General features: G+C 75.5%; 46 protein-coding genes (2 of these 46 cut by a window edge). 16 read left to right on the top strand and 30 right to left on the bottom strand.

Annotated elements, in window-relative coordinates:
- From ASF50_RS16205 to ASF50_RS16180, 6 genes are all read right to left on the bottom strand, one after another.
- A protein-coding gene (locus ASF50_RS16205; RefSeq protein WP_056905180.1) for an SDR family NAD(P)-dependent oxidoreductase crosses the window boundary here: on the bottom strand, positions 1-408 show its 5' portion. Its footprint begins 384 nt before the window's first position; 408 of the gene's 792 nt are visible here — the first part of the coding sequence; it begins with the start codon at positions 406-408; its stop codon lies beyond the left edge, outside the window.
- On the bottom strand, positions 405-1,670 hold the full coding sequence (locus tag ASF50_RS16200) for an acyl-CoA dehydrogenase family protein (RefSeq protein WP_056905179.1): 1,266 nt from the start codon (positions 1,668-1,670) through the stop codon (positions 405-407). The genes ASF50_RS16205 and ASF50_RS16200 overlap by 4 nt, the downstream gene beginning before the upstream one ends.
- Positions 1,671-1,928: 258 nt before the next feature.
- The gene (locus ASF50_RS16195; RefSeq protein ID WP_056905178.1) at positions 1,929-3,533 is read right to left on the bottom strand and encodes a hypothetical protein; all 1,605 of its coding nucleotides are present in this window, start codon (positions 3,531-3,533) and stop codon (positions 1,929-1,931) included.
- Complete coding sequence (locus ASF50_RS16190) at positions 3,508-4,245, bottom strand: ABC transporter ATP-binding protein (RefSeq protein WP_056865021.1); 738 nt, start codon at positions 4,243-4,245, stop codon at positions 3,508-3,510. Before ASF50_RS16190 ends, ASF50_RS16195 begins: the two co-directional genes overlap by 26 nt.
- A 201-nt stretch (positions 4,246-4,446) precedes the next feature.
- A complete protein-coding gene (locus ASF50_RS16185) occupies positions 4,447-6,654 on the bottom strand; it encodes a 3-hydroxyacyl-CoA dehydrogenase NAD-binding domain-containing protein (protein ID WP_056905177.1) in 2,208 nt (735 codons plus the stop codon).
- Between the two features lie 86 nt (positions 6,655-6,740).
- The gene (locus ASF50_RS16180; protein WP_056905176.1) at positions 6,741-7,952 is read right to left on the bottom strand and encodes an acetyl-CoA C-acetyltransferase; all 1,212 of its coding nucleotides are present in this window, start codon (positions 7,950-7,952) and stop codon (positions 6,741-6,743) included.
- A gap of 228 nt (positions 7,953-8,180) precedes the next feature.
- Here ASF50_RS16180 and ASF50_RS16175 point away from each other — a divergent pair, with 228 nt between their 5' ends.
- Entirely contained in the window at positions 8,181-8,921 is a 741-nt protein-coding gene (locus ASF50_RS16175; RefSeq protein ID WP_056905175.1) for a MerR family transcriptional regulator, read from the top strand.
- Between the two features lie 102 nt (positions 8,922-9,023).
- Positions 9,024-9,917: an NAD(P)H-binding protein gene (locus ASF50_RS16170; protein ID WP_056905174.1), complete on the top strand. Its 894-nt coding sequence runs from the start codon at positions 9,024-9,026 to the stop codon at positions 9,915-9,917.
- A 376-nt stretch (positions 9,918-10,293) separates the two neighbouring features.
- On the opposite strand, the gene ASF50_RS16165 is transcribed toward ASF50_RS16170, so the two are convergent.
- The 9 genes from ASF50_RS16165 to ASF50_RS16125 form a co-directional block, all read right to left on the bottom strand.
- Positions 10,294-10,923 carry a CPBP family intramembrane glutamic endopeptidase gene (locus ASF50_RS16165; protein ID WP_228942992.1) on the bottom strand — a complete coding sequence of 210 codons (630 nt, stop codon included), beginning with the start codon at positions 10,921-10,923 and terminating at the stop codon, positions 10,294-10,296.
- 100 nt (positions 10,924-11,023) lie between these two features.
- Positions 11,024-12,613 (bottom strand): DEAD/DEAH box helicase, encoded by a 1,590-nt coding sequence (locus ASF50_RS19960; protein ID WP_268778361.1) that lies wholly within the window; start codon positions 12,611-12,613, stop codon positions 11,024-11,026.
- A gap of 238 nt (positions 12,614-12,851) precedes the next feature.
- Positions 12,852-13,046, bottom strand: a complete 195-nt coding sequence (locus tag ASF50_RS16155) for a CsbD family protein (RefSeq protein WP_056865028.1) — start codon at positions 13,044-13,046, stop codon at positions 12,852-12,854.
- Between the two features lie 183 nt (positions 13,047-13,229).
- A complete protein-coding gene (locus tag ASF50_RS16150) occupies positions 13,230-14,738 on the bottom strand; it encodes a flavin-containing monooxygenase (protein ID WP_082503300.1) in 1,509 nt (502 codons plus the stop codon).
- A gap of 189 nt (positions 14,739-14,927) precedes the next feature.
- Positions 14,928-15,677 (bottom strand): glutamine amidotransferase, encoded by a 750-nt coding sequence (locus ASF50_RS16145; protein WP_056905172.1) that lies wholly within the window; start codon positions 15,675-15,677, stop codon positions 14,928-14,930.
- A 60-nt stretch (positions 15,678-15,737) separates the two neighbouring features.
- Positions 15,738-16,898, bottom strand: a complete 1,161-nt coding sequence (locus ASF50_RS16140; protein ID WP_056905171.1) for a CaiB/BaiF CoA transferase family protein — start codon at positions 16,896-16,898, stop codon at positions 15,738-15,740.
- A gap of 361 nt (positions 16,899-17,259) precedes the next feature.
- Positions 17,260-17,988 carry an amino acid ABC transporter ATP-binding protein gene (locus ASF50_RS16135; RefSeq protein WP_414855749.1) on the bottom strand — a complete coding sequence of 243 codons (729 nt, stop codon included), beginning with the start codon at positions 17,986-17,988 and terminating at the stop codon, positions 17,260-17,262.
- A gap of 53 nt (positions 17,989-18,041) precedes the next feature.
- Positions 18,042-18,920, bottom strand: coding sequence for an amino acid ABC transporter permease (locus ASF50_RS16130; protein WP_056905170.1), 879 nt, complete (start codon positions 18,918-18,920; stop codon positions 18,042-18,044).
- Positions 18,917-19,819 carry an ABC transporter substrate-binding protein gene (locus ASF50_RS16125; RefSeq protein ID WP_056905425.1) on the bottom strand — a complete coding sequence of 301 codons (903 nt, stop codon included), beginning with the start codon at positions 19,817-19,819 and terminating at the stop codon, positions 18,917-18,919. The genes ASF50_RS16130 and ASF50_RS16125 overlap by 4 nt, the downstream gene beginning before the upstream one ends.
- Before the next feature lie 150 nt (positions 19,820-19,969).
- Here ASF50_RS16125 and ASF50_RS16120 point away from each other — a divergent pair, with 150 nt between their 5' ends.
- Both ASF50_RS16120 and ASF50_RS16115 read left to right on the top strand, forming a co-directional pair.
- Positions 19,970-20,524 (top strand): PadR family transcriptional regulator, encoded by a 555-nt coding sequence (locus ASF50_RS16120; RefSeq protein WP_056905169.1) that lies wholly within the window; start codon positions 19,970-19,972, stop codon positions 20,522-20,524.
- Entirely contained in the window at positions 20,521-22,575 is a 2,055-nt protein-coding gene (locus ASF50_RS16115) for an FAD-dependent oxidoreductase (protein WP_056905168.1), read from the top strand. Before ASF50_RS16120 ends, ASF50_RS16115 begins: the two co-directional genes overlap by 4 nt.
- Before the next feature lie 543 nt (positions 22,576-23,118).
- Here ASF50_RS16115 and ASF50_RS16110 read toward each other — a convergent pair.
- Together ASF50_RS16110 and ASF50_RS16105 are read right to left on the bottom strand one after the other, a co-directional pair.
- Positions 23,119-23,652, bottom strand: coding sequence for a TetR family transcriptional regulator (locus ASF50_RS16110; RefSeq protein WP_200920218.1), 534 nt, complete (start codon positions 23,650-23,652; stop codon positions 23,119-23,121).
- 329 nt (positions 23,653-23,981) lie between these two features.
- Positions 23,982-24,860, bottom strand: a complete 879-nt coding sequence (locus ASF50_RS16105) for an SDR family oxidoreductase (RefSeq protein ID WP_235557712.1) — start codon at positions 24,858-24,860, stop codon at positions 23,982-23,984.
- 247 nt (positions 24,861-25,107) lie between these two features.
- Between ASF50_RS16105 and ASF50_RS16100 the strand changes: the two genes are divergently transcribed.
- Both ASF50_RS16100 and ASF50_RS16095 read left to right on the top strand, forming a co-directional pair.
- Positions 25,108-26,253, top strand: coding sequence for a MalY/PatB family protein (locus ASF50_RS16100; RefSeq protein ID WP_056865035.1), 1,146 nt, complete (start codon positions 25,108-25,110; stop codon positions 26,251-26,253).
- A gap of 25 nt (positions 26,254-26,278) precedes the next feature.
- On the top strand, positions 26,279-27,709 hold the full coding sequence (locus tag ASF50_RS16095) for a UDP-glucose dehydrogenase family protein (protein ID WP_082503298.1): 1,431 nt from the start codon (positions 26,279-26,281) through the stop codon (positions 27,707-27,709).
- 24 nt (positions 27,710-27,733) lie between these two features.
- Here the strand turns inward: ASF50_RS16095 and ASF50_RS16090 are convergent, their stop codons facing one another.
- From ASF50_RS16090 to ASF50_RS16080, 3 genes are all read right to left on the bottom strand, one after another.
- A complete protein-coding gene (locus ASF50_RS16090; protein ID WP_056865036.1) occupies positions 27,734-28,663 on the bottom strand; it encodes a hypothetical protein in 930 nt (309 codons plus the stop codon).
- On the bottom strand, positions 28,660-29,838 hold the full coding sequence (locus tag ASF50_RS16085) for a sulfotransferase family protein (protein WP_056905167.1): 1,179 nt from the start codon (positions 29,836-29,838) through the stop codon (positions 28,660-28,662). Before ASF50_RS16085 ends, ASF50_RS16090 begins: the two co-directional genes overlap by 4 nt.
- A 99-nt stretch (positions 29,839-29,937) precedes the next feature.
- On the bottom strand, positions 29,938-31,428 hold the full coding sequence (locus tag ASF50_RS16080; RefSeq protein ID WP_156718347.1) for a family 1 glycosylhydrolase: 1,491 nt from the start codon (positions 31,426-31,428) through the stop codon (positions 29,938-29,940).
- A 16-nt stretch (positions 31,429-31,444) separates the two neighbouring features.
- On the opposite strand from ASF50_RS16080, the gene ASF50_RS16075 reads away from it, so the two are divergent.
- A complete protein-coding gene (locus ASF50_RS16075) occupies positions 31,445-32,122 on the top strand; it encodes a pirin family protein (RefSeq protein ID WP_162242390.1) in 678 nt (225 codons plus the stop codon).
- 458 nt (positions 32,123-32,580) lie between these two features.
- Here ASF50_RS16075 and ASF50_RS16070 read toward each other — a convergent pair whose 3' ends face one another.
- Positions 32,581-33,492 carry a diacylglycerol/lipid kinase family protein gene (locus ASF50_RS16070; RefSeq protein ID WP_056905164.1) on the bottom strand — a complete coding sequence of 304 codons (912 nt, stop codon included), beginning with the start codon at positions 33,490-33,492 and terminating at the stop codon, positions 32,581-32,583.
- 457 nt (positions 33,493-33,949) lie between these two features.
- Between ASF50_RS16070 and ASF50_RS16065 the strand changes: the two genes are divergently transcribed.
- From ASF50_RS16065 to ASF50_RS19955, 3 genes are read left to right on the top strand one after another with little or no spacing between them, the layout of a single operon-like run.
- Positions 33,950-35,068 (top strand): sigma-70 family RNA polymerase sigma factor, encoded by a 1,119-nt coding sequence (locus ASF50_RS16065; protein ID WP_082503294.1) that lies wholly within the window; start codon positions 33,950-33,952, stop codon positions 35,066-35,068.
- Positions 35,065-36,042 carry a hypothetical protein gene (locus ASF50_RS16060; protein WP_056905163.1) on the top strand — a complete coding sequence of 326 codons (978 nt, stop codon included), beginning with the start codon at positions 35,065-35,067 and terminating at the stop codon, positions 36,040-36,042. Before ASF50_RS16065 ends, ASF50_RS16060 begins: the two co-directional genes overlap by 4 nt.
- Positions 36,043-36,051: 9 nt before the next feature.
- Positions 36,052-37,695: a helix-turn-helix transcriptional regulator gene (locus ASF50_RS19955; RefSeq protein WP_156718345.1), complete on the top strand. Its 1,644-nt coding sequence runs from the start codon at positions 36,052-36,054 to the stop codon at positions 37,693-37,695.
- A 34-nt stretch (positions 37,696-37,729) separates the two neighbouring features.
- Here ASF50_RS19955 and ASF50_RS16050 read toward each other — a convergent pair whose 3' ends face one another.
- Entirely contained in the window at positions 37,730-38,854 is a 1,125-nt protein-coding gene (locus ASF50_RS16050) for a DUF2332 domain-containing protein (RefSeq protein ID WP_056905161.1), read from the bottom strand.
- 186 nt (positions 38,855-39,040) lie between these two features.
- On the opposite strand from ASF50_RS16050, the gene ASF50_RS16045 reads away from it, so the two are divergent.
- The 3 genes from ASF50_RS16045 (at position 39,041) to ASF50_RS16035 (ending at position 42,305) form a co-directional block, all read left to right on the top strand.
- Complete coding sequence (locus tag ASF50_RS16045; RefSeq protein WP_056905160.1) at positions 39,041-39,553, top strand: NfeD family protein; 513 nt, start codon at positions 39,041-39,043, stop codon at positions 39,551-39,553.
- 113 nt (positions 39,554-39,666) lie between these two features.
- Positions 39,667-41,190 carry a flotillin family protein gene (locus tag ASF50_RS16040; RefSeq protein WP_056905159.1) on the top strand — a complete coding sequence of 508 codons (1,524 nt, stop codon included), beginning with the start codon at positions 39,667-39,669 and terminating at the stop codon, positions 41,188-41,190.
- On the top strand, positions 41,187-42,305 hold the full coding sequence (locus ASF50_RS16035) for a hypothetical protein (protein ID WP_056905158.1): 1,119 nt from the start codon (positions 41,187-41,189) through the stop codon (positions 42,303-42,305). Before ASF50_RS16040 ends, ASF50_RS16035 begins: the two co-directional genes overlap by 4 nt.
- 108 nt (positions 42,306-42,413) lie before the next feature.
- Here the strand turns inward: ASF50_RS16035 and ASF50_RS16030 are convergent, their stop codons facing one another.
- The 5 genes from ASF50_RS16030 to ASF50_RS16010 form a co-directional block, all read right to left on the bottom strand.
- Complete coding sequence (locus tag ASF50_RS16030) at positions 42,414-43,883, bottom strand: NAD-dependent succinate-semialdehyde dehydrogenase (protein WP_056865046.1); 1,470 nt, start codon at positions 43,881-43,883, stop codon at positions 42,414-42,416.
- 245 nt (positions 43,884-44,128) lie between these two features.
- Positions 44,129-47,005, bottom strand: coding sequence for a helix-turn-helix transcriptional regulator (locus ASF50_RS16025; RefSeq protein ID WP_082503293.1), 2,877 nt, complete (start codon positions 47,003-47,005; stop codon positions 44,129-44,131).
- Between the two features lie 470 nt (positions 47,006-47,475).
- A complete protein-coding gene (locus tag ASF50_RS16020) occupies positions 47,476-49,497 on the bottom strand; it encodes a penicillin-binding transpeptidase domain-containing protein (RefSeq protein ID WP_056905156.1) in 2,022 nt (673 codons plus the stop codon).
- 123 nt (positions 49,498-49,620) lie between these two features.
- Entirely contained in the window at positions 49,621-50,724 is a 1,104-nt protein-coding gene (locus tag ASF50_RS16015; protein WP_082503292.1) for an SGNH/GDSL hydrolase family protein, read from the bottom strand.
- 62 nt (positions 50,725-50,786) lie between these two features.
- The gene (locus ASF50_RS16010; protein ID WP_056865291.1) at positions 50,787-51,206 is read right to left on the bottom strand and encodes a MerR family transcriptional regulator; all 420 of its coding nucleotides are present in this window, start codon (positions 51,204-51,206) and stop codon (positions 50,787-50,789) included.
- Between the two features lie 221 nt (positions 51,207-51,427).
- Between ASF50_RS16010 and ASF50_RS16005 the strand changes: the two genes are divergently transcribed.
- Complete coding sequence (locus ASF50_RS16005; protein WP_082503290.1) at positions 51,428-52,495, top strand: NAD(P)/FAD-dependent oxidoreductase; 1,068 nt, start codon at positions 51,428-51,430, stop codon at positions 52,493-52,495.
- Positions 52,496-52,510: 15 nt separating this feature from the next.
- Here the strand turns inward: ASF50_RS16005 and ASF50_RS16000 are convergent, their stop codons facing one another.
- The 3 genes from ASF50_RS16000 to ASF50_RS15990 all read right to left on the bottom strand — a co-directional run bounded on the left by ASF50_RS16000 (position 52,511) and on the right by ASF50_RS15990 (position 56,719).
- Positions 52,511-54,373 (bottom strand): DEAD/DEAH box helicase, encoded by a 1,863-nt coding sequence (locus ASF50_RS16000; protein ID WP_082503289.1) that lies wholly within the window; start codon positions 54,371-54,373, stop codon positions 52,511-52,513.
- A gap of 130 nt (positions 54,374-54,503) precedes the next feature.
- Positions 54,504-56,333 (bottom strand): glutamine--fructose-6-phosphate transaminase (isomerizing), encoded by a 1,830-nt coding sequence (glmS, locus tag ASF50_RS15995; RefSeq protein WP_056865049.1) that lies wholly within the window; start codon positions 56,331-56,333, stop codon positions 54,504-54,506.
- Positions 56,334-56,431: 98 nt separating this feature from the next.
- Complete coding sequence (locus tag ASF50_RS15990) at positions 56,432-56,719, bottom strand: hypothetical protein (RefSeq protein ID WP_056905155.1); 288 nt, start codon at positions 56,717-56,719, stop codon at positions 56,432-56,434.
- A gap of 296 nt (positions 56,720-57,015) precedes the next feature.
- On the opposite strand from ASF50_RS15990, the gene ASF50_RS19135 reads away from it, so the two are divergent.
- Positions 57,016-57,165, top strand: coding sequence for a hypothetical protein (locus ASF50_RS19135; RefSeq protein ID WP_156697959.1), 150 nt, complete (start codon positions 57,016-57,018; stop codon positions 57,163-57,165).
- 206 nt (positions 57,166-57,371) lie between these two features.
- Positions 57,372-57,671, top strand: partial view of a YceI family protein gene (locus ASF50_RS15985; RefSeq protein ID WP_056905154.1) — the beginning only. The gene runs 309 nt beyond the window's last position; only the first 300 of its 609 coding nucleotides appear in the window; its start codon is at positions 57,372-57,374; its stop codon lies beyond the right edge, outside the window.

Here is a 57,671-nt window from a genome sequence, read left to right as displayed (position 1 = left end):
GCCCGCCAGCGAGGCGACGTTGACGATCGCCCCCGACCCCTGCCGCTTGAGCAGCGGCACGAAGGCCCGGGTGCCGCGCACGGCGCCGAAGAGGTTGATCTCGAAGATCCAGTGCCACTCCTCGAGGGTGGCCACGTCGAGCCGGCCGCCACCGGCCACGCCGGCGTTGTTGACCAGCACGTCGAGCCCGCCCCAGCGCCGCCCGACCTCGGCCACCGCGGCGGCCCAGTCGTCGTCGGAGGTGATGTCGAGGGCCAGCCCGCCGTCAGGGGCGCGCAGGTCGGTGCGCAGCACCTCGTCGCCGCGCGCCTCGAAGGCCTCGCTGAGCGCCTCGCCGAGCCCCGAGGCGGCGCCGGTGACGAGCACGCGCAGCGGGGCGCCGGCCCGCTCGGCCGCGGGGGCGCTCACCGGCGCGCGCCGTACTGGCCGAGCTCGAGGCGGGCGACCACGCCGCGGTGCACCTCGTCGGGGCCGTCGGCCAGGCGGAGGGCGCGCGCCGAGGTCCAGGCCGCGGCGAGCGGGTGGTCGTCGGAGAGACCGCCGCCGCCGTGCAGCTGCATGGCCATGTCGATGACCTGCTGGGCCATGGTGGGCACGGCGACCTTGATCTGGGAAACCTCGGAGAGGGCGTTGAGCGGGCCACCGACGTCGAGCTTCCAGGCCGCGTCGAGCACCAGCAGGCGGGCGCTGTTGATGGCGATGCGGGCGTCGGCGATGCGCTCGCGGTTGCCGCCGAGGTTGGCCAGCGGCTTGCCGAAGGCCTCCCGCTCCAGGCCGCGCCGGCACGCCAGCTCCAGCGCCAGCTCGGCCAGGCCGATGAGGCGCATGCAGTGGTGCACGCGACCAGGGCCCAGGCGGCCCTGGGCGATGCCGAAGGCCTCGCCGGGGCCGCTGAGGATGTTGGTCACCGGCACCCGGACGTCGGTGAAGGAGACCTCGCCGTGGCCGAGGGGCTCGTCCTGGAGGCCCATCGTGGAGAGCAGCCGCTCGATCCTGACGCCGGGGGTGTCGCGCGGCACCAGCACCATGGAGTGACGGTGGTGGCGGTCGGCGTCGGGGTCGGTGAGACCCATGAAGACGAAGATCCGGCAGTCGGGGTGGCCGACGCCGGTCGACCACCACTTGCGCCCGTTGATGACGACCTCGTCGCCGTCGACGACCGCCGTGGCGGCCATGTTGGTGGCGTCGGAGGAGGCCACGCCGGGCTCGGTCATGGTGAAGGCCGAGCGGATCCGGCCGTCGAGCAGCGGGTCGAGCCACTCGTCGCGCTGGGCCTGGGTGCCGTAGCGCAGCAGCACCTCCATGTTGCCGGTGTCGGGGGCGTTGCAGTTGAGCACCAGCGGCGCGATGGCGCTGCGGCCGGTGAGCTCGGCGATCGGGGCGTAGTCGACGTTGGTGAGGCCCTCGCCGCCGTCGGTGCCGAAGCGCGCGGCGTACTCCCCCGCGTGCTCCTGGGGCAGGAAGAGGTTCCACAGGCCCTGGGCGCGGGCCTTGGCCTTGAGCTCCTCGAGCACCGGCTGCGGCTCCCACGGGCTCGGCCCGCTGCGGTCGGCGCGGCGGCGGGCGAGCTCGGCGTGGTACCCCGCCTCGACCGGCGTCACCTCCTCGGCGATGAAGGCCGCCACCCGGGCGGTCAGGTCGGCCGCGCGCGGCGAGGGGGAGAAGTCCATGCCTCGCACCCTAGAGGCAGCCGGGTGACGGGCGTCTCACAGGCGCGCGGGCGGCTGCGGGTCGCCGGCGTGGTGGCGCCTCCCGGGGGGCGGGGCCCGCTCGCGGGGCTGCGCGGCGGGACGTCATGCGAGACGTGGAGGCGCATCCACACAACGCATGACGTCCCCCGGCGCCGCCCAGCCCACCCCACCACGTCATACGAGACGTGCAAGCGCATCCACACAACGCATGACGTCCCCGCCGAGCAGCGCGCGGCGTCAGGCGGTGACGGTCAGCACGACGCGGGCGCGCTCGACGGGGTCGAGCCAGCGGCGGCGGGTGCGCAGCAGGCGCCACGACGACCACGCCAGGAACGGTACGGCGCACAGCACCGGCAGCGCCCACCCCTCGGCGCGGCTGAGCCCGGAGAAGACCAAGCCGGTCACGGTGGTGCTCACCGCGAGGCGGGTGGAGTAGCCGACCATGCCCAGCGGCGGGGCGGGGGTCGCGCGGGCCGAGCGCAGGTCGACCGCGTGGGGGTGGGCCAGCGACCAGCGCATCGCGGCCGCGACCACCTGCACGGTGACCACCGCCAGCGTGGCCGTGATCGCCGCGAGCTCGGCCGCGCTCGGCACCCCGGCGCGCACCGCGGCGATGGCGGTGGTCAGCAGCGAGGCCGCGAGCAGGAACTCCGCCAGCACCCACGCGCGGGCGTCGAAGACCGTGGCGGGGTCGACCGGCAGGCTCTCGCGCCAGCGGCCGCCGCGGCCGTCGAGGCACCACGCGTTGACCCCGAAGAGCAGCGCGCCGCCGGAGGCGACCAGGCCGGGGAGCACCGTCATGGTGTCCCAGCGCAGCCCGCCCAGCAGGGCGACCAGGCCGGGGCCCACGGCGAGCACCAGCAGCCCGCGTCGCATCGGCACCGCGCGCCACACCGAGGCCCGGTCGGTGCGCACGAGCGCGGTGAGCGGCCAGCGGGCCAGCGGGCGGGCCTCGTGGTGCTCGGTCTCGCTGCCCTGCTCGTCGCGCGGGTGGCGGCGCGCCGCCAGGTGGGCCGGCACGGCGCCGAGGGCGACCGCGAGCAGGGTCGCCACGAGCAGGCCGGCCACGGTGAGGCCCCACCGCGGGCCGGGACCGCCCACGAGGCCGCCCAGCACGGGCACGGTCGGGCCGCGGTCGAGGGCCGGCACCAGCCGACCGGTGGCCTGCAGGGCCAGCCCCGCGGCGAGCGCCCCGAGGCCGAGCAGGCGCACGGCCAGGACACCGCCGCGCAGGCGGCGCAGGCCCTCCAGGCTCCAGGCGACGACCTGCGCGAGCGCGGTGGCCAAGGCCAGCCACAGCAGCATGCCGACCTGCGCGGCGGCGAGGTCGGCGCCGCCGCCGGCCGGGCCCACGGCGTAGGCGGTGCTGCCCAGCAGCGTCCAGGCCTGCAGCAGCCAGGCGATGTTGAGGGGTGCGAGGACCAACGCCCCGAGGTGGTCGGTGGTGGGGCTGACCGGGTGCACCGCGGCCGGGTCGCGCGCCAGCAGCTCGCGCCCGCCCCCGGAGACGACCGCCGAGACCAGCGCCAGCAGCAGGAAGCCCGCCATCGCGGTGGGCAGCAGCAGGAGCACGTCGAGGCTGCGGCCCTCCCCCGAGCCCGCGCCGGGGGTCCACGCCGGCACGACCGCGGCCGCCGCGGTGAGCGCGACGAAGGCGGCGGTGAGCGCGACGAGCACCCCGCGGCTGCGCACGGTGCCGGCGCGGAAGGCGACCAGGTGGCCGGTGTCGACCACGGCGTGCCACGCGTCGGCGGGTGCGGCGCGCCAGCGGGCGGCGGCCCCGGGACGACGCGGCGGGCCGGAGCCGGGCCAGCGCTCAGTCGAGGAGGCCGCGGTAGGCACGCGCGCCGTCCTCCCCCACCATGTCGGCGGCCGGGAGCGTGGCGACCTGGGCACCGCCGCGCAGCACGGTCACGGTCGAGCAGGCCTCGATGGCCAGCTCGCGCAGGTGGGTGGAGACCAGGACGCAGGCGCCACGGGCGCGGGCGTCGGCGACGACCTCCAGGGTCGCCTCCACGCCGATCGGGTCGACGCCGTCGAAGGGCTCGTCGAGCAGCAGCACGTCGGGCTCGTGCAGCGCGGCCAGCACCACCGAGAGCCGGCGGCCCATGCCGTGGGAGAAGCCGGCCGTCACCCGGTGGGCGACGTCGCCGAGCTCGAAGCGCTCGAGCAGGTCGCGGGCGCGCTGCTCCCAGCCCACCGGGCGGGTGCGCCAGGCACGGTCGAGGCGGCGCAGCCGCGCGGAGAGCTGCACGTGCTCCCACGGCGTCGCGCGGGGCACGAGCCCGCCCACGTCGGGGCAGTAGCCCACCGACTGCTTGACCCGCAGCGGCTCGCGCCGCACGTCGTGGCCCGCGACGCGGGCGGTGCCCGAGGTGGGCGGCACGACGCCGGCGAGCACGCGCATCGTCGTCGACTTGCCCGCGCCGTTGCGGCCCAGGAGGGCGGTGGCCTGGCCGGCGTACGCCACCAGGTCGACGCCCGCGACCGCCTCCACCTCGCCGAAGCGCACGTGGAGGGCGCGCACGTCGACGGCGGGCCGGGGGGAGGTCACGCCACCATCCTGGCCGCGCGGGCGGTGCCCCAGGAGGCCTCCGCGGGCAAATGACCCGGACCGACCAGGGGGTCGGCCGTTCGGAGGACCCGCGGTCTCCGCCGAACGGTCAGGACGCACCGCGGCGGCGGACCCGTCGAGGGTCCGCCGCCGCGGTGTCGTGCCGGTCCGGTGGGCCCGGTAGCCCTCGCGGGCCGGGCGTCAGGCCGGGAAGGACTCGCCCTTCTCGGCCATGGAGCGCAGGTGGGCGGTGGGGGCGAAGCGGTCTCCGTAGCGCTCGGCCAGCTGGTCGGCGCGCTTGACGAAGGCGGCCAGGCCGATCTCGCCGTCGGCGGCCTGGTAGCCGGTCATGTACTGCGCGGCGCCACCGGTCATGGGCGGGAAGCCGATGCCCATGATCGAGCCGATGTTGGCGGCCGCGGCGGAGGTGATGACGCCCTCCTCGAAGCACTTGGCCGTCTCGAGGGCCTCGGCGAAGAGCATCCGCTCCTTCATGTCCTCGAAGGGGATCTGCTCCTCCGCCACCGGGAACTCCTCGGCGAGGCCGGCCCAGAGGCCCTGGCGCTTGCCGTCGGCGTACTCGTAGAAGCCCTTGCCCTTGAGGCGCGAGGGGCGCTCGAGCTCGAGCATGCGCTGCACCACGGCGGTGCCGGGGTGGATGGCGTACGGCGTGCCGTCGCGCTCGGCGGCCTCGCGGGTGGCCTTCTCGATCTTGGCCATGAGCTCCATGTTGAGCTCGTCGGTCAGCTGCAGCGTGCCCACGGGGTAGCCCGCCTGCGTCGCGGCGCGCTCCAGGGAGATCGGGTGGGCGCCCTCGGCGAGCATGGCCAGGCCCTCGTTGACGAAGAAGCCGATGACGCGCGAGGTGTAGAAGCCGCGGCTGTCGTTGACCACGATCGGCGTCTTGCGGATCTGCTGGACGACGTCGTAGGCCTTGGCCAGCGCCTCGTCGGAGGTCTCGGCGCCGCGGATGATCTCGACCAGCGGCATCTTGTCGACGGGGCTGAAGAAGTGCAGGCCGATGAAGTCCTTCGGGCGGTCGACGCCCTCCGCGAGCTCGGTGATCGGCAGGGTCGAGGTGTTGGAGCACAGCAGCGCGTCGTCGTTGACGTAGGGCGCGACCTCGGCGAAGACCTTGGCCTTGAGCGAGGGGTCCTCGAAGACGGCCTCGATGACCAGGTCGCAGCCGGCCAGGGCGGCGGCGTCGCCGGTGGCGGTGATGCGACCGAGCAGCTCGGCCTTCTTCTCCTCGGTCGACTTGCCGCGCGAGATGGCCTTGTCGAGCAGGCCCTCGGAGTAGGCCTTGCCCTTGGCGGCGTTCTCGTCGGAAACGTCCTTGAGCACGACCTCCATGCCGGCGCGGGCGCAGGAGTAGGCGATGCCGGCGCCCATCATGCCGGCGCCGAGCACGCCGACCTTGGTGGCCTTGAAGGGCTCGATGCCCTGCGGGCGCATGGAGCCGGACTTGATGGCCTGGAGGTCGAAGAAGAACGCCTGGATCATGTTCTTCGAGCCCTGCTCGGTGATGAGCTTGACCAGGTAGCGCGACTCGATGCGCGAGGCGGTGTCGAAGTCGCGCATGGCGCCCTCGACCGCGGCCGAGAGGATGGCGCGGGCGGCGGGGTAGACCGCGCCCTTGGTCTGCTTGCGCAGCAGTGCCGGGAAGGCGGGCAGGAAGCCGGCCAGGGCCGGGCCCTTGGGGTTGCCGCCGGGCATCTTGTAGCCAGGGGCGTCCCACGGGTTGGTGGTCGCCTCGGGGTGGGCCTTGATCCACGCCTTGGCCGCGGGCAGGAGCTCCTCGCGGGTGGCGACCAGCTCGTCGACCAGGCCCTTCTCCTTGGCCTGGGCCGGCTTGAACTGCGTGCCGGTGAGCAGCACCTCCATCAGTCCCGCCTGGAGCCCGAGCAGCCGCACGATGCGGGTCACGCCGCCGCCGCCGGGCAGCAGGCCCAGCGACGACTCGGGCAGGCCGAGGGCGACCTTGTCGTCGTCGACGACGATGCGGTGGTTGGTGGCCAGGCAGATCTCGAAGCCGCCGCCGAGCGCGGCGCCGTTGATGGCCGAGACGACCGGCACGGGCAGCTTCTCCAGGCGGCGCAGCGGCTCCTTGACGCCCTCGGCCATCGCGAAGACGCTCGCGGCGTCGTCGGGGGTCGCGGTGACCATGCCCTTGAGGTCGCCGCCGGCGAAGAAGGTCTTCTTCGCGCTGGCGATGACGACGCCGGTGACGCTCGAGGCGTCGGCGGCCAGCTCGTCCTCGATGCGGTCCACGACGGCCTTCATCGAGGAGGTGTAGAGCGCGTTCATGGTGTTGGCCGACTGGTGGGGGTCGTCCAGGGTGAGGGTGACGATGCCGTCGGCGTCCTTGTCGTAGCGGACGGCGGTCTGCTCGGTGGTGGTGGTGCTCATGCGTGTGTGGGTCCTGTCTGGGTCTGTGACGGGCGTCGGCGCGTACGCCGGGAGGGGGCTGGTCGGTCCGCGCGGGTGCGCGGGGCTCAGACCAGCTCGACGATCGTGGCGATGCCCATGCCGCCGCCGACGCAGAGCGTGGCGAGGCCGCGGCGCTGGTCGCGGCGGGCGAGCTCGTCGATGAGGGTGCCGAGGATCATCGCGCCGGTGGCCCCGAGCGGGTGGCCCATGGCGATGGCGCCGCCGTTGACGTTGGTGATCTCGTCGGTGATGCCCATGTCGCGCATGAAGCGCATCGCGACGGCGGCGAAGGCCTCGTTGATCTCGAAGAGGTCGATGTCGCCGACCTCGAGGCCGGCCTTGGCGAGCGCCTTGCGGGCGGCCGGGGCGGGGCCGGTGAGCATGATCGTCGGGTCGGCGCCCGAGACGGCCATCGACACGATCCGGGCGCGCGGGGTCAGACCGAGGTCCGCGCCGACCTGCTCGGTGCCGATGGCCATGAGCGCGGCGCCGTCGACGATGCCCGAGGAGTTGCCGGCGTGGTGGACGTGGTCGATCTTCTCGACCCAGTGGTACTTCTCCAGCGCGACGTCGTCGAAGCCCGCGTCGCGACCCATCTGGGCGAAGCTGGGCCGGAGGCCGGCCAGGCCCTCGACCGAGGTGTCGGGGCGGATCAGCTCGTCGTGGTCGAGCACGGTGAGGCCGTTGATGTCCTTGACCGGCACGACCGAGTCGGTGAAGTAGCCGTTGGCCCACGCCTTGGCGGCGCGGTGGTTGGACTCCGCGGCGAAGGCGTCGACGTCCTCGCGGCTCCAGCCCTCGATGGTGGCGATGAGGTCGGCGCCGATGCCCTGGGGCACGAAGCCGGTGGCGAGCGCGGTGGCGGGGTCCTGGGCCCAGGCGCCGCCGTCGGAGCCCATCGGCGCGTTGCTCATCGACTCCACGCCACCGGCGAGGATGAGGTCCTCCATGCCGCCGCGGATGCGACCGGCGGCCTGGTTGACGGCCTCGAGGCCCGAGGCGCAGAAGCGGTTGAGCTGCACGCCGGCGACCGTGTCGGGGTAGCCCGCCTTGAGCGCGGCGGTCTTGGCGATGTCGCCGCCCTGCTCGCCGACGGGGGTGACCACGCCGAGCACGACGTCGTCGACGCGGTGGGGGTCGAGACCGGGGTTGCGCACCGTGAGCTCGTCGAGCAGCCCGACCACGAGGTCGACCGGCTTCACCTCGTGCAGCGATCCGGCGGCCTTGCCCTTGCCGCGCGGTGTGCGGATGTGGTCGTACACGAATGCTTCTGCCATGACCGTCCTCGGTGCTCGATGTCTGTGCGTCGATTGTGACACTATTGCTGTCACTGTCGTCAAGGGATCGCGGCACCGGCCGCGCCCCCGTGCGTGTGTCGGCCACCACACCGGCAGGATGTCCTGCCTGACCGGCAGGTCGCCGCCCCCCGCGTCAGCAGGCGGGCGGGCGCCACGGCAGCATCACGACAGGCAGCACGACAGGCAGCAGCAGGAGGGAGGACGAGGATGGACGAGAACGGCGCCGGGGCCACCAAGGACCTGATGACCCTCGACGAGCTGACCCAGCGCGCCGGGATCAGCGTGCGCAACGTGCGCTTCTACACCACCAAGGGCCTCGTGCCGCCCCCGATCCGTCGCGGCCGCTCCGGCTACTACACCCCCGACCACGTCGCGCGCCTCGAGCTGGTCGCCGAGCTGCAGAGCCACGGCTTCACGCTCTCGGCCATCGAGCGCTACGTCGCCGCGATCCCCGCCGACGCCACCCCCGAGGACATCGCGCTGCACCGCACGATGCTGGCGCCGTGGCAGGCCGACGTGCCCGAGGAGATGAGCGTCGCCGAGCTCGCCACCCGCGCGGGGCGCGAGCTGGGCGAGGACGACCTCTCGACGCTGGCCGCCCTCGGCATCGCCGTGCCGACGCGCCGCGGGCGCTACGCCGTGGCGCTCACCCAGCTGCCGGTGGGGCTGAGCCTGCTCGACCTCGGCTTCCCCACCGAGGCCGCGGTCGCCTCCGCCCAGGTCTACGCCGCCCACGGCCGTCAGCTGGCCGAGGAGCTCAACCAGGTCTTCCGCACGATGGTGTGGCCCGCCTACAAGGAGGCCGGCGCCTCCCCCGAGACCATCCGCGAGGTCGTCGAGCGGCTCAAGCCGCTCTCGATCGCCGGGCTGGTCTCGGCCTACGAGTCGGCCATGGACCAGGCCAAGCGCGACCGGATCGCCGAGCGCGCCCGGCGCGGCACCGACTGACCTGCCCCCGGCCGGCCAGGCGTCCCGGCGGTTTCTCACCCCTCGGGCCCGAGCCCCCGGCTCCTGGGCGGCGGGCCAGGTCGCACCCCCTACGCTGGCCCCATGAGTCTCACCGTCCTCGTCACCGGCGCCACCGGCTTCATCGGGAAGCGGCTGGTGCCTGCGATGGTCGAGGCCGGTCACCACGTCAAGGCCATGACCCGCCACCCCGACACCTACGAGGGCCAGGGCGAGGCGGTCTACGGCGACGTCTTCGACCCGGGCACGCTGGCCGAGCCGCTCACCGACGTCGACGTGGCCATCTACCTGGTGCACTCCCTCGACGACAACGACTTCGAGCGCAAGGACGCCCAGGCCGCCACCGCCTTCGGGCTGGCCGCGGCCGCCAACGGCGTCACCCAGATCGTCTACATGGGCGGGCTCGGCAAGGACGACGACGACCTCTCCCCCCACCTGCGCTCGCGCCGCGAGGTCGAGCAGCTGCTCGGCACCTCCGGGGTGCCCGTCACGGTGCTTCGCGCGGCGATCGTCGTCGGCGCCGGCGGCGTGTCGTGGGAGATGACGCGTGGGCTGGTCAAGAACCTGCCCGCGATGGTCGTGCCGCGCTGGGCCGCCACCCGAACCCAGCCGATCGCGATCGACGACGTCATCCGCTACATCGTGGGCGTCACCGGCAAGGAGGAGGCCTACGACCGGGTCTTCGAGGTCGGCGGCGCCGACCAGCTGAGCTACGTCGGCATGATGCGCGGCGCGGCCAAGGAGATCCTGGGCCGCGACATCCCCATCATCCAGCTGCCCGTGGGCACGCCGGTGCTCTCGTCGTGGTGGATCCGCCTGGTCACCGGCGTTGACACCACCACCGCGGCCAACCTCATCGACTCGATGGGCAACGAGGTCCTGCAGACCGACTACTCCATCCGCGACGTCGTGCCCGGCGAGCCGCTGAGCTACGCCGAGGCCGTGCGCCGCGCCGTGGCCGAGGACGACCAGACCTGAGCCGGGTCCGATGCGGGCGCCCGGCCGTGCGTCATGCGGACCGTGGATGCGCCTCCACGCGACGCATGACGTCCGCAGCACCCCCCGGGGGGCGTCGCTCGGACCGTGGAGACGACTCCGCGCGACGCATGACATCCGCAGCACCCCGCGGAGGCGTCATGCGGATCGTGGATGCGCCTCCACGCGACGCATGACATCCGCAGCACCCCGCGGAGGCGTCATGCGGATCGTGGATGCGCCTCCACGCGACGCATGACGTCCGCAGCACCCCCCGGGGGGCGTCGCTCGGACCGTGGAGACGACTCCTCGCGACGCATGACGTCAGCGCGCGCCGCCGCGGGAGGGCCCGGGGACGGGTCCGCGGCGCGCAGGACGATCAGAGGAAGATGAGCGGCAGCAGGAAGAGCATCGAGATCGACCACGTCAGGTGGGTCAGGATCGGGGCGAGGATGCCGCCCGAGGCGCGACGCTGCAGGCCGACCACCACGCCGAGGAGCACGGCGGCGAAGGTGAGCATGACGTTGCCGGTGGCCAGCGTGGCCACGGTGTAGGCCACCGTGGTGACCGGCACGGGGTAGCGCGGGGTGGCGGCGTAGGCGCCGCCGCGGAAGAACAGCTCCTCGGCGACGCCGTTGACGGCCGTCACGAAGAGCAGCAGCGGCCAGGGGCCCTCGACGGTGTAGTCGAGCACCGACTGGATCTGGCGCACCAAGGGGTCGAAGAGCGGGATCTCGCGGATCAGCAGCGCGCCGAGCACGAAGACCCCGACCATCGCCGCGCCCAGCAGGATCGGCGAGAGCACCGGGCGGCGCAGCCGCTCGGCGTGCCCGATGCGCCCGAGGTGGAGCGGGCCGGAGGTGAAGGCGCCGAGGATCCACACCGAGGCCAGGACGAGCGTCGAGACGTAGAACCAGCCCGAGCCCGGCTCGATGCGCAGCGAGAAGCCGAGCACGGCGGCGCCGATCACCACGAAGACACCCGTGACGATCTGGCGCCGCCTCAGCACGGCGGGGTCGTCCCGGTGGTCGCGAGGCACGACGTCCCACAGGGACCGTCTGACGAACTCACGCACCGGGCTCACTCCTCCCACCTTACGTCGCCTGCGGTCAGCCTCGGCGTCCGCTGAAGGACGCGGCGCTGTGGCTCGAGCCACCCTGCCCCGACCCACCGGTACGCCGGGCAGCGCCCGACCGCCCGCCGGGCCCGCCGGCGGGCTTGGCCGCACCGGAGCCCTGGCCGCGCCCGCGACCCTGGCCGCTCTGGCCGCCGCCCTGCGAGGACGAGCTGGAGCCGCCCGACGTGCCGCCGCCGCTGCGACGACGGCGGGTGCCGCCGCCCGCGCCGCCGGCGCCGCGGCCGCCGGAGCGACCCGAGCCGCCACCGCTGCCGCCGGAGCCGCGCGGGGCGGGCTCGGGGGTGCTGACGCCGAGGCCGCCGGGCACGAGGACGCGCTCACCGGGGGCCAGCGTGGTGAGGATCGGGTGGGAGATCGTGTCGACCTTGGTGATGGTCGGCTTGATGCCGGCCGCGCGGGTCAGGTCGCGCACGTCGCGCACCTGCTCGGCGGTCATCAGGGTGATCACGGTGCCGGCCGCGCCCGCGCGCGCCGTGCGGCCCGAGCGGTGCAGGTAGGCCTTGTGCTCGGCCGGCGGGTCGGCGTGGACCACGAGGGCCACGTCGTCGACGTGGATGCCGCGGGCCGCGATGTCGGTGGCGACCAGCGTGCTGGCCTGGCCGGCGTGGAAGGCGTCCATGTTGCGCACGCGCGCGTTCTGCGACAGGTTGCCGTGCAGCTCGACGGCGGGCACGCCGTTCTTGTTGAGCTGGCGGGCCAGGGCCTTGGCGCCGTGCTTGGTGCGGGTGAAGACCACCGTGCGACCGGGCGCGCTGGCCAGGTCGACCAGCACCGGCACGCGCTGCTCGCGCGAGAGGTGCAGCACGTGGTGGTCCATCTTGGCCACCGGCGACTGCGCGGAGTCGGCGGAGTGGGTGACGGGGTTGCGCAGGAAGCGCTTGACCAGCACGTCGATGGCGTTGTCGAGGGTGGCCGAGAAGAGCAGGCGCTGGCTCTCGACGGGGGTCTTCTCCAGGATCCGGCGCACGCCGGGCAGGAAGCCGAGGTCGGCCATGTGGTCGGCCTCGTCGAGCACGGTGACCTCGATGGAGCCGAGCTGGCAGTGGCCCTGGGAGATGAGGTCCTCGAGGCGGCCGGGGCAGGCCAGCACGATGTCGGTGCCGCGGCGCAGCCCGGCGACCTGGGGGTTCTGGCCCACGCCGCCGAAGACGGTCTGGGTGGTGAGGCCGGCGGCCTTGGCCAGCGGCTTGAGGGCCTCGTGGATCTGGTTGACCAGCTCGCGGGTCGGGGCCAGCACGAGCGCGCGGGGGCGCTTGGCCGTCGCGGGCAGCGACGACTCGACGAGGCGGGCCACCAGCGGCAGCAGGAACGCGAAGGTCTTGCCGGAGCCGGTGCGGCCGCGGCCGAGCACGTCGCGCCCGGCCAGCGAGTCGGGCAGCGTCGCGGCCTGGATCGGGGTGGGGGAGGTGATGCCGTCGCGGGCGAGGATCGCCACGAGGTCGGCGGGCACGCCGAGGGCGGCGAAGCTCGGGGAGCCCGCGCCGGCGGTGCCGGAGGAACGGGTGGAGGAAGCGTTGGACGAAGCGTTGGACGATGCGTTGGACACGAAGAAGTCACTCACTGTGGGCGTGTCTCGCCAATGATTGGCTGCACGACTGGCCCGTGACGGGCGAGAGGAGCGGGTGCCTCCGACGGAGGCGGCGCGCGGACCGGGTGGTGCGGGTCCGGCGGAGCCCGAGGCAAGACGGAACGGGCTGCCCCCCAGTCTAGGGGTGCAGCCCGTCGATCGAGATTCGACGCGGTGTGCGTCTGGTCTCAGCCGTCCCTCCCGGTCGCGGTGCGCGGCGGGAGGGGAGGTCTCACTTGGTGAGGCCGTCCTTGATGTCCTTGGCGGCGTCCTTGAGCTTCTCGACGCCCTGCTTGACGCCGGCCGAGGCCTGGTCGCCCTTGCCCTCGGCCTCGAGCTGCTCGTCGCCGGTCGCGCGGCCGGTGGTCTCCTTGGCCTTGCCTCCGAGCTCCTCGGACTTGTTGCTGATCTTGTCGCCGATGCCCATCACGTGCTCCGTTCGTCGGGGCGCTCCCCTCGGGCGAGGGGTGCGTGCTGCGATCTGTTCTTCGGTCCAGTGCACCACCGTGCACCGAGTCGGACCTCACCCCTGGGGTGAGCGCGGGGTGCGCCCCGCGTCACAGCGGGGCGCCCGTGGCGTACGCCGGACCGGTGCGGGCGGGCGGGCGGGTCAGGAGAAGGCCAGGGCCTCGTCGTCGATGCGGTCGCGGCGGATGGTGCGCACGTCCTGGAGGTAGTTCTGCCGCAGCATCCACGGCGCGCGGTCGCCCTGCTTGGGCAGGTCGTCGAGGGCGCGCTGGATGTAGCCGGAAGCGAGGTCCATGAAGGGTCGCTCCCCCACCGACTCGTCGCGCACGGGCACCACGGCGCGCAGGCCGTGCTCGTCGAGGTGGGAGAGCAGGCGCACGACGTACTCCCCCACCAGGTCGGCCTTGAGGGTCCACGAGGCGTTGGTGTAGCCGATCGTGTAGGCGAAGTTGGGCACGCCGCTGAGCATGAGGCCCTTGTAGGACATCGCCTGGGAGACGTCGATCCGCTCCCCGTCGAGGCTGAGCTCGAGGCCGCCGAAGGCGAGCAGCTTCAGGCCCGTGGCGGTGACGATGATGTCGGCGTCGAGGTGCTCCCCGGAGGTCAGCGCGATGCCGGTCTCGTCGAAGGTCTCGATGGTGTCGGTGACCACCGAGGCCTGACCGGCGCGCAGGGCCTTGAAGAGGTCGCCGTCGGGCACGACGCACAGGCGCTGGTCCCACGGGTCGTAGGACGGCTGGAAGTGCTCGTCGAAGGAGACGCCCTCGGGCAGCTGGGGCTCGGTGAAGCGGCGGATGACGGCCTTGGCCTGCCGCGGGAATCGGCGGGCGAGCTGGTAGCTGGCCACCAGGCGCAGCACGTTCTTCCACCGCACGACCGGGTAGGTCACCGCGGCCGGCAGGGGCAGCTTGTCGAACAGCCGCGACCAGGGGTCCTCGCCGGGCTGCGGGAGGATGTAGGTGGGCGTGCGCTGGAGCATGGTGATGTGCTCGGTCGTGCCGGCCATCGAGGGCAGCAGCGTGATCGCGGTGGCGCCCGAGCCGATGACGACGACCCTCTTGCCGGCGTAGTCGAGGTCCTCGGGCCAGTGCTGGGGGTGCACCACCTGGCCCCGGAAGCGCTCGCGGCCGGGAAAGACCGGGGTGTGGCCCTCCTCGTAGTCGTAGTAGCCCGTGGCGCCCCACAGGAAGCCGCAGGTCATGGTGAGCGGCTCGCCGTCGCGCTCGATGCGCACGGTCCAGCGCGCGGCCGCGGAGTCCCAGTCGGCGCCGAGGACCTTGTGGTGGTAGCGGACGAGGCGGTCGACGCCCTGCTCGCGGGCGACCGTGCGCACGTAGTCGAGGATCAGGCCGCCGTCGGCCAGCGCGGTGTGGCTGGGCCAGGGCCGCCAGCGGTAGCCGAAGGTGAACATGTCGGAGTCCGAGCGCACGCCGGGGTAGCGGAAGAGGTCCCACGTGCCGCCGCTGGCCCCGCGGCTCTCCAGCACCGCCACGCTGCGACCGGGGTGGCCCGCGCGCAGCTGGCAGGCCGCGCCGATGCCCGAGAGGCCGGCGCCGACGATGAGGACGTCGACGTGCTCGACCCCGCCGGGGGGCGTGGCGGAGGTGGACTCGCGGGTGCCGGTCGCAGGGGCGCTGGTCTCGCTGCTCATGGGCCGACGGTAGCCCGGTCCGCGGCTTGTTGACAGATGTTCAGCAAGAGGTCTGCCTCACGGTCCGTACGCCGGGGACGCTGCGGCCGCGCGGGGTCGGGCGGGGTCGGACGGGGTCGGACGGGGGGCGGCGGGGTCGGACGGGGGCGGGCCGGGGCGGGCCGGGGTCGCGGGCCGGCCGGGGCGGGGTCAGTCGCGGGCGAAGAGCTCGACGAAGCGGGTGAGCAGGCGCTGGGGCTCGGTGACGACGGCGGCGCGGGCGCGGGCCTGGAGGGTGGCGGCGCCGCCGGGCTCGAAGTAGCCGTGCTCGGCGTAGACCTCGATGCGGGTGCAGATGCCCTCGACGTCGAGCTCGGGGTGGAACTGCGTGGCCCAGACCCGCTCGCCCAGCCGGAAGGCCTGCACCGGGCAGGTCGCCGACGACGCCAGCAGCACCGCCCCCTCGGGCAGGCGGGCCACCGCCTCCTTGTGGCCCAGGAAGGCCTGGAAGCGGTCGGGCAGGCCCCCGAAGAGCGCGTCGGCGCGTCCGGCCTCGGTGAGGGTGATGGTCTGCGCCCCGATCGGCTCGGGGTGGGAGCGGTCGACCAGGCCGCCGCGCAGCACCCCGAGGGTGCCGATGCCGTAGCAGGCGCCGAGGAAGGGGTGGTCGGCCGCGACGACCCGCTCGGCGAGGTCGGCCAGCTCGGCCTCGGCCCGGCGCTGCGCGGTGCTCTTGGCCTCGACGGGGTCGCTGACGTTGTAGGGCCCGCCGCCGAGCACGATGCCCGACCAGGCGTCGAGGTCGACCGGCCCGCCGAGCGCGTCGAGGACTGACTCGCGCTCCAGGCGCACGCGGCGCAGCTCGCGCTCGGCCAGGCCGGTGCAGCGCAGGACCGCGTCGTACTCACCGTCGGCGGCGAGGTCCTCCGCGCGGGTGCCGAGGAAGAGGAACGGCTTCACGGGGCCAGTGTGCCGGGCGCCGGGCGAGGGGGTGGCACCGGCGGGCGTGCGACCCCCGGGTCAGTCGGCCTGCACCGCGACGCCGCGCGCGAGCAGGCCGTCGACGTCGGCGACGCCCCACGCGGCGAGGGCGTCGCGGGTGTGGCGGCCGGCCTTGTCGGGCGGCGGGGTGGAGAGCGTGGCCCCGGTGCGGGAGAAGCGGGGCGCGGGGGCCGGCTGGAGGCGGCCCTCGTGCTCGACGAGGGTGCCGCGGGCGGCGAGGTGGGGGTGGTCCTTGGCCTCGGTGACCGGGATGATCCCGGCGACGCAGGCGTCGGTGCCCTCGAAGAGCTCGACCCAGTCGGCCTGGGTGCGGCTGCGGAAGGTGTCGGCGAAGAGGGCGCGCATCTCGTCGTAGCGCTCCAGCTCGTGCTGGCCGGGGCAGGTCTCCTTGACGCCGAGCAGGGTGACGAGGGCGTCGAAGAACTGCGGCTCGAGGGCGCCGACGCTCATGTGGCGGCCGTCGGAGGTCTCGTAGACGTCGTAGAAGGGGGCGCCGCCGTCGAGGAGGTTGGCCGCGCGCTCCTCGCGGAAGATGCCCGCGCCGACGAAGGCGGTGGTCATGGCGTTGACGTGGGCGGTGCCGTCGACGATCGCGCCGTCGACGACCTGGCCCCGGCCGCTCGCCTTCGCCTCGAGGAGCGCGGCGAGGATGCCGATCACGAGGTACGTCGAGCCGCCGCCGAAGTCGCCGACCAGGTTGGTCGGGAAGTGCGGCCGCGACGGGTCCTGGCCGAGACCGAAGAGGGCGCCGGTGATGGCGATGTAGTTCATGTCGTGCCCGGCGGCGTGGGCCAGCGGGCCGGTCTGGCCCCAGCCGGTCATGCGCGCGTAGACCAGGCGCGGGTTGCGGGCGTGGCAGTCGTCGGGGCCGAGACCGAGGCGCTCGGTGACGCCGGGGCGCATGCCCTCGACCAGCACGTCGGCGCTCGCCACGAGGTCGAGCACGGTCTGCACCGCCTCGGGGCTCTTCAGGTCGAGCGCGACGCTGGGCCGGCCGCGGTTGAGCAGGTCGTGGCTGCCGCCGCTGAGCACCTGGCCCCCCGGGCGCTCGACCCGGATCACGTCGGCGCCCAGGTCGGCCAGGATCATGCAGGCGTGCGGGCCCGGCCCGATCCCCGCGATCTCCACGACCTTGACGCCCCGCAGCGGTCCCGTGCCCTGACCCAGCTCGTAGCTCATGGGCGCATCATGCCCCAGATGCTGACAGAAGTGGTGTCACGGTCGGGTGGTGGGCGGGGCGCGGTCGAGATCGGGCCGGGGCGCGCGTGGGGCCGTCCAGCGCAATTGCGCGGTTCGCGCAGGCCGGGGCCGCCGACGACTGCGGCAGCCGCGCACACCGCACGACGCACCCAGCCGGGCCGCGCGTGGGGCCGTCCAGCGCAATTGCGCCGGTTGCGCAGGCCGGGGCCGCCCGGGAACGCACCAGCCACGCACACCGCGCCGTCGCCCAGCCGCTTGCCGGCGCAAGTGCGCGATCGGTGCGCTCCAGCCGCGCCATCGCGCGATCGGGGCTGCGGCGGCGGCTCGGGGAGCCTCCGGGTCAGCCGGGCAGGACGCGCCGCAGGAACTGGCGGGTGCGCTCCTCGCGGGGGTCGGCGAAGATCTCGGCGGGCGGGCCCTGCTCGAGGATGCGGCCCTCGTGGAGGAAGCAGACCGAGGTGGCGACCTCGCGGGCGAAGGCCATCTCGTGGGTAGCCAGCACCATGGTGGTGCCGGCCTCGGCCAGGTCGCGCACGATGGCGAGCACGTCGCCCACCAGCTCGGGGTCGAGCGCCGCGGTGATCTCGTCGAGCAGCAGCAGCGTCGGCTGCGTGCACAGCGCGCGCACGAGCGCGGCGCGCTGCTGCTGGCCGCCGGAGAGCTTGTCGGGGTGCTTGCCGGCGTGCTCGGAGAGCCCGAACTGCGCGAGCAGGTCGCGGGCGCGGGCCTCCGCCTCGACCTGGCCCAGGCCGTGCACGCGGCGCGGGGCGAGGGTGCAGTTGTCGAGCACGGTGAGGTGGGGGAAGAGGTTGTAGGCCTGGAAGACCATGCCCATGCGCCGGCGCACCTCGCGCGGGTCGACGCGGGGGTCGGAGACCTCGCGGCCCTCGAAGACGATGGAGCCGTCGTCGACGTCCTCGAGCAGGTTGAGGCAGCGCAGCAGCGTCGACTTGCCCGACCCCGAGGAGCCGATCAGGCAGATGACGTCGTGGGGCTGCACGCGCAGCGACACGTCGGCCAGCACGACGCGCTCGCCGTAGGACTTGCGCAGGCCGGTCGCCTCGAGCAGCGGCTCGACGCCGCCGCGCACGGTCCCGCCCACAGGGCCGGTCACAGGGCCGGTCACAGGGCACCGGTCCGCTCGCGACGGGCGTAGCGGCGACCGAGGGCGTCGGTGAGCCGGGCCAGCGGGATGGTGAGGGCGACGAAGAAGAGGGCCACGACGACGTAGGGGGTGTAGTTGAAGTTGTAGTTGGTGTAGTCGCGGGCCACGAAGACCGCCTCGAAGACACCGATCGTGGAGGCCAGGGCGGTGTCCTTCTGCAGCGAGACGAAGTCGTTGAGCAGCGGCGGCACGACGCGGCGCACGGCCTGCGGCACGACGACGAAGCGCATGGTCTGGGTGCGCGAGAGCGCCAGCGCCTCGGCCGAGGCGATCTGGCTGGGGTGGATCGACTCGATGCCCGAGCGGAAGACCTCGGCGACGTAGGCGCTGTAGGAGATGACCAGGGCCGCGGTGGCCCAGAAGAACGGGCTGGTCGGCAGGCCCTGCAGCTGCAGGCCCGGCATGCCGAAGCCCATCAGCAGCACGAGCAGCAGCGTGGGGATCCCGCGCACCACGTCGGTGTAGGCCACCGCGAGCAGTCGCAGCGGCGCCAGCACCGGTGCGCGGGCGCCGCGCGCCAGCGCGATGAGCAGCCCGAGCACCAGGATGATCGGCTCGGCGATCATGAACATCGCGACGTTGATGAGGAAGGCGTCGGCGATGTCGGGCAGCGAGGCGCGGGCGTGGAAGCCGTTGAAGAACGACTCGCGCACCCGCTCCCAGCCCGGCGAGGTCACCAGCAGCAGGCCCAGGCCGGCGAAGAAGACGACCAGCGCCGTGGTCGCGACGCCGATCGAGCGGCGCCGCAGGGCACGGCGTACGGCGCGCCGCTCGAGCTCGCGCTCGCTCGGGGTCCAGGTGGCGCCGCCCGCGGGAGCGCCGGTCGGGGACGTCACTGGAGCTGGGGGACGTCCACGACGTCGGAGAGCCAGCGCTGCTCGAGGTCGGCCAGGGTGCCGTCGTCGTCCATCTGGGCCAGCGCGGCGTCGACGCAGGGCACGAGGTCGCTGCCCTTCACGAAGAGCATCCCGAACTCCTCCTGCTCGCCGGTCTCGGGCTGGAACTGCCCCACGAGCACGCTGTCGGGGATCTCGACGGCGGAGATGTAGAAGGCGGTGGGCAGGTCGGCGAGCACGGCGTCGACCTGGTCGTTCTGCAGGGCCTGCTTGGCGGCGTTGGTGTCCTCGAAGACCACGGCGTCGGCCTCGGGCTGGATGACGTCGCGGATCGCGGTGAGCGAGGTGGTGCCGGTCTGCGCGCCGAGCCGCAGACCCTGCAGGTCCTCCAGGCTGGTGGCCTCGGCGCCGGCGGTGCCCTCGAGGGCGATGACTGCCTGGGCGGCGGAGTAGTAGCCGGAGGAGAAGTCGACGACCTCGGCGCGGGCCGGGGTGATCGAGATCTGGTTGATGTCGAGGTCGAAGTCCTTGGGGCCCGGCTTGTAGCTGGAGTTGAAGGGCACCGTCTGCCAGGTGACCTCGTCGGCGCCGAAGCCCAGGCGGTCGGCGACCTCGTAGGCCACCGCCGACTCGAAGCCCTCGCCGTTGGTCGGGTCGTTGTCGGTGAACCACGGGTCGTAGGCCGGGGAGTCGGTGCCGACGGTCAGCGTGCCGTCGGAGACCAGGGTCGCGCCCGCGGCGCACTCGGCAGGGTCGAGGTCGGCGGCCGGCGTGGCCTGCGCCGAGGAGGTGTCGTCGCCGGACCCGCCCGCGCTGCCGGACTCCTCGACCGGGGCGCAGGAGACGGCGAGCAGCACGAGGGGCAGGGACACGAGGGAGGCCGTCCGGCGCAGCAGCATGGACGAATCGTAGGTCGCGCCGGGCCGGTCGCGGTCACGACGGGTCCGCGCCGGGACGCCGGTCACGTCCCAGGGACGCGCCGGGGGTCCTCCGAGGGATGACGAGCCCCCCTCTTGCAACTCGTTGCATAGGTACGTCACCATGACCGCATGGCCCTCGAGCACGCCCTTCTCGTCGCGCTGCGCGAGCAGCCCGCGGCCGGACTCGAGCTCGCCGGGCGCTTCAGCCGCTCGATCGGCTTCTTCTGGTCGGCCACCCACCAGCAGATCTACCGCGTGCTGGCCCGCATGGAGGCCGACGGCTGGGTGGAGGCCACACCCGTGCCGCAGGCCGGGCGCCCCGACAAGAAGGAGTACGCCGTCACCGCGGCCGGGCGCGAGGCGCTCGCCGCGTGGCTGGCCACTCCCGTCGGCGCCGAGCCCATGCGCTCGGAGCTGGCCGTCAAGCTGCGCGGCGCCTCCTTCGGCGAGCGCGAGGCCGTGCTCGACGTCGTGCGCGCCGACCTGGCCGACCACCACCTGCGCCTGGACCACTACCGCCAGCTGATGAAGCGCGACTACCCCGAGCCCGGGCGCCTCACCGGCCTGGCCCTCGACCAGTACCTCGTGCTGCGCGGCGGCGTGCGGCTCGAGGAGTTCTGGACCCAGTGGCTCGAGGAGTACCTCGACGCCCACACCCGCCCCACCACGGAGGACGACCGATGACCGCCCAGACCCCGCAGCCCGAGCAGCCCGAGCAGCCCCGGCACCCGCTGCTGCTCTCCCCGCTCACCCTCGGCGCGGGCGCCGACGCGCTCACGCTGCGCAACCGGATCGTCATGGGCTCCATGCACACCGGCCTGGAGGACAGCGCGCGGGACCTGCCGGCGCTCGCGGCGTACTTCCGGGAGCGTGCGCGCGGCGGCACCGGCCTCATCGTCACCGGCGGCTACGCCCCCAACCGGCGCGGCTGGCTCAAGCCCTTCGCCTCCGAGCTGACCTCGCGGCGCCAGGCCCGCAGCCACCACCAGGTCACCGGCGCGGTGCACGAGGAGGGCGGGGCGATCGCGCTGCAGGTGCTGCACGCGGGCCGCTACGGCTACCACCCCTTCAGCGCCTCCGCCTCGAGGCGCAAGTCGCCGATCACGCCCTTCACGCCCTCGGCGATGTCGACGCGCACCGTCGACCGCACCGCCTCCGACTTCGCCGACGCCGTCGGCCTGGCGCGCGAGGCGGGCTACGACGCCGTCGAGATCATGGGCTCCGAGGGCTACCTCATCAACCAGTTCCTCGCCGCGCGCACCAACGACCGCACCGACGCGTGGGGCGGCTCGGCGAGCAAGCGGATGCGCTTCCCGGTCGAGGTGGTGCGCCGCGCCCGCGAGGTCGTCGGCGACGACTTCCCGATCGTCTACCGGATCTCGCTGCTCGACCTGGTCGAGGACGGCCAGACCTGGGAGGAGACCGTCGAGCTGGCCCACCTGCTCGAGCAGGCCGGCGTCACCGTGCTCAACACCGGCATCGGCTGGCACGAGGCCCGCGTGCCCACGATCATCACGCAGGTGCCGCGCGGGGCGTGGCGCTCGATGACCGCCCGGCTCAAGGCGGCCGTGTCGGTGCCGGTCTGCGCCTCCAACCGGATCAACACCCCCGACCTCGCCGAGGCCGTGCTCGCCGCCGGCGAGGCCGACCTCGTCTCGATGGCCCGCCCACTGCTGGCCGACCCCGAGTTCGCGCTCAAGACCGCCGAGGGCCGCGCCGACGAGATCAACACCTGCATCGCCTGCAACCAGGCCTGCCTCGACCACGCCTTCAAGAACCAGAAGGCCTCCTGCCTGGTCAACCCCCGCGCCGGGCGCGAGACCACCCTGCTGCTCACCCCCACCCGCCGCCGCGCCAGCGTCGCCGTCGTCGGCGCCGGCCCCGCCGGGCTGGCCACCGCCGTCTCCGCCGCCGAGCGCGGACTGGCCGTCACCCTCTTCGAGGCCGGCCCCGAGCTGGGCGGACAGTTCCGCCTGGCCATGGCCGTGCCCGGCAAGGAGGACTTCGCCGAGACGCTGCGCTACTACCGCCGCCGCCTCGACGTGCTCGGCGTCGACGTGCGCCTCTCCACCCGCGCCGGGGTCGCCGACCTCGCCGGCTTCGACGAGGTCGTCGTCGCCACCGGCGTCACCCCGCGCGTGCCCGACCTCGAGGGCGTCGAGCACCCCAGCGTCGTGTCGTACGCCGACGTGCTCGCCGGTCGCGTCGTGCCCGGGCGCCGCGTCGCCGTCGTCGGCGCCGGCGGGATCGGTGTCGACGTGAGCGTCTGGCTCACCCACGACCCCAGCGAGGACCTCGACGACTGGCTGGCCCACTGGGGCGTCGGCGACCCCTCCCTGCACCGCGGCGGACTCACCGAGCGCAAGCCCCGCGAGCCGCAGCGCGAGGTCACCCTGCTGCAGCGCAAGACCACGATGATCGGCAAGGACCTCGGCAAGACCTCCGGCTGGGCCCACCGCGCCGTGCTCAAGCAGTCGGGGGTCACCCAGGTCGCCGGCGCCACCTACCACCGCGTCGACGACGCCGGCCTGCACTACTCCGTCGACGGCGTCGAGACCGTGCTCCCCGTCGACCACGTCGTCCTCTGCGCCGGCCAGGAGTCGGTGCGCGACCTCTACGACGACCTCGTCGCCGCCGGCGTCACCGCCCACCTCGTCGGCGGCGCCGACGTCGCCGCCGAGCTCGACGCCAAGCGCGCCATCGAGCAGGGGACCCGGGTGGCGGCGGGGCTCTGAGGCTGCTGCGGGTTTCGCCAGTCGGCTGGCGAAACCCGCACTGGTCGGCCCGCGCGTGGGCCGACCAGTGCGGGTCCGGGCCGACAGGTGGGACGCAGGTGGCTGGTGGGACTCCGGCTCTCGCCCTCGCGCGGTCTCGCGCGGCGGGGGCCGGCGTGCGGGAAGTGACGGCGTACGACACGTCCACCGGCCTCGGGCTCGTCGTATGCCGCCACTCCAGCCCTCGGCACCGGTACGGCGCGGCGGGTTTCACCGGTCGGCTGGTGAAACCCGCACCTGTCGGCCCAGACCCGCACGGGCCGACGGACCCGAGGGCTGCCGAGCAACACCGACGCGGGCCCGCGCGATCACCCGCCGCGGCGCTGAGGCCGGCGGCCGGGAAGTGGCGGCGAACGACAGGTCCACCGGCCTCGGGCTCGTCGTATGCCGCCACTTCAGCGCGGTCCCGGCGCGCCCCCGGTACGGCGCGGCGGGTTTCACCGGTCGGCTGGTGAAACCCGCACCTGTCGGCCCAGACCCGCACGGGCCAACGGGGTCGCGGGGTCAGCCGAGCAGGGCCGCGCGGGCGTGGGCGGACCAGAGGCCCACGTGGGGGTCGGTGGCGGCGGGCCGGTGGTCGAAGGCGTAGGTGAGCGCGACGCCGCGCATGCTGGTGTTGAGCAGCTCCCGCGTCGCGGCGTACGACGGGAGCGCCACGAGGTCGGCGCCGAGCATGCGGTCGGTCGCGGCGCGCACCTGCTCGCCGACCGCGCGCTCGGCGGTGCGCAGCGCCTGCGCGAGGGCGGGGGTGTGGCGGGCGGCGAGCCAGAGCTCGGTCGCGGCCCAGAAGTAGTCCTCACGGTAGGTCGACCACAGCACCGCGACGGCGGCGTCGATGCGCTCCCCGGGGTCGGCCGGCCACGTCGCCCGGGCGCCGAGGGCGGCGATGCGGGCCGTGGCGAGGTGGGCGACGGCGGCGACGAGCAGGTCGTCGCGGGACGGGTACTGGTGCAGCAGCCGCCCCCGCGACACCCCGGCCAGCTGCTGGATGCGCAGCGTCGAGGCTCCGGCGTAGCCGTGCTCGACCAGCGCCCGCACGGCCGCGTCGAGGACCTGCTGGCGGGTGACCAGGCTCGGACGGCGGGTGGCGCGCCCGACCGCCGATCCGCCAGCGCCGCCAGCGCCGCCAGCTCCAGCAGCGACACCCGCTCCAGCCGCGCCACGGAGACCGACCGCGTCCCCCGCGGAGCTCCCGCTGCCCCCGCGGGGACCCGCGCCGCCGCCGCTGCTGCCGGCCCCGCGGGGGGCCCCGGCGCTCCCGGACGAGCTCTCGCCGGTCCCGGTGCTCCTCGCGCTTGCGGCGCCGCTCCGGCGGCGACCCTCGCCGTCGTTCGGGCGGGGCCCCCCGCCGCCGTCGCCGGCCACGCTCAGTCCAGCGGGTCGAGGAACAGGTCGGCCTCGAGGGGGCCGTCGCCGGGGCCGGCGCGGTAGCCCGAGAGGTCGGTGACGCCCTCCTCGGCGAGCACCTCGTCGTCGATGTAGAAGTGGCCGGTGCAGGCGCGCGGGTCGCGGGCGAGGATCGCGTGGGCGGCGTCGGCGACGATCTCAGGGGTGCGCGAGCGGGCGACGGCCTCGTCGCCGCCGAGCAGGTTGCGCACGGCAGCGGTGGCGATCATGGTGCGCGGCCACAGCGAGTTGGCGGCGATGCCGCGGTCCTTGAGCTCCTCGGCGAGGCCGAGGGTCACCAGGCTCATCGAGTACTTCGCCATCGTGTAGGCGAGGTACTTCCCCGCCCACCGCGGGTCGAGGTCGAGCGGCGGCGAGAGCGTCAGCACGTGGGCGTGGTCGGAGCGCTCGAGCCACGGCAGCGCGGTCTTCGACAGCAGGAACGTGCCGCGGGCGTTGATGGCCATCATCAGGTCGTACTTCTTCATCGCGATGTCGCTGGTCGACGACAGGTCGAGCGCGGAGGCGTTGTTGACCACGACGTCGATGCCGCCGAAGCGCTCGACGGCCTGGTCGACGGCCGACCGCACGTCCTCCTCCTTGCGTACGTCGCCGACCACCGCGAGGGCCTGCCCGCCGGCGGCCTCGATCTCGGCCGCTGCGGTGTGCACCGTGCCCTCCAGGCGCGGGTCGGGCTCGGCGGTCTTGGCCAGCATCACCACGTTGGCGCCGTCGCGGGCCGCGCGCAGCGCGATGGCCAGGCCGATGCCGCGGCTGCCGCCCGACATCAGCAGGGTGCGGCCGGCGAGCGGGGCGGCTCCTGCGGCGGCGGGGGACGCGGGGGTGGGGTCTGCGGGCACGGGGAGTCTCCTCGGGTCGGTGTCGGGCCACGGTAGGAGGCGAGGGCCATGACGGTCAACGCTGACTGTTATCGAGGGCGGCGTCCGCAGCACGCGAGGAGGGGTCCACCGGACGCGCGCCCCGCCCCGCCCTCACCGCTCCCACCGCCCGCACCGCCCGCACCGCCCGCTCCCCCCGCTCCGGCCGCACCGGCGCCGCCGGCGCCGCCGGCAGCAGACCGCCGGGCCCGGACGCTAGCGTCGGGGCATGATCCGCGACCTCACCGACGCCGAGGCGCGCGCCGCGCTGGTCAACAAGTGGGCCGTGCCCGACGACGTGCTGCCGGCCTGGGTGGCCGAGATGGACTACGCGGTGGCGCCGGCCATCACCCGGGCGCTGCACGAGGCGGTGGAGCGCGGCGTGACCGGCTACCCCGCGCTCGAGCACGACGGCGGCGCGCTCGGTGCGGCGTACGCCGGGTTCGCGCGGCGCCGCCACGGGTGGGAGGTCGACCCCGGGCTGGTGCTGCCGACCGTCGACGTCAGCGCCGGGGTGCGGCTGGTGCTCGACGCGCTGAGCGACCCCGGCCCCGTGGTGCTGCCGCTGCCGGCCTACGCACCCCAGCTGGACCTGCCCGGGGTGACCGGACGCGAGCGGTGGGACCTGCCGGTGACCCCCGACGGCGACGCCTACGCACTCGACCTCGACCACCTCGAGCGGCTGCTGGAGCGCGGGGCGCGCACCCTGCTGCTGACCCAGCCGCACAACCCCTGCGGCCACGTGCCCACCCGTGCGGAGCTGGAGGCCGTGCGCGACCTGGTGGTGCGCCACGGTGCGCGGGTGGTCAGCGACGAGATCCACGCGCCGCTGGTGCTGCCCGGCGCCGAGCACGTGCCGTACCTCTCGCTGGAGGGCACCGCCGACCACGCCGTGGCCCTGGTGGCGGCGAGCAAGGCCTTCAACACCGCGGGACTGAAGTGCGCGCAGGTGGTGAGCGGCGACGCCGCCACCCACGCCCGGCTCACGGCGGTGCCGATGGTGCGCAACGACTCCTGGTCCTCCCTCGGCGTCGTGGCCTCCGTGGCGGCCTACACCGAGGGCGACGCGTGGCTCGACGCGCTGCTGGTGCGCCTCGACGAGCAGCGCACCCTGCTGGCCGACCTGCTGGCCGAGCACCTGCCGGCGGCGCGGATGCGGCCGCTGGAGGCGACCTACCTCGCCTGGCTCGACCTGCGGTCCTGCGGCCACGACGACCCGGCCGCGGTGGCCCTGGAGCGCGGGCGGGTGCGGCTGGCGCCCGGCCACGACTACCACCCCGGGCTGGCCGGTCACGCCCGGCTCAACGTCGCGACCAGCGCCACCCGGCTGTCGGAGATCGTTCGTCGCCTGGCCGTGGCGCTGTCACCTCGTTGATCCGCGGGGGCGTCTGACTGGGGCCATGACCCTCCCGGCGACGCCCGCGACCAACCGGCCGACGGGCCGGCCCTCCCCCGCCACCGGCACCGGCACCGGCACCGGCACCGGCACCGTCGAGCTGCCGCCCGAGTCGCGCCAGCGCCTCGTGGTGATCGGCTGCGGGTACCTCGGCGCCACCCACGCCGCCTGCATGGCCGAGCTGGGCCACGAGGTGCTCGGCGTCGAGGTCGACCCCGCGCGGCTGTCCTCACTGCAGGCCGGGCGGGTGCCCTTCCACGAGCCGGGCCTGGCCGAGCTGCTGGCGCGCCACGTGGCCTCGGGGCGGCTGCGGTTCACCGACTCCTACGCCGAGGCCGGGGCCTTCGGCGACGTGCACTTCGTCTGCGTCGGCACCCCGCAGCGCGGCGACAGCCTCGGCGCCGACACCTCCCACGTGGAGGCCGCGGTGGCGTCGCTGGCCCCCCACCTCGCCCGGCCCGCCCTGGTCGTCGGCAAGTCCACGGTGCCGGTCGGCACGGCCGCCTCGCTGGCCGCCACCTTGGCCGCGCTCTGCCCGGCCCCCGACGACGTGGACCTGGCCTGGAGCCCGGAGTTCCTGCGCGAGGGCTTCGCGATCGCCGACACCCTGCGCCCCGACCGGGTCGTGGTCGGCGTCGCCTCCGAGCGGGCCGAGAAGCTGCTGCGCGAGCTCTACGCCCCGCAGGTCGACGCCGGCTGCCCGCTCGTGGTCACCGACCCCGCGACCGCCGAGCTGGTCAAGGTCGCCGCCAACGCGTTCCTGGCCACCAAGATCTCCTTCGTCAACGCCGTCAGCGAGGTCTGCGAGGCCGCCGGCGCCGACGTCGTCGACCTCGCCGAGGCCCTCGGCCACGACGCCCGCATCGGCCACCGCTTCCTGCGCGCCGGGATCGGCTTCGGGGGCGGCTGCCTGCCCAAGGACATCCGCGCCTTCGTCCACCGCGCCGGCGAGCTCGGGGTCGAGGACACCATGTCCTTCCTGCGCCAGGTCGACGCCATCAACCAGCGCCAGCGCCAGCGCGTCGTGCAGCTGTCCACCGCCCTGCTCGGCGGCAGCGTCACCCGCACCCGGATCGCGGTGTGGGGCGCGGCCTTCAAGCCCGACAGCGACGACGTGCGCGACTCACCGGCCCTCTCGATCGCCGGCAGGCTGCACCTGCGCGGCGCGACCGTCACAGTGCACGACCCCGCCGCGGGCGGCACGGCGCGCGCGGCGTACCCGACGCTGACCTACGCCGACTCCCCGCTCGAGGCCTGCCGCGACGCCGACCTGCTGCTGCACCTCACCGAGTGGAGCGACTACCGCGAGGTCGACGTGGCCGAGGTGGGCCGGGTCGTGCGGCGCAAGCAGCTGCTCGACGGGCGCAACGCCCTCGACGCCGCGCTGTGGCGCGAGCACGGGTTCACCGTGCGGGGGATGGGCCGCCGGCCCTGAGCGGCGGCAGCCGGACCCCTCGGCTCAGACGTTGAAGCGGCCGCGGCGCCGCACGAGCGGGCGGGGGGCCTGGGGCAGCCAGGTGCGGGTCACGTGGTCGATCACGTGCACGCCGGGGGGCGCCTCGATGCGGTGCAGGCCGAGCAGCTCCTCGCCGCGGCCCTCGCTCAGGGCGGTGAAGACCTCCCACTCGCGCCGCTTGCGGGGGGCGCGGGAGGAGTCGAAGTCGGTGGTCGAGGTCCAGTGGGTGAACTCGTCGCGGTCGAGCCACTTCAGCTCCACGACCATCCCCTCGGGGGCGATGATGCGGTCGGAGTCGTCGGGGAACTCGCGCACCTCCCACTCGAAGGCCTTCACGAACGTGAACTCCGGGCCCATCGGGTAGACCCACGGCTCCAGGAAGCGGTAGCCCAGGTCGAGCCAGGCCACCGAGTCGCTCTCGACGGTGAGCGGGTGGCGCGGCAGGGCGACCACGGCCCCCGACTCCTCCAGCTGCCACGACAGGTCGGCGAGCAGGGCGACGCCCTCGCGGGTGAGCACCATGTCGCCGTCCCACTTCATCGAGTAGGACGTGCGGACCTGGGAGAGCGACCAGTTGTAGAAGTGGGTCAGCGAGTGCACCGAGTCGGGCGGGGTGGCGAGGTGCTCGGTGCCGGCCCGGGCGACCTGGAAGGGGTAGTCGAGCACGGTGAGCCGCTCACCGGCGCCGAGCTCGTCGGCGATGCGGCGGGCCTCCTCGGCGGTGCCGTCGTCGGAGAGGTTGTCGACGACGATGACGTGCTGCACCGCCTCGAGCATCCCGGGCAGCACCCACGGCAGGTTGTGGGCCTCGTTGCGCATCCGGAAGACGCAGGTCAGCCCGGGGGTGAGCCGGCCCTGGCGCCACGGCCAGCGCACGTCGTAGGTCGGGTCGCCCTCCAGGCAGGGGATGTCGGCGCCGCGCACCGGGCTCATCGCGACCTGCCCGCGGCCTTGCGCAGGCCCCGGCGCACCGAGGGCGGCACCAGGGCGCGCACCTTGTGGGGCACCTTCTCGGCGCGCCCGCCGCCGGCGGCGCTCGAGGTCTGCGGCGGCGCGACCCTGGCCAGGGCCTCGCGGCGCGCGGCGAGCGCGGCCGACTCGGCGATGGCGGCCGACTCGTCGTAGAGCTCGGCGTATGCGGCGCGCAGCTCGTCGAGCCGCTCGTGGGTCGCGGCGACGTCGCCGTCGTCGTCGGCGAGCCGGTCGAGGGCCAGCCACGACTCCTGGGCGATCTCGCGCAGGCGCCGCGGCACCTCGACGTCGTCCCAGGTCAGCTGCACGCGGCGCAGGTTGGGGTCGATGAACTGGTGCACAGCCCGGATGTCGTTGGCCGAGGCCGACTTCACCGCGTCGAGGTCGAAGCGCTGCCCGACGCCGAAGACCGGCACCGTCCAGTCCTGGAGCAGGTCGCCGTAGCGCACGAAGGCGCGCACCGAGCCGCGGGTGGAGCGCTCGGTGTGGAGCATCATGTTGACCCAGGCGGCGGTGCGGCTGATCTCGCCGAACTTCGAGGAGTAGTACTTCTGCTTGCTCCCCACGACCTCGGTCGGCGGGCGGAGCATAGTGACGTACGCCGGCGTCGCGTCGCAGCGCAGCGCGGCCGCGCGCCACAGGCCGAGGAACCACGCCATGCGCGGGTCCTTCACGACCAGCTCGGGGCCGCCCTCGACGAACTGCTCCTCCAGCCAGGTGTGCAGGCGGGTGCGCAGCGGGCCGAAGGTGGCCAGCTTGCCCGAGTCGAACCACGCCGAGGGCCGGCCGTCGGAGACCTGCACGTTGCACCGCTTCAGCAGCTCGTCGTGGAAGTCCACGACCCACTGCGGCTCGCCGAAGCCCTTGGGGTTGGTCTCGTCGGCCACGACCTCGGGCTGCGGCACGTGCATGCCGAGCGCCTGGAGGGTGCCGGCCATGGTGCTCGTGCCGCTGCGGCCCGAGCCGACCACGAAGACGATCCGGCGGGGCGCGGGCGGCGCGTCGGCCAGCGGGTCGGCCAGCGGGTCGGCCGTCGCCGCGTCCGGCGTGGCGGCCGGCGCGGCGGCGCCGGCGGGCGCCGCGGGGTCGGAGACGGGCTCGGGGGTGGGGGTGGACCCCGGGGTCTCGGACGACATGCGCGACAGCCTAACGACGCGTGGCCCCCGGCGGGGTCGTCGCGGGTCGTCGTCGCGGGTGGTGCGCGGCGCGGGGGCCCGCCCGGACGCGGCGGCCGCTCAGCCCAGGGAGCGGGTCTGGGCTCCGACGACGGCGGCCAGCCAGTGGTAGGCCGGGCGCGGCGTGCGCGCGCCGTCGACCGGGTCGACCGCCAGCAGGCCGACCGGGGCGAGCGGGCCGGCGGGCCCGGCGTCGGTCGCGGGCCCCGACCCCTGGTCGAGCAGCGGTCCGACGTGGAGGGCGCGGACGTCGACGCCGCGCTGCACCGCGGTGGCCACGGCCCGCAGGTGGCCCTCGAGGCGGCTGGTGCGGGGGTCGACGGGGGCGATGGGGCCGCCGGGGACGCCGGGGACGACCGGGGCCTCGGGGGTGCCCGCGTCGGCGGGGGTCGCGGGCTCGACGTACGGGGCGGGCGCGAGCGCGACCTGGAGCGGGGGGAGGGCGGCGCGGTAGCGGGCGCGGAACATGATCAGCCACTCGCGCAGGGCGTCGGGCACGACGGGGGTGCCGGCGTCGGTCTCGGGGTAGCCGAGCAGCTCGCAGCGCTCGAAGGGCACCTCCGACTCCTCCCCCGCGATGCCGATCTTGAGCGGGCTGTCGTAGGTGACGCCGTAGAAGTCGAGGGGCTGGCGGATGGTGGCCAGGTCGCCGTCGCGCACGACCTCCTCGAGGAGGGGCTGGAGGTCGACGGGGTAGCGGCCCAGCAGCATCGGCTCGAGGAAGAGCGCGTTCCACAGGGCGTCGTGGAGCTTGGTGGCGGCGACGTCGGCGACGTCCTCGCTGGCGGGCCACATGGGTGCGTGGTGGTTGGCGCAGCCGATGCTCGGGCCGGTGGCCGCCCCGTCGGCCAGGGGGTCGGCCAGGGGGTCGGCCAGCGGGTCGGCCAGCGGGTCGGCCAGGGGGTCGGCAGCGGTGGCGGGGTCGGCGAGGGGGCCGGGGCTGCCCGGCGGCGCGACCGGGGACCGCCCGCGGGCGGTGGCGCGCAGGGCGAGGACGGCCCGCCCGTGGGCGAGCAGCAGGTGGTGGGCCACGGGGAGGGCGTCGAAGGCGAGGCTGAGGCCGGGCGCCGCGCGACCGGTCATGTGGCCCTCGACGAGCAGCCGCGCGGGCTGGTCCACCGGCACCCAGTGCTCGACGCGGTCGCCCCAGCGCTCACCGGCCAGGGCGGCGAGGTCGGCGAGGCGGTCGACGGTGCCGCGGTTGAGCCAGCCGCCGTCGGCCTGCAGCGGCTCGGGCAGCACGCCGTCGTGGAGGGTCACCGACGGTCGGATCCCGGCGGCGGCCAGGGCGTCGAGGAGGAGGTCGACGTGGCGGGCCTCGGCCTCCTCCAGGGGCCCCGCGCCGCTCGGCTGGAGCCGCTGCCACGAGAGCGCGACGCGGGCCGAGGTCACGCCGAGCCCGGCGAGCCGGCGTACGTCGGAGGCCGCGGTGGCGCAGTCGCGCGCCCCCGGGGCCCGGGTCAGCCCGAGCCCGTCGGCGTCCACGCCGACGGCGAAACCCGGGGGCAGCACGGGCAGGGACCCGTCGCCGGGCCGGTGGGGGGACGGCACGGGCACAATGATGCCCGTGAGCGTCGAGATCCGTCGGGGAACTGTCCGCTTCGTCAGCCGGGCCGCGGGGCGGGAGACGAAGCACTCCTTCGCCTTCGGCGAGCACTACGACCCCGAGCGGCTCTCGTTCGGCCCGATCGTGTGCCACGACGACCACCACCTGCGCGGCGGCACCGGCTTCGAGGCCCACCGCCACACCGACCTGGAGATCGTCACCTACGTCGTCAGCGGCGCGCTGGAGCACACCCACGCCGACCCCGACGGCGCAGGCGCGGCGGCGGAGCCGGTGCGCGTCGAAGCCGGGTCGCTGGCGCTGCTGAGCGCCGGCGCCGGCGTGAGCCACAGCGAGGTCACCGTCAGCGGCGCGGGCCCGGTGCGCTTCGTGCAGGTGTGGCTGCGCCCCGACGAGCCCGGCGCGACCCCGTCGTACGCCGTGCACCCCGACGCCACCTCGCTCGAGGTGCCGGGTGTGGCCGGGGCACGGCTCGACGTCGTGCGGCTCGGCACGGGCGGGACCACGACCCTGCCCGAGGCCGCGCGGGTGCACGCCTTCGTGTCCCGTGGCGCGCTGGTGCGCTCCTCGCTGGCTGAGCCGGTGCAGGCCGGCGACGCCTTCCTCTTCGTCGACGAGCCGGCCCACGAGGTCACCGCCGCGGTGCCCACCGAGCTGCTGGTCTGGTCCTTCCGGTCCTGACCGGACCCGGTATCGCGGGTCCAGGCGCCTCCCCGCGGCTCGGCGTGCCCCCGGGACCTGATGACCGGAGGGGGCCGGCAGCGTCCCCGGCGCCTGAGGACCGCGGGTCGATCGGCGACCTGCCCGATCTCCTGCGCAGCGTCCTGCCCCGAGACCAGGGGCCGCCACCCGCCGCCGACCCCACCGACGGCCCGCGGCCCCCTGGCGCGAACGCATCCTGGGGTTGATCGAACGTTCGTTCAACCGCAGACACGTCGCCGTCCGAGGGGCTTCTGAGCCCGCGCCGCGCCCGCCACCGGCGCCGGCGACTGCCGAGCGCGGACCGCCCGGGCGGAAGGGGCGACCAGGGTGACGGGGCCAGGGGGCGACCGGGCAGGCAGGTGAGGGCGGGCGGGGCGAGGCGGAGCGGGGCAAGGCGGGGTGAGGCGGGGTGAGGCGAGGCGGGCGAGGCCGTCGTCTCAGCCGATGATGCGGAGCGCCCCGGGCCGTATCTCGACCACGGCAGGCACAGCAGGCGGACCGCCGAGCCCAGGAAGCTCCCCCAGGGCCTCGCCGTCGGCGCCGACCGGCACGCGGGAGTCCGCGGCGATCTCGACGCGTCGCCCGGTGAGCACCGTGACCTCGGGCAGCTCGACGTGGGAGCCGCCGTAGATCCGCGGGAACCGCCGGATGAGCTCCAGGCGCGAGGCCGCCTCGACCACGACGACGTCGAGCAGCCCGTCGTCGACGCGGGCGGACGGGGCGATGCGCATGCCCTGGCCGTAGTAGCCGGAGTTGGCGACGACGACGGTGGCCGCGGCGTACTCCGCGACCGCGCCGTCGACGACGACGCGGAAGCGGCCGGGCTGGTAGGTCGCCAGGGCGCGGACGGCACCGAGGGGGTACTGCAGCGGCTTCGGCGTCCAGCGCATCCGGTCCACCAGCGCGGCGGCGCGGGCGTCGACCCCGCTGTAGACCGAGCCGGCGACGAGGCGCTCGGGTGCGCCGGGGGCCTGCCACGAGAGCAGGTCGACGCGGCGCTCCGCCCCGTGGAGCAGCAGCTCGGCGACCTCCTCGGGCTCGGTGGGCAGCCCCAGCATGCGGGCGAAGTCGTTGCCACGACCCGCGGGCAGCACGCCGAGGACGCCGCCCCCCGCGCAGACCGCACCGACCAGGTGCGACAGCGTGCCGTCGCCACCGACGGAGACGACGACGTCACCGCGCTCGACGGCCCGCGCCACGAGCGCCGCCACCGCCCGCGGGCCCGAGGAGGAGACGACGTCGACCCGGGCGCCGGCCTCGCGCAGCAGCCGCGCGACCGGCAGGACCGCCTCGGGTGCGGCACCGTCGCCCGAGGCGGGATTGACGAGGAACGTGAAGGATCGGGTCACGGGGGAAGCACTCCGGGGTCGAGGATGCCGGTCGGGTCGGGGTGTGGGCACAGGCCGCGCGGAGCACCGGGACTCCGCCGGGCCGACCTCATGCGCCGGCCACGCCGCGTGGCCGGTGCCCACCGGGTGGTGGTGGGTGATCGTGCCACCCGCGGCCATGATGGCCCCGCTCGCAGCGCTCCGGACGGCGCCCCATGCCGCCGYCTCTGCCGCCGTCTCTGCCGCCGTCTCTGCCGCCGTCTCTGCCGCCGTCTCTGCCGCCGTCTCTGCCGCCGTCTCTGCCGCCGTCTCCGGGCCGGGTCGGCGCCCCCTCCCGGCCCGGTCACCGGGTCCCGTCGCCCGACGACCGACCCCACGGCGATGAGTCCGACCGTCGACGCCGGTCGGTGGGAGGGAGCAGACTGCCGGACGACAGGAGCGCACGATGACGGTGGCAACGGCGACGAGGGACCAGGCCATGACCGAGATAGCGACACCCGCGGCGACACCCGCGGCGACGTCCACAGCGACGTCCACAGCGGCGGCGACAGCGGCAGAGACCCTCCCGGCACCGGCCGCGGCGACGACGGGCGGCGCCGAGCTCGCCGACTTCCCCGCCCTCACCGAGCGCTACCAGCGCGAGCTGCTGGCCCACTGCTACCGGATGAGCGGCTCCGTGCACGAGGCCGAGGACCTCGTGCAGGAGACCTTCCTGCGCGCCTGGCGCGCCTCGGCCGACTTCCAGGGCCGCTCGTCGGTGCGCACGTGGCTCTACCGGATCGCCACCAACGTCTGCCTGACCAACCTCGAGGGCCGACCCCGCCGTCCCCTGCCCGCCGGCCTCGGCACCTCCGACCAGCTGGCCGGCGACGCCCTGGAGGAGAACCACGAGATCGCCTGGCTCGAGCCCGTGCCCGACGCCGCCGTGGTCGTCGCCGAGCGCGACTCCATCCGGCTGGCCTTCGTGGCCGCGCTCCAGCACCTCCCGGCCCGGCAGCGGGCCGTGCTCATCCTGCGCGACGTGCTGCGCTGGTCGGCCGCGGAGGTCGCGGCCGCCCTCGACACCACGCCCGCGGCGGTCAACTCCGCCCTCCAGCGCGCCCACGCCCAGATGGCCCAGCGCGGCCTCACCGAGGACACCGTCGAGCAGGACCTCACCGGCGACCAGGAGCGGCTGCTCGAGGCCTACGTCGACGCCTTCTGGCGCAAGGACGTCGACCGCATCGTCGGCATGCTGCGCGCCGACGCGATCTGGGAGATGCCGCCCTTCACGGGGTGGTACGTCGGCGCCGACAACATTGGCGCCCTCATCGGCGGCCAGTGCCCCGGCGGCCACCACGACATGCCGATGCTGGCCACCGCCGCCAACGGCCAGCCCGCCTTCGGTCTCTACATGCGCACCCCCGCGGGCGACTTCGAGCCCTTCCACCTCCAGGTGGTCGAGCTCGACGCCGACCGCGTGCGCCACGTGCGGGCCTTCTTCGGTGTCGACTTCACCGCCTTCGGGCTGCCCGCGCGGCTGCCCGCGACCTACGAGCCCGGCGACCCCGCTCCAGCGGTCGACCCGGCCGTCGCCGCGCCGGCGAGCCACCGGTGACCTCGCAGCTCGACCGGGCGGTCGAGCTGCTGGAGCGCTCCCTGGCCCACACCCGGGTCGTCCTCCACGACCTGGAGGCGGCGCTGCCCTCGCGACCCGGGCTGCTGCGGGCGCCGACGCCGTGCACCGCGTGGGACCTCGAGGCGCTGCTCGCCCACCTCGCCGACTCCCTCGACGCCTTCACCGAGGCCGCCGGTGGTCGCGTGGAGATGGCCCGTCGGCCGGGTGCCGGCGCGTCGCAGGATCCCGGGGGGCCGACGCAGACGTCCCCGCCCGGCCCACCGTGGTGCGGTCCGACGGCCGACCCGGTCGGGCAGGTGCGTGACGTACGCCGACGGGCCGACCTCCTGCTGACCGCCTGGGTCGCTCGAGCGGACGCTGTGCGCTCGGGCGGCCGCGGTGGAGGGCGTCCCCCCTCCGCGCCGGCGGACGCCACGCCCGGTGACCCGGCGCGCCCGGTGCGCCCGGTGGAGTCAGTGGGCTCGACCGATACAGCGGGCTCGGTGGGCCCGGAGGGCACGGTCGTGGGCGGCGACCCGGAGGGCCCGGGCGACGGCGCCGAGGTGGTCGCGGTGGCCGACCGCTCCCTGGGCGTGGCGACCGTGGTGGCAGCGGCGGCGCTCGAGGTCGCCGTGCACGGCTGGGACGTCGCCCGAGCAGCGGGCCTCGACCGCACGCTGCCGGACGCCCTGGCCGCCGACCTGCTGCCGGTCGCGCGCGCGTGCGTCGGGCCGGCCGACCGCGGCCCGCGCTTCGCGCCCTCCCCCACCACCGGCAGCGCGCCCGTCAGCGGGCCCGTCAGCGGACCCGTCAGCGGACCCGGTGCGCGGCCCGTCGGCCGGCGGTCCGGCCCGTCCACCGCGACGCTCATGGCCCACCTGGGTCGTGACCTGACTGGACCGCTGCGGGACGAGCCACCTCCCGGCGACACCAATCCCGGCGAACGCCCACCACCGGACCGTCGCGCTTCCTAACCTGTGCCCATGCAGGCCACCACGGCCGCCGCGACCGGCGGCCGGCACCTCGAGGACGCTCCGTCGACCGCACCCGCGCCGCCCGCAGCCGCGCCGCCCACAGCCGCGCCGCCCGCGGCTGGGACCGCGCCGGTGGCCGGGACCACGCCCGTGGACGGCCCCGCGGCCGACACGCCCGCCACCGCGGCCCGACCCGCGCTCGCCCGCCCGACGGGGGCGGCGCGGTCACCGCAGCACCGCCCGACCGCCCGCCACCCCGGGCCGGCCGACCTCGCCGCTGCGCTGAGCAGGGGCCTGCTCGGCGGCGGTCCCGTGGACCTGACCCCGCTCGAGGGTGCGCGCGACGGCCAGCTCGACGGCCAGCAGGGGCGACGCCCGCTGGGCCGCCTCGGGTCCAGCGGGTCCAGCGGATCCAGCGGGTCCGTGCAGGCCACCGAGCCCGCCTCCGACCGCGCCGCCACGACCGCGGGCCGCGGCGGCCCCACCGCCGCCTGCACCTCGGCCGCCTCCGCCGCCTCCGCCGCCTCCACCTCGGCCACCTCGGCCGCCTCCGCCGCCTCGGCGTCGACCGCTGCCCCCGTCTCCGACGACCCCGCCGACGCCGCCTCGCTGTCACTGACCCGGGCGGTCCACCTGCTGCGTGCGGGGCGGGTGGAGGAGACCCTCGCCGCCCTCGACACGCTCACTGCCGACCCCGACCCACGGCCCGACGCGGCCCGCGCCGGCCTGCCCGTGCACCTGCAGGTCGCTGCGCTGGCGACGGCCCTGGACGCCCACCTGTGCGCCGGCGACCTGGGCTCCGCGCTCGATGTCGGCCGGGCCCTCCGCGCCCTCGACACCAGCGCACCCCTGGGACCCGCCCCCACCAGCGCCGGCACCACCGACGTCGCGTCGACGTCCGGCGCCGCCCCGGGGGGTCTGGTGGACCCCCACCCCGAGGCCGTGCGTCAGCACGCGCTCGCCGAGCTGTGCGCCGCCTCCGGCGACCACGCCGGGGCTGTGGAGCACGCGAGCGCCGCCGGCCGGCTCGCCCCCGACGCCGCACCCGCCGACCTGCCCTGGCGCGCCTCGCTGGCGATGGCCCTGGCCCGCGCCGGGCGCCGCGGCGAGGCCGAGGCGCTGGTGGGCGACCACCTCGCCGCGGCCGACCGGGCGGGGTCGACGTACGCCCGGGCCGGGGCGCTGCGCACGCGGGCGAGCCTGCTCGCCGGCCCCGAGCGCACGGCCCGCCTCGAGGAGGCGCGCGCGCTGCTGACCGGTCGACCCGACCTCGCACGGCTCGCCGCCCAGGTCGACGTCGACCTGGCCGGGGTGCTGGCCCTGACCCCGGGCGGTGCCCCGCGCGCGGTCGCGCTGCTGCGCACCGCCGAGGCCTTCGCGAGCACCTACGGTCTCTGGCCCCTGCACGGCCGGGTCCGCCGCCTGCTCGAGCACCTCGGGGAGTCGCCACGGCGCATCGCCGCCGAGGTGCTGGCCCCGCTGGGCGCCCGGGAGCGGCGGGTGGCGGGCCTGGCGATGGCCGGCTCCACCAACCGTCAGGTGGCCGAGGAGCTCGGGGTCACGGTCAAGGCGGTCGAGTGGCACCTCTCGCGGGTCTACCGCAAGCTCGGGGTCACCTCACGCACCGGCCTGCGGGCGCTGCTCGAGGGCTGACCGCGCGACCCGCGGCCCCACGGGTGGGCGCCGGTCAGGCGCCCGGCCCTCCCGGCGGCGCGCACCACTCGAGGCTGCGGCCGTGGCCGTGGGTCCAGGCCAGGGCCTGCCCGTCGAGGCCGAGCACGAAGGTCTGTCGCCCCGGTGGCAGCTCGGGACCGGTGGCGGTGACCTCCGGCAGCACGCCGCGGCCCTCGTTGCTGACCCAGCGGCACGCCCCCGACCCGACGAGCTCGCGCATCATCGTCACGAAGCGGCGCCGGTCGTCCTCGGCGAGGTAGGCCACGACCGCGCTGTGCACCACGACCACCTGCGCCTCGCCGCCGACCTCCTCCACCAGGGCGGGGAGGTCGGTGAGCAGGTCACCCCGGCGTACGTCGGGCGGCTCGGCCCGGGCCACCTCGACGGCGCGGGCCAGCAGCTCACGGCGGTCGTCGTGCTCGGGCCAGACCAGCGTGGTCAGCCACGCCACGGTGTCGGGGTCGGCCGCGTCGAGCGGGTTGAGGTCGAGGCCGCCCCGCCACACCACCGGCGGCAGCGGGCCGGTCAGCAGCCCGCGCAGGCCCCCGTCGAGGCCCCCGTCGGGGCCCGCGTCGAGGCCCCCGCGCCCGGCTCCACCGGGCGCGCCCGGGTCGAGGGCGCAGGTGAGCAGGGGCGCGCCCGGGTCGCCCACGGCGACGCCGGGCTCGCCGGGCTCGCCGGGCTCGCCGTGCGACCGGGCGCCTCCCGTCAGGTCCCAGCGGTAGCGCCACCGGTCGGGGTAGAGGCACAGCCCGGCGCTGGCGCCCACCTCGAGCAGGACCAGCGGGCGGTCGTCGCCGCGGGTCGCCGCCACGAGGGCGGGGCGCAGCGTGGCCAGGCGGCGCACCTCGTTGGTCTGCGTGGTGCGCGACAGGATCGTGGCGCGCACGGCGCCCCCGTCGGCGAGCAGCGCGTCGCGCAGCGCGGAGTAGGGCCCCGGAGCCGGCACACCGTGCCAGCGGGCAGCGGCCAGCACCAGGTTGGGCTGGCGCCGGGCGTCGGGCAGCGCCCCGATCCAGGCCAGCACCTCGGGGTCGTCGGCCACGTGGCGCGCCCAGTCGGCGAAGCAGGCGGAGTCGCCGTCGGCGTAGGCCGCGAAGTCGACGTACCGCGCGGCGAGGTCACCCCACATCTCCATGCCCCGATCGTCCCCCACCGCCGCCCAGCACCACCTCCCGCCAACACCCGCCAGCTCCCACCACCACCGCCGGGCCCGGTCGGGGCCGGACGGACGGGGGCGGGGCCTCCCGGTGTTTCGCGCGCCGGGGCGCCGGACATGCTGAGGCCCAGCGCCCCACCCCGGGGCGCGGGCGGGAGCGCAGCGGTGACGGTCTACCTGGTGGTCGGGCTCGTCGGCCTGCTCGTGCTCGCGGTCTCGCTGCTGCTCGGCGACGCCCTCGACGGGCTCCTCGACGGCGCGGTCGACGCGCTCGGCGACGCCTTCTCCACCGCGGTGCTCGGCGCCTTCCTCGCCGCCCTCGGCTTCGGCGGCGCGATCGCGGAGGCCCTCGACGCACCGCTGCTCGTCTCGCTGCCGGTCGGCGTGGCCTCGGGCGTGGTCTTCGGGTGGTTCGCCTCCTGGCTGACCCGGCTGGTGCGCGACGGCGGCAGCGACGCCACCCTCACCACCGACGACACCCGGGGCCGCGACGGACGGGTGGTCACCGGCATCCCCGCCGACGGGTTCGGGGTCGTCGACGTCCTGGTCGGGGGGCACACGATGCGCCTCAACGCCCGCGCCGAGGAGCCGCTCGACCCCGGCACCCCGGTGCACGTCACCAGCGTCCTCTCCCCCACCGCGGTCACCGTCGCCCCGCTGTGGCCCGAGGTCCGCTGACCCGTCCGCGGCACCCCTCCCCCCCGGCTCCACCACCCCACGCCGCACCACCCCCACACCGCACCACCCCCACGCCGCACCACCCCCACGCCGCACCGTCCGAAAGGCCCCCCATGGACCTGCTCATCCCCCTCGGCGGACTCCTCGTCCTCCTCGTGCTCCTCGTCCTGCTGGTCACCAGCCGCTACAAGGTCGCCGGGCCCAACGAGGCCTTCATCGTCACCGGGCGCAAGGGCAAGGCGGTGCTCAACCCCGAGACCGGCGCCCTCACCACCGACCTGTCGGGGCAGAAGGTCATCCTCGGCGGCGGCACCTTCGTGATCCCCTTCGTGCAGAAGCTCGCCACCCTCGACCTGTCGTCTCGCCGCATCTCGGTGCAGATCCGGGGCGCCGTCTCGGGCCAGGGCATCAAGCTCAACGTCGAGGGCGTGGCCATCGTCAAGGTCGGCGGCAACGCCGACCAGATCCGCCTGGCCGCGCAGCGCTTCCTGTCGCAGCAGGCCGACGTCGAGCCCTTCACCCAGGAGGTGCTCGCGGGCGCGCTCCGCTCGATCGTGGGCGGGCTGACCGTGGAGCAGATCATCCGCGACCGCGCCGCCTTCGCCCAGCGCGTGGCCGACGAGTCGGAGAACTCCCTGACCGGGCAGGGCCTGATCCTCGACACCTTCCAGATCCAGGACGTCACCGACGACGGCTCCTACCTCGCCGACCTCGGCCGCCCCGAGGCCGCCCGCATCGGCCAGGCCGCCTCCATCGCCGAGGCCAACGCCCGCCAGGCCGCCGAGCAGGCGCGGATCAAGGCCGAGGAGGAGATCGCCATCGCCCAGCGCGCGCTCGCCCTCAAGCAGGCCGAGATCAAGGCCGAGACCGACGCGGCCTCCGCCAACGCCGCCTCGGCCGGACCCCTGGCCCAGGCCGACCGCGACCAGGCCATCCTGCTGGAGCAGGAGAAGGTGGCCGTGCGGCAGGCGGCGCTCACCGAGCGCAACCTCGAGACCGAGGTGCGCAAGCCCGCCGACGCCGCGCGCTACCGCGTCGAGCAGGAGGCCGAGGCCGCCCGCTCGGCCGAGATCGCCGCCGCCGAGGCGCGCAAGGCCGCCACGATCGCCGCCGCCGAGGCCGCCGCCGAGCAGGCCCGGCTCAACGGTGAGGCCGAGAAGTCACGGCGTACGGCGCTCGCCGAGGCCGAGGCGATCGAGGGCGCACGACGCGGTGAGGCCGAGCGGTCGCGTCGCGTCGCGGAGGCCGAGGCCACCCGCGCCGAGGGCGAGGCCACCGCGGCCGCCACCCTCGCGGTCGGCCAGGCCGAGGCCGAGGCGATGGACAAGCGCGCCGAGGCCTTCGCCCACTACAACGACGCCGCGGTGCTCCAGATGCTCATCGAGGTCCTGCCGCAGATCGCCAGGGAGGTCGCGGCCCCGATCAGCGCCATCGACCAGCTGACCGTCATCTCCTCCGACGGCGCCGGCGCCCTGCCGCGCCAGGTCACCGACAACGTCACCCAGACGCTGTCGATGCTCAAGACCTCCACCGGCCTCGACCTCGAGGCCCTCATCAAGAGCTCCGTGGGCAAGGCGGCCGTCGGCACCGGCCTCGAGGCCCCGGCCGCCGGCGGCACCGGGGGCACCGGGGCGTGAGCGGGGGCGCGACCAAGGCCGCTCGCGCGGTCGGGACGGCGGTCCTGGCGATCGTCTCGGTGCTGGCGGGCCTCCTGCTGCTGGCCTTCGGGGCGCGGGCGGTCGCCGTGCCGTGGCTGCGGTGGATCGACCTGTGGGTCGCCGACGGCGACGAGCGGCGCGTGGTGCTGGCCGTCGTGGCGTGGTCGTGGGCGCTCGGGCTGCTCGTGGTCGGCGTGCGCGCGGCCCGGCGGCGGTGGGGACGGGCGGCGTCGGCGGGCTGGCTGCTCGTGGCGGCGGCCGCGCTGCCGGTCTTCGCCTTCGTGCCCGGCCGCAGCAGCGGTGACAACGGGGCGAGCACCGTCACGCGCGAGGCCCTCGGCCCCCTGGCACAGGTCGGCGGCCCGCTGGCCGTCGTCGCCTTCGTGACCTTCCTGTCGGTGGTCGGCCTCGCCGTGGCCGTCGTGCGCCCCCGCCCGGGCGACTCGCCCCACACCCGGTGGCTGCGCCGCCCGCGCGGCACGGTGGTGGCCTGGACCCTCGGGGCGGTCGTGCTCGCCGGCGTCATGGCGGCCTACGTCGACCCCACCCCCACCCGCGGCTCCTGGCTGGACCGGACCGCGCGCGCCGTGGCCGGCGGCGACGAGGGGGTGACCGGGGGCTTCGAGATCGGCCTCGACACGCGCCGCGCCGAGGTCGTGCCCTGCGAGGAGGCGGCCGGGCTGCTGAGCGTCGAGGGGGAGGCGCCGGCCCTCGAGGGGTGCCGCTCCGCCCTGGTCGTCGACGCCGTCGGCCGCACGGGCGAGGGCGCGGCCCGACGCGACACCGGGGCGCTGGGCGCCGTGGTGGTGCAGACCCGGACCCTCGACCAGCTCGACGCCCTCGACCGGTCCCTCGACGACGCCGAGCTCGTCGGCGACCTGACCCCCGACTCGGCCGAGCCCGTGCTGGTCAGCCCGGCCGCGCGGTCCTACGCACTCGTCATCGCCGCCGAGGACCCCGGCGACGCCCCGCTCGGCGAGGGAGCCGCCCAGCGGCCCCTCACCCGCGCCCTGGCCTACACCGTCATCGGCACCGCCGTCGGTCTCTACCTCGGCCCGCCCGAGGTCGATGGCGGCCCGGGCGACGAGCTGTGACGCCCCGCCCGCGGACCTGCCGCCCCGTCGTGACGGGGCGGCAGAGGGGCGGCGGAGCGGCGGACAGGGCGTGACGGCGCGCGGCCCCGGCCGGCAGCGGGCCGCGGGTCAGCCGGCGGGGAGGGCGACGTAGGTGGTCTCGAGGTACTCCTCGATGCCCTCGAAGCCGCCCTCGCGGCCGAAGCCGCTGGCCTTGACACCGCCGAAGGGGGCGGCGGGGTTGGAGATCAGGCCGGTGTTGACCCCGACCATGCCGAAGTCGAGCCGCTCGGCCAGGCGGATCGTGCGGGACAGGTCGCGGGTGTAGACGTAGGAGGCCAGGCCGTACTCGGTGTCGTTGGCGCGCTCGACGGCCTCGTCCTCGGTCTCGAACGTCGTCACCGGGGCGACCGGGCCGAAGATCTCCTGGCGGTTGAGGTCGGAGCCGACGGGCACGTCGAGCAGCACGGTCGGGGGGTAGAACCAGCCGTCGCCGCCCAGCGGGGTGCCACCGCACACGACCTTCGCGCCGCCCTCGACGGCGTCGGCGACCAGGGCCGTCACCGACTCCACGGCCTTGGCGTCGATGAGGGGGCCGACGTCGACGCCCTCGTCCTGGCCGCGGCCCACGGTGAGGGCGCCCATGCGCTTGCCGAGCTTGTCGGCGAACTCCTCGGCCACCGAGGAGTGCACCAGGAAGCGGTTGGCCGCCGTGCAGGCCTCGCCCATGTTGCGCATCTTGGCCACCATCGCGCCGTCGACGGCGGCGTCGACGTCGGCGTCGGCGAAGACCAGGAACGGCGCGTTGCCGCCCAGCTCCATCGAGACCCGCTGCAGCTGGTCGGCCGACTGGCGCACCAGCACCTTGCCGACGCCGGTGGAGCCGGTGAAGCTGACCTTGCGCAGCCGGTCGTCGCCCTGGAGCGCCTGGCTCATCTCCCCGGCCCGGGTCGAGGGCACGACGTTGAGCACGCCGTCGGGCAGCCCGGCCTCGCCGAGGATGCGGGCCAGCGCCAGCATGGTCAACGGGGTCTGGGCGGCGGGCTTGACCACCATCGTGCAGCCGGCGGCGATGGCCGGGCCGATCTTGCGGGTGCCCATGGCCAACGGGAAGTTCCACGGCGTGACGAAGAAGCACGGCCCCACCGGCTTCTTCAGCGTCAGCAGGCGGCTGCCACCGGCCGGCGCCTGCATCCAGCGGCCGTGGATGCGCACGGCCTCCTCGGAGTACCACCGGAAGAACTCGTTGCCGTAGCCGACCTCACCGGTCGCCTCGGCGACGGTCTTGCCCATCTCCAGGCTCATCAGGCGGGCCAGGTCGTCGGTGCGCTCGCGGATCAGCTCGAAGGCCGAGCGCAGGATCTCCCCGCGCTCGCGCGGCGCGGTGGCGGCCCAGGAGGCCTGGGCGGCGACGGCGGCGTCGAGGGCCTCGCGGGCGTCGGCCACCGAGGCGTCGGCGACACGGGTGAGCACCGAGCCGTCGGCGGGGTCGAGCACGTCGAAGGTCTCACCGCCCTCCGCCTCGCGCCAGCGACCGGCGACCAGCAGGCCCCGGTGCTCGTCGGCCAGCAGCGTGCTCGGGACATCCAGACCAGTCATGGGTCCGATCCAACTCCGGCGACACAGTTGTGACAAGTTCCTGACACTCGACCACCGGCGTGGAAAACTCTGGGCTGTCGACTTCGGAGGGAGCACTTCGATGACGACGGTGGACCCCTTGCCGACCCCATGCGGCGAGGGGTTCATCCTTGTGCGGCTCCTGGCTGTCCCCACACACGGACCCCACACGGACGAGCGCGGGCCCTCGGGCCCGCGCTCGCGTCCGTCGGCGGCGTCGGGCCGGCTCAGGCGCCAGGGGCGCGCAGCAGCGAGGCGAGCTGCGTGCGCGAGCGCACGTCGAGCTTGCGGTAGATGCGGGTCAGGGTCGCCTCGACGGTCTTGACGCTCACGTAGGTCCGGGCGGCGATCTCGCGGTTCGACGCCCCCGCGGCGACCTCACGGGCGATGCGGGCCTCGGTCTCGGTGAGGCGGTCGAGCAGCGGGGTGCCGACGGTCGCGGCCGCCGGGTCGAGCTCGGCGCGCACCTGCTCCACCCACGTGCGGGCCCGCAGGTCGGTGAAGAGCGCCAGCGCCTCCTCCAGGCCGGCGCGCGCCGCCGCGGCCCGGCGCCGGCGCCGCTCCAGGTGGGCACGGGCCACCAGCGTGCGCCCCTGGTCGACGCGCATGCCGAGGTCGGCGCAGACCTTGGCCGCCCGGTCGAGCAGCAGCACGGCGCCCTCGGCGTCGCCGCGGGCGGTGAGCAGCTCGGCCTCGGCGCGGTCGAGCTGGGCGCCCACCCCGTCGGTGCCGCTGCGACCGTCGAGGGCGCGGCGGGCCTCGGCGAGCACGCCGGACGCCTCCTCCAGCCGCCCCAGGCGCACCAGGGCGGTGACCAGCTCGTGCTGCCACCGGTTGACCGTGGGGTCGACGACCCGGCTGCGCTGCTCCATGCCGCGCACCCGCTCCAGCGCCCGCGCCGCGCCCTCGGCGTCGCCGCCGCGCAGCAGGGCCTGCCCCAGCAGCACGAGGTGGCGCTGGAGGTAGCGCGCGTCGCCGCTGTCCTCCGCGGCCGAGGCGCCCTGACCGGCCAGCCGCCGGGCCCGGTCGAGGTCGCCGGCGACCAGCTCGGCCTGGGCCTGCACGAACCAGGCGGTGTGGGGGTCGAGCCCGAACTCCGCCCCGACGCGGGCCGCGCGCGCGGCGTACTCGACGACCTCGCGGCCGTGGCCGGCCCGGGCGCCGACCTCGACCAGGCAGCGCAGCACGTGGGCCTCGTCGGTGCCGGCGCCCCGCTCGACCTGGGCCAGCATGGCGCGGAAGGCGCTCCAGGCCTCCTCCAGACGGTCGTCGTAGAAGGCGAAGCGGGCGGCCATGTAGCCCGGCGAGGTGTGCACCAGCCCGTCGGCGCCGGGGCCAGGGCCGGCCAGCTCGACGGCGCGGGCCAGGGTGGCGTCGTGGGGGCCGCCGAGCCAGCGGTACGCCGCGGCCAGCGCCGTGAGCGCCGCGGCGCGCCCGGTGTCGTCGCCGGCGCGGCCGAGCAGCTCCACGGCCTGCTCCGCGCGGCGGATCGACTCCTCGGGGCGCGCCTCCATGAGCGCTACGCGGGAGCGCTGCAGCAGCACCATCGCCACCAGCCGGTCGTCGTCGCCCGCGTCGGCGAGCGCCACGGCGAGCACGTCGTCGAGGGTGCCGGCCGGCGAGCCCGCCAGCTCGGCCAGCGCCAGCCGCACCCGCACGGTCTGCTCGGCCGTCGGCGCGGCGTCGAGGAAGTCGGCGAGCGCGCCGCGCACCAGGTCGACGTGGTTGCCCGGGGCGGCGGTCTCGATGCCGGTGGCCAGCCACTCCGCGCGGCTCCCGGCCAGGTCGGCCGGGGCCCGGTCGGCGGCGAGCACGTAGAGCTCGGCGGCCAGGTCGCGCGCGCCCGCCGCGGCGGCGTCGCGGGCGGCGTCGGCCAGCTCACGGGCCAGGTCGGCGCGCGGGCGGGGGTCGGCCAGGGCCCGGTGGCGGGCCCGCTCGGCCGGACGCACCGCGGCCTCGGCGAGCTCCTCGTGCAGCGCGGCCCGGCGCGCGGCCGGGGTGAGGTCGAGCAGCACCGAGGCCAGCCGGGCCGGGGTGAAGCGCACCTCGCTGTCGCCGGAGGCGTCGGCGAGGTGGGCGCCGCGGCCGTCGACGACGAGGCCCGCGGCCACCGCGACCCGGATGTCCTCCTCGGCGGCGATCCGACCGCTGCGACGCAGCTGGCGCACGGTCGGGCGGTGGAGCAGCGCGGCGCGCAGCAGGGTCTCGCGGGGCTCCTCCGGCAGGGCGAGCAGCCGCTGGCGCAGCACCCGCTCGATGCTGACCGGCAGCGGCACGGGTCGCCCGAGCAGCGCCGGCTGGTCGCGCAGCGCACCGGCCAGCGCCAGTGCCAGCGCCGGCACACCGGCCGCGTCGAGGTGCACGCGGTGGGCCACCTGCGCGGGCAGGCCCAGCGGCGCGAGCAGGTCGATGGTCTCGGCGACCTCGAGCGGCGGCACGGTGAGGACGTGGAGGTCGACCAGCGCGGCGGGGTCGGAGTCGATGCCGTCGCCCGGCCCGAGCGAGGCCACCAGTCCCACCCGGTCGCCGAGGCGGCGGCGCGCGTAGCCGACGACCACCGACGACTCCGCGTCGAGCCACTGCACGTCGTCGAGCAGCAGCAGCACCCGCGAGCGGCGCGAGACCAGCTCGAGCAGGGCCTGCAGCGCGCGACCGAGGGCCACCAGGAGCGGCTCGTCGACCGCGAGAGCGGCAGGGCGGGCCGGCTCGCCCGGGGGCGCGCCGGTCGGGGGCTCGAGGCCGGGGTCGGGCTCGGGCTCGGGCTCGGGGCGGGGGTCGCCGGAGGGGGTGGCGGGGGTGCCGCGCAGGCCGTCGGCCACCGGGGCCCGCGAGGTCGGGGGGAGGGCCTGGAGCACCTGGTCGACCGCGGCGGCGGGCAGCTGGGCGACCAGGTCGCGCAGCGCCGCGAGCGGCAGCGACCGCTCGGCCGGCACCCCCGCGGCGCGCAGGACGAGCTGGCCGGCCTCGCCGCCCGCGGTCTCGAGCTCGTCGAGCAGCGCGCTGCGTCCGATGCCGTGCGGGCCCTGGAGGGCGACCGGCACTCCCCGCCCGAGCAGGTCCGTGACCGCTGCGAGCAGGCCGCGACGACCCACGAGTCGAGACATGAGGCGGTCAGCCTACGACCCCCGACGCGCTCGTCCCGCACCGACGAGCGTCGCCCCGAGGTCGGCCGGGTAAAGGTTCTGCCCCCCGCCGGGAGGGGCCTCGCGGAGCGCCCCACGGGCGCCTCCGGGTCGACCCGGCGGGCCTCCCCGGGCGCGGGTCGCCCCGCCGTGGGCCCCCGCCGCGGGCCCGGCCGTGCGCTCGGCCGGGCGCTGGGGCCGGGCGAGGCGTTGTCCGGGGCCCGTGCGTCATGCGCCAGGTGGATGCGCATCCACATCTCGCACGACGTCCTGCCCGGGGCCGTCCGCCCGAGACCCGGACGTCATGCGCCAGGTGGATGCGCATCCACATCTCGCACGACGTCCTGCCCGGGGCTGTCCGCCCGAGACCCGGACGTCATGCGCCAGGTGGATGCGCATCCACATCTCGCACGACGTCCTGCCCCGGCCGTGCGTCCGGGGCCCGGGGCGGCTCAGCGGGCGGCGCGCAGGAAACCCTCCAGCAGGGGGCCGGCGGTCACCGAGCCCGACTGCCCCTCGTCGACGTACACCGCGACCGCGAGGTCGCCCTGGGCGGCGACCATCCAGGCGTGGGTCAGCACGCGGCCGTCGCGCTCGAACTCCGCCGTGCCGGTCTTGGCGATCACCGGCGGGCCGGGCACGTCGGCCAGGGCCGACCCGCTGCCTTCGGTGACCACGGCGCGCAGCATGCCGCGCAGGGCGCCGGCCTCCTGCGCGCTCAGCGGGTCGACGTCGCCCGACGGCGTCGCGCGCACGTCGTCGAGGAGCCACGGCAGCGTGAGCTCCCCGGCGGCGACGGTGCCGACGACCGAGGCCATGGTCAGCGGGGAGGCCAGCACCGTGCCCTGGCCGATGAGGTCGGCGGCGGCACCGGTCTCGGTGGTCGGGGGCTCGATGCTGCCGAAGTACGCCGGGAAGCCCAGGTCGTGGTCGACGCCCAGGCCCAGGGTGGCCGCGGCGTCGGCCAGGTCGGTGTCGCCGAGCCGGTCGCGCTGGCTGATGAAGGCGGTGTTGCAGGAGTTGGCCACGGCCGTGCGCAGGGGCACCTCCCCGGTCGCGCCGGCGGGGTAGTCGGAGTAGTTGGTGAAGCGGCGCCCGTCGACGAGGACCGAGGTGGTGCACGGCACGGTGCTGGCGGGGGTCAGCCCGGAGCGCAGCAGCGCCAGGCTGCTGACGATCTTGAACGTCGACCCCGGTGCGGCCTGGCCGAAGGTGGCGAGGTTGAGGCCGTCGCTGCCGGGCCCGTTGGCGGCGGCGAGCACCGCGCCCGTGCTGGGGCGCAGGGCCACGATCGCGCTGCCGGGGCCGACGTCGGCCAGCAGCCGCTCCGCGCTCGACTGCAGGTCGCGGTCGAGGCTGAGGCGCAGGTCGGTGCCGTCGACCTCGTCGAGGCGGAAGAGCTCGCGCTCGCCGCGGTTGCGCACCATGGCCCCGGAGTCGGCGGGGGTCGCGTTGACCACCACCCCGGGGGTGCCGCGCAGCTGTGCGTCGTACCTCGCCTGGAGGCCCGACAGGCCCGCCTCGTCGCCGGGGGCGTAGACCGCGGGGTCCTCCTCGACCATCTCGGCCGTGACCGGGCCGACCGCGCCCAGGATCGGCGCGGCGAACTCCCGGGTCGGCGCCAGCGGGAGCGAGTCGGCCACGGCCAGCGCCCCGGTGATCGAGCGGTAGTCGCGACCCACCCGCTTCGGGACCTCGAGCTGGCGGTAGGTGATCGCCTCCACGAAGGCCTCCTCGCCCGCGGCCTCGACCCGGGCGGCGTACGGCGCGACGTCGACGCCCACCAGCCGGGCCAGCGCCCGGGCGGCCGGCAGGGCCTGGGCCGCGTCGCGGAACTGGCTGCGGTCGATGCCGAAGCGGGTCACCGGCCGGTCGGTGACCAGCACCTGGCCGCCCGCGCCCACCAGGTCGCCGCGCGCCGGGGCCACCGGCGTGGCGTCGAGCACCTCGTCCTCGCCCAGCGTCGGCTCCACCAGCCGGGGCTCCCAGGCCACCAGCCAGGCGTCGTCGCGCTGCACGAGCCCGACCTCGGAGTCGTAGGTCCACGGCTGCGGGTCCTCGCTCCCGCTCTCGGCCCCCTCGGCCCCCTCGGCCCCCTCGGCGGCCGGTGCCGGCTCGACCAGGGGCCACGACCAGGTGAGCGTGGCGGTGGCGTCGGTGCCGTCGTCGACCACCTCGCCCGCGGTGACCACGGGGGTGACGTCGCCGAGGCCGCCGACCACCGCGTCGAGCAGTGCCTGCACCTCCTCGCCGCTGTCGCCGGCCCACGCCACCGTCGTCACGTCGCCCGCCGACAGTGCCGCGGCGAGGTCCTCGACCACCGGGGCCGGGTCGGGCCCGCCGACGGTGTCGGCCACCTGGTCGCAGCCGCTCAGCACGGTGGTGAGGCCGAGCGCGGCGGCCGCGAGCGTGCCGGCGCGCCGGCGGCCGGGCCTCCGGGGGGTGCGGTCGTGGGTGGTGCGTGGTGCCTGCATGACGTCCCTTCTACGTGACGGTGGTCGTCTCCGCAGGGGTGACGCGCGGGAGGCCCGATCGGTTGCCGCCGAGCCGTGACCGGCCCCGGACCAGTGGCGGGTCGGTGGCGGGTGGGTGGCGGGTCAGTGGCGGGCGGCCCAGCGGTCGAGGTCGGTGATGCCGGCGCGGCGGGCGGCCGCGCGGGCGGCCGGGGTGGTCAGGTCGGGGGCGGTGACCGTCTCCGGCTCGATGGCGGCGTCGAGCCCGGCGTACCGGCGCTGCTGCGCGGCCAGGGTCGCGCCCTGGGCGTCGGCGGCCCGCAGCAGGTCGGCGTCGATGCGCGGGGCCGACGTGGCGACCCGACCCAGCGCGCTGCCGGTCAGCAGGGGCGAGACGAGCGGGGCGTAGCCGGAGGAGTGGCCGAGCTGGTTGGGGTGGTAGCTCTCGCTCACGGGGCTGGAGAAGCCGTTGAGCCACTCGACGTCGTCGCAGACCGCGTGGCCGGTGAACCGGCTGGTCGGGTTGGCGAAGCCGAAGCCGCGCGCGGACGCGGCGGCGGCCAGGCGGGCGTTGAGCTGGTCGGCGGTGGCGTTGAGGCGCGTCTCCTCGGCCGGGGAGAAGAACGTGGCGGCGTTGCAGTCCTCGCCCATGAAGACCCGCGGGTAGCCGACCACGACCACCCTCGCCTGCGGCGCGCGGCTGCGGATGGAGCCGTAGAGGGTGGAGAGCCGGCCCGGGAGCGTGCCGGCGATGAAGGCCTGGGCCTGGTCGACGGCACCGCCGCAGTCGCTCATCCAGCCGGGCAGCGCGCACTCGGTGAGCACGTCGGCGAAGCCCGCGTCGTTGCCGCCGACGGAGATCGTGACGTAGGCCGTGCTCGCCGAGAGCGCGCCGAGCTGCGCGGTGGTGACGTCGGGGATGGTCGCGCCCGAGCAGGCGCGGAAGGTCAGCGCGTAGCCGCGCTGGGCCGCCACGAGGCTGGGGTAGGCCCGCGTGGAGCGCTGGCAGGAGGTGCCGTCGTCGAGGTAGCTGCGGGTGCCGGTGCCGGAGGAGTAGGAGTCGCCGAGCGCGACGTACGACGGCGCCGCCGCGCTCGCGGGGGCCGCGGGCAGGGCCACCGCCGCCAGCGGGGCGAGCAGCACGGCGGCGAGGGCGGCCGCCCGCCCGGAGCGGGCCCGACGGGCGGGCCGCGGGCCCCGCGAGGGGGCCGGCGACCGGAACGAGCGTGACGACGCGAGCAGGGGCATGACGGACCTCCGGGTGCGCCCCCGTCCCGAGCGGCGCGGGGTCCCTCGCAACCTAGGCCCGCTCAGCCTCCGCGGGAAGGGCTCGCGGGAGCAGCAAGGGGTTTCCCGAAGGCGTGCTCGCGCCCGGCCAGGAGGTCCTCGACGCCGGCCTCGAAGCGCGGGCAGGTGGCGATGTCGTGGGCGCGGCAGCGCAGCGCGTGCTCGGTCATCTCGCGGGAGCGGCGCATCTCCTCCATGCGACGGTCGAGATCGGCGAGGTGGCCCTCCAGCACCTCGTGGCGGTCGCGCGCCTCCGCGTCGAGCAGCACGACGATCTGCTCGAGGGTCATGCCCGCGGCCTTGCTGCGCAGCACGACCGCCACCCGCACGACGTCGTCGCGCACGTAGCGCCGGCGTCCGGCGCCGTCGCGGGCGGGCCGGAGCAGCCCGACGTCCTCCCAGTGCCGCAGCACGTGGGTGGCCAGACCGAAGCGCGCGGCCACCTCCCCCACCGACCACGGCGGCTCCCCGCGGCCGGGCGGTGCGGCGGGGGCCGACGGGGTGGAGGGGGAAGGGGCGGGAGAAGCGGCGGTAGAGGTGCCCGGACCGTCCTGGGGCGCCGGTGACCGGGGGCTTGACTTCATGTCGACATGAAGTCACAGCATCGTGGTGAGGGCAAGCGCCCCGCCCGTCAGGGCCCGACACCACCGCCGAGGAGCCAGCCATGAGCCACCCCACCGACACCGACCATCCCTCCGGTCCCTCCGACCCCACCGACGACCGCCGCAGCACCGCAGCGGACGTCCCGGCCACCTCCGAGCAGGTCGACGTCGTGGTGCTCGGCGGCGGGCCCGCCGGCCTCCAGGCCGCGCTGACCCTCGGCCGCTCGCACCGCCGGGTCCTGGTCGTCGACGGCGGTCACTACCGCAACGACCCCGCCGCGCACCTGCACAACTTCCTCACCCGCGACGGCACCCCGCCGGCCGAGCTGCGGGCGATCGCGCGCGCGGAGCTCGCGGCGTACGCCGGCGTCGAGGTGCGCGAGGCCCGCGCCAGCGCGGTGGAGGCCGCCGGCGACGACCTCGCCGACGGCTTCGTGGTCACCCTCGAGGCCACCGGGGAGCGCGCGGGCGCCGGGCAGCGCGTGCGTGCGCGCCGTGTGCTGCTGGCCACCGGGCTGCGCGACGTGCTGCCCGCGGTGGCGGGGCTGGAGGACCTGTGGGGCGACCTCGCCGCGCACTGCCCCTACTGCCACGGCCACGAGCTGTCGGGGCGGGCCGTGGCGCTGCTGGGCAGCCACGACCACCTGCCGCGCATCGCGGTGCTGCTCGAGCGCACCGCCTCGTGCCTGGTCGTGCTCACCGACGGCGCGTCGCTGCCCGAGGCGACCGCCGCTGCGCTCGCCGGACTCGGCGTGGCCGTGCGCAGCGAGCCGGTCACGGCCCTGCACCGCACCGGCGACGGCGTGCGCGCCGAGCTGGTGGGCGGGCCCGACGAGGAGGTCGGCGGGATCTTCGTGGCGCCGGTGCTCGAGCAGGCGGCGCCCTTCGCCGCCCAGCTCGGCCTGGAGGTGCTCGCCTCCGGCGGCGTGCGCGTCGACGCCATGGGCCGCACCAGCCGCCCCGGGGTCTTCGCGGCGGGCGACCTCGCCCACGTCGCCGAGCTGCCGATGGCCCCGGCCTCGGTGCTGGTGTCCGCGGCCGCGGGTCAGCTCGCCGCGGCCGCCGCCGACGCCGACCTGGTGGCCGAGCGCCTGGCGGGGCTCACGCGGCGGGTGCCCGCCCCGGCCTGAGGGCCGGAGCCGGGCTCAGCCCTTGTGGCGCGGCTTGCGCGGCGGGCGCTCGGCGCCGCCGGCCGAGCTGCCGCCCGCGCCACCGGAGGGGCCGGAGCGGCGCACGGGGCCGCCGCCGTCCTCGCGCAGCTCGATGAGCTTGCCGGAGATGCGGGTGCTCTCGAGCTTGGCGTAGACGCTCGGGTCGAGGTCGGCGGGCAGCTCCACCAGCGAGAAGTCGGGGCGGATCTGGATGTGCCCGAAGTCCCCGCGGCGCAGGCCGCCCTCGTTGGCGATGGCGCCCACGATCTGGCGCGGCTCGACCTTGTGGCGCTTGCCGACCGAGATCCGGTACGTCGCCATCGGCACGTCGCTCTGGCCGCGGCGCGGACCGCGGTCGCCGCGCTCGGGCCGGTCGCCGCGGCCCGGGCGGTCGCCGCGGTCGGGACGCTCGGCGGGCTGGCGCATGGCGCGGTCGGCCTCGGCGTCGAGCAGCAGCGGGGTGTCGCCCTGCGCGACCACGGCGAGCGCCGCGGCCACGTCGACCTCGGGCACGTCGTGCTCGTTCATGTAGTGGGTGACGATGTCGCGGAACCGCGCGATGCGGGCCGTCTCGCCCAGCGCGGCGGTGATCGCCTCGTCGAAGCGGGTCAGGCGGGTGGAGTTGACGTCCTCCACGCTGGGCAGCTGCATCGGCACGAGCGGGGAGCGCGTGGCCTTCTCGATGTGCTTGAGCAGGTAGCGCTCTCGCGGGGTGATGAAGGAGATCGCGTCACCGGAGCGACCCGCGCGGCCCGTGCGGCCGATGCGGTGCACGTAGGACTCGGTGTCGGTGGGGATGTCGTAGTTGACGACGTGGCTGATGCGCTCCACGTCGAGCCCGCGGGCCGCGACGTCGGTGGCCACGAGGATGTCGAGCTTGGCCGCCTTGAGCTGGTTGACGGTGCGCTCGCGCTGCACCTGCGCGACGTCGCCGTTGATGGCGGCCGCGGAGAAGCCGCGGGCGCGCAGCTTCTCGGCGAGGGTCTCGGTCTCGTTCTTGGTGCGGACGAAGACGATCATGCCCTCGAAGTTCTCGACCTCGAGGATGCGCGTGAGGGCGTCGACCTTCTGGGGGTAGCTCACCATCAGGTAGCGCTGGGTGATGTTGGCCGCGGTGGCGGTCTTGTTCTTGACCGTGATCTCGGCCGGGTCGCTCAGGTACTGCTTGGAGAGCCGGCGGATCTGCGGCGGCATGGTCGCGGAGAAGAGCGCGACCTGCTTGTCCGAGGGGGTCTCGGCCAGGATCGTCTCGACGTCCTCGGCGAAGCCCATGTTGAGCATCTCGTCGGCCTCGTCGAGCACGAGGAAGCGCAGCTCGGACAGGTCGAGGGTGCCCTTGTCGAGGTGGTCCATGATCCGGCCCGGGGTGCCGACCACGATGTGCACGCCGCGGCGCAGGGCGCTGAGCTGCACACCGTAGGCCTGGCCGCCGTAGACGGGCAGGACGTGCACGCCCTTGATGCTCGCGGCGTACTTCTGGAAGGCCTCGCAGACCTGCAGCGCCAGCTCGCGGGTCGGGGCCAGCACGAGCGCCTGCGGGGTCTTCTGGGAGACGTCGAGGCGCGAGAGGATCGGCAGCGCGAAGGCGGCGGTCTTGCCGGTGCCGGTCTGCGCCAGGCCGACGACGTCGCGGCCGTCGAGCAGGGTGGGGATCGTGGCGGCCTGGATGGCCGAGGGGGTCTCGTAGCCGACGTCGCGCAGCGCCTTGAGGACCTGGTCGGAGAGGCCGAGGTCGGAGAAGGTCGGCTCGGTCCGCGCCTCGGCGGCGGGCGTCGCGGGCTCGGTCGCGGGCTGGGCAGCAGGCTCCGCGGCGCTCTCGGGAGCGGGTGCGTCGGCCGGTACGTCAGAAGGGCTCACCCGTCAACGGTAGTCGCTCGGCGCGGCGGCGGCGGATTCCGCGTCGCGGAGGGCTGGGTCACGTCGGCTCCCCGTCACCCCGCGCACGCCCCGCGCGCACCCGCCCGCCGCCGTGCCGAGCGGCCCGCGCTCACTCGACGGTGACCGACTTGGCGAGGTTGCGCGGCTTGTCGATGTCGTGGCCCAGGTGCTTGGCGGCGTGGTAGGCCAGCAGCTGCAGCGGGATGGTCAGCAGGATCGGGTCCAGCTCGCGCTCGAGGTGGGGCACGTCGATGCGCACGACGTCGAGACCGCCGAGGTCGACGCCGGGGTGGGTCACCACGACGAGCGGACCCTTGCGCGCCGCGATCTCGTGGAGGGCGGCGACGTTGCGCTCGGTGAGCTCGTCGTCGGGGACCACCGCGACGGTGGGGACCTCCTCGGAGATCAGCGCGAGCGGGCCGTGCTTGAGCTCGGAGGTCTGGTAGGCCTCGGCGTGGCGGTAGCTGATCTCCTTGAACTTCTGCGCCCCCTCGCGCGCCACCGGGAAGCCGCGCACCCGCCCGACGAAGAACAGGCTCTCGGCCTCGGCCAGGCGCTGGGCCACCGCGGCGAGGGCGTCCTCCTGGGCCAGCACCTCCTCCACGGCCGCGGGCAGCGCCTGCAGCCCGGCGATGAGGCGACGCCCGTCGGCCACCGAGAGGTCGCGCACGCGTCCCAGCTGCAGCGCGAGCAGCGAGAAGCCGAGGAACATATTGGTCAGCGCCTTGGTGCTGGCCACCGCCACCTCGGGCCCGGCGTGGAGGTAGATGCCGGCGCCGCACTCGCGGGCGATCGCGCTGCCCACGACGTTGACCAGGCCGATGACGCGCCCGCCCTTGCGCTGGATCTCCTGCACCGCCAGCAGCGTGTCGACGGTCTCGCCGGACTGGCTGACCGCGACGTAGAGCGTGTCGGGCTCGATGACGGGGTTGCGGTAGCGGAACTCGCTGGCCGCCTCGGCGTCGGCGGGGATCCGGGCGAGCTCCTCGATGAGCGAGGCGCCCATCTGGCCCACGTAGTAGGCCGAGCCGCAGCCGAGCACCTTGACCCGGCGTACGGCACGGGTCTCGCGCGGGTCCATCTCCAGACCGCCGAGGTGGGCGGTGCCGAAGCGCTCGTCGAGGCGACCGCGCAGCACGCGCTCGGCCGCGGCGGGCTGCTCGAGCATCTCCTTGCGCATGAACGACTCGTGGTCGCCGGCGTCGTAGGAGGTCGGGTCGACGTCGACCTCGGCCGCGGTGCGGGCCACGCGGGTCAGGTCGTGGCGGAAGGTCGTGAAGCCGGCCGGGGTCAGCGTGGCGATCTCGCCGTCGGCGAGGTGGGCGACCGTCGTGGTGTGGCGCACGAGCGCGGCGAGGTCGGAGGCGACGAGCATCTCCTTCTCCCCCACGCCGATGATGAGCGGGCTGCCGTTGCGGGCCACCACGATGCGGTCGGGGAAGTCGGCGTGGACCACCGCGATGCCGTAGGTGCCCTCGACCGCGGCCAGGGCCTCCACCACGCGCTCCTCGAGGGTCTCGGCGACCGAGCGGCCGATGAGGTGCGCGAGCACCTCGGTGTCGGTGTCGCTGGTGAGGGTCACCCCGTCGTCGGCGAGCCGGGCGCGCAGGGCGGCGGCGTTGTCGATGATGCCGTTGTGGACGACCGCGACGTCGCCCTTCTCGTCGGTGTGCGGGTGGGCGTTGACGTCGTTGGCCGGGCCGTGGGTGGCCCAGCGGGTGTGGCCGATGCCGCTGCGGCCCGAGAACCGCTTGGGCAGGTCGCTGCCGAGGTCGCGCACGCGGCCGGCGGCCTTGACCACCTTCACGGCGGGCTCGCGGCCCGCGCCGACGACGGCGAGGCCGACGGAGTCGTAGCCGCGGTGCTCCAGGCGGGTCAGGCCCTCCAGGATCAGGGGTGCTGCCTGCTGGGCGCCGATGTAGCCGACGATGCCGCACATGGTGGGTCCTCTCGGGTTCGTGGTGCTGGTGCTGACGTGGGTGCCGGCGGGTGCCGGCGGGTGGTCGCGCTCGGGTGGGAGCCGGCGCGCGGGCGGGCCTAGCCGTGGACGATGCGGCGCATCTGCCGGTCGGTGAGGCGGGGGGCGGCGACGAGGCGCTGGGCCAGCTCGTCGCGCACGAGGGCGAAGATGTCGGCGTTGCGCACGCCCGCGGAGCGCAGCTGGGCGTGGCGGCGGCGTACGACCTCCTCGACCGGCTGGGCGAGGAAGTCGACGACGTCCTGCGCGACGCGCAGCGCCTCGGGTCGGCTGAGGTCTGTCGTGGCGCTGAGGTGCTCGACGAGCGGGGCGAGCGGGTGCTCTCGGAGGTCGTCGGGTGCGCGCACCGCCAGATCGTGACCGCAGCAGCCTCGACCTGCCAACTTCCTGCCCGATTTCGGGCAGGAACGACCGAGCCGGACGTCTGCTCGCCGACCGAGCCAGCGGCAGCTCCGGCCATGACCGGGTCGGGCGGGGCCCGGCCCGACCACGCGCCCGGATCGACCGGGTGGAGCGCCGTGGTAACGCCGCGCGGTCGATCACCCCTCCAGGTGGAGCAGGGGAGTGAAGTGGCGGCAAAATCCGCCCGTCCGTGTGGAGCCGTGCTACCTTTGGTGAACAGAAGATGAACAGGAGGTGTCCCATGCTGAACTCGCAGATGACCGGAGCCCTGACCCAGACCTGGGTGACCGTCACCGACAGCAGCGGCCGCACGCGCTTGGAGGCCCACTGGGTCGACCCGACGCTCGACGTCCGGAGCGCAGCTCCGATCCAGACGCCTCACGCAGCCTGAGCGACACGCACGAGGAGCCGCGACCCACCGGGGGTCGCGGCTCCTCGTCATTTCCGGGCCGACGGGGCCGTGTCGACGATGGTCCAGACCGCCTCACCACCGCGGGCCGACGGCGGGAATGAAAACGGACCTCGGTCCGGTTGTGGGTAATTGAAAGTTCCACTAGCGTGGACGAGCACCCACACCACAGATCTCAGGAGCACACCATGGGCATCTTCAGCCGCTCGAACGACAAGACCACCGGCGCCACCGCCACCTTCGACGCCCCCACCAGCGTCGTCTCCGACCTCACCGGCGACTACACCATCGACCCCAGCCACAGCCGACTCGGCTTCAGCGCCCGCCACGCGATGGTCACCACCGTCCGCGGCCAGTTCAAGGACTGGAGCGGCACCGCCCACATCGACACCGCCAACCCCGCCGCCTCCTCGGTGACCCTCAACATCGTCACCGCCTCGATCGACACCGGCTCCGCCGACCGCGACGGCCACCTGGTCTCCGGCGAC

The sequence above is a fragment of the Nocardioides sp. Leaf307 genome, assembly GCF_001423135.1.
GTDB classification, from domain to species: Bacteria; Actinomycetota; Actinomycetes; order Propionibacteriales; family Nocardioidaceae; genus Nocardioides; species Nocardioides kribbensis.
This window is presented reverse-complemented; position numbering and strand designations above follow the sequence as displayed.

Bases quoted from the DNA above. Each gene is read 5' to 3' on its own strand.
- ASF50_RS16015 (WP_082503292.1), bottom strand. From the start codon at position 50,724: ATGCCCCTGCTCGCGTCGTCACGCTCGTTCCGGTCGCCGGCCCCCTCG.
- ASF50_RS19955 (WP_156718345.1), top strand. From the start codon at position 36,052: ATGCAGGCCACCACGGCCGCCGCGACCGGCGGCCGGCACCTCGAGGAC.
- ASF50_RS16200 (WP_056905179.1), bottom strand. From the start codon at position 1,670: ATGGACTTCTCCCCCTCGCCGCGCGCGGCCGACCTGACCGCCCGGGTG.
- ASF50_RS16155 (WP_056865028.1), bottom strand. From the start codon at position 13,046: ATGGGCATCGGCGACAAGATCAGCAACAAGTCCGAGGAGCTCGGAGGC.
- ASF50_RS16180 (WP_056905176.1), bottom strand. From the start codon at position 7,952: ATGGCAGAAGCATTCGTGTACGACCACATCCGCACACCGCGCGGCAAG.
- ASF50_RS16140 (WP_056905171.1), bottom strand. From the start codon at position 16,898: ATGAGCTACGAGCTGGGTCAGGGCACGGGACCGCTGCGGGGCGTCAAG.
- ASF50_RS16040 (WP_056905159.1), top strand. From the start codon at position 39,667: ATGGACCTGCTCATCCCCCTCGGCGGACTCCTCGTCCTCCTCGTGCTC.
- ASF50_RS16170 (WP_056905174.1), top strand. From the start codon at position 9,024: ATGAGTCTCACCGTCCTCGTCACCGGCGCCACCGGCTTCATCGGGAAG.
- ASF50_RS16120 (WP_056905169.1), top strand. From the start codon at position 19,970: ATGGCCCTCGAGCACGCCCTTCTCGTCGCGCTGCGCGAGCAGCCCGCG.
- ASF50_RS16115 (WP_056905168.1), top strand. From the start codon at position 20,521: ATGACCGCCCAGACCCCGCAGCCCGAGCAGCCCGAGCAGCCCCGGCAC.
- ASF50_RS16030 (WP_056865046.1), bottom strand. From the start codon at position 43,883: ATGACTGGTCTGGATGTCCCGAGCACGCTGCTGGCCGACGAGCACCGG.
- ASF50_RS16025 (WP_082503293.1), bottom strand. From the start codon at position 47,005: ATGTCTCGACTCGTGGGTCGTCGCGGCCTGCTCGCAGCGGTCACGGAC.
- ASF50_RS16085 (WP_056905167.1), bottom strand. From the start codon at position 29,838: ATGTCGTCCGAGACCCCGGGGTCCACCCCCACCCCCGAGCCCGTCTCC.
- ASF50_RS19135 (WP_156697959.1), top strand. From the start codon at position 57,016: ATGCTGAACTCGCAGATGACCGGAGCCCTGACCCAGACCTGGGTGACC.
- ASF50_RS16020 (WP_056905156.1), bottom strand. From the start codon at position 49,497: ATGCAGGCACCACGCACCACCCACGACCGCACCCCCCGGAGGCCCGGC.
- ASF50_RS16095 (WP_082503298.1), top strand. From the start codon at position 26,279: ATGACCCTCCCGGCGACGCCCGCGACCAACCGGCCGACGGGCCGGCCC.
- ASF50_RS16005 (WP_082503290.1), top strand. From the start codon at position 51,428: ATGAGCCACCCCACCGACACCGACCATCCCTCCGGTCCCTCCGACCCC.
- ASF50_RS16125 (WP_056905425.1), bottom strand. From the start codon at position 19,819: ATGCTGCTGCGCCGGACGGCCTCCCTCGTGTCCCTGCCCCTCGTGCTG.
- ASF50_RS16065 (WP_082503294.1), top strand. From the start codon at position 33,950: ATGACCGAGATAGCGACACCCGCGGCGACACCCGCGGCGACGTCCACA.
- glmS (WP_056865049.1), bottom strand. From the start codon at position 56,333: ATGTGCGGCATCGTCGGCTACATCGGCGCCCAGCAGGCAGCACCCCTG.
- ASF50_RS16175 (WP_056905175.1), top strand. From the start codon at position 8,181: ATGGACGAGAACGGCGCCGGGGCCACCAAGGACCTGATGACCCTCGAC.
- ASF50_RS16100 (WP_056865035.1), top strand. From the start codon at position 25,108: ATGATCCGCGACCTCACCGACGCCGAGGCGCGCGCCGCGCTGGTCAAC.
- ASF50_RS16150 (WP_082503300.1), bottom strand. From the start codon at position 14,738: ATGAGCAGCGAGACCAGCGCCCCTGCGACCGGCACCCGCGAGTCCACC.
- ASF50_RS16050 (WP_056905161.1), bottom strand. From the start codon at position 38,854: ATGGAGATGTGGGGTGACCTCGCCGCGCGGTACGTCGACTTCGCGGCC.
- ASF50_RS16090 (WP_056865036.1), bottom strand. From the start codon at position 28,663: ATGAGCCCGGTGCGCGGCGCCGACATCCCCTGCCTGGAGGGCGACCCG.
- ASF50_RS16185 (WP_056905177.1), bottom strand. From the start codon at position 6,654: ATGAGCACCACCACCACCGAGCAGACCGCCGTCCGCTACGACAAGGAC.